General features: G+C 62.3%; 54 protein-coding genes (2 of these 54 running past the window's edge). 26 read left to right on the forward strand and 28 right to left on the reverse strand.

The window, feature by feature from the left end; genetic code table 11:
* Positions 1 to 810 carry the beginning of a TonB-dependent receptor gene (locus QPW08_RS03325; protein ID WP_284124326.1) on the reverse strand. The gene continues 1,611 nt to the left of window position 1, outside the view, so only the first 810 of its 2,421 coding nucleotides appear in the window; its start codon is at positions 808 to 810; its stop codon lies off the left edge, out of view.
* Positions 811 to 1,067: 257 nt separating this feature from the next.
* Here QPW08_RS03325 and QPW08_RS03330 point away from each other — a divergent pair, with 257 nt between their 5' ends.
* Positions 1,068 to 1,589 (forward strand): MarR family winged helix-turn-helix transcriptional regulator, encoded by a 522-nt coding sequence (locus tag QPW08_RS03330; protein WP_284124327.1) that lies wholly within the window; start codon positions 1,068 to 1,070, stop codon positions 1,587 to 1,589.
* A gap of 3 nt (positions 1,590 to 1,592) precedes the next feature.
* Here QPW08_RS03330 and QPW08_RS03335 read toward each other — a convergent pair whose 3' ends face one another.
* The gene (locus QPW08_RS03335) at positions 1,593 to 2,717 is read right to left on the reverse strand and encodes an amidohydrolase family protein (RefSeq protein ID WP_284124328.1); all 1,125 of its coding nucleotides are present in this window, start codon (positions 2,715 to 2,717) and stop codon (positions 1,593 to 1,595) included.
* Positions 2,718 to 2,730: 13 nt separating this feature from the next.
* Complete coding sequence (locus QPW08_RS03340; RefSeq protein WP_284124329.1) at positions 2,731 to 3,444, reverse strand: nuclear transport factor 2 family protein; 714 nt, start codon at positions 3,442 to 3,444, stop codon at positions 2,731 to 2,733.
* Positions 3,445 to 3,515: 71 nt separating this feature from the next.
* Here QPW08_RS03340 and QPW08_RS03345 point away from each other — a divergent pair, with 71 nt between their 5' ends.
* Positions 3,516 to 4,445, forward strand: a complete 930-nt coding sequence (locus tag QPW08_RS03345) for an SDR family oxidoreductase (RefSeq protein ID WP_284124330.1) — start codon at positions 3,516 to 3,518, stop codon at positions 4,443 to 4,445.
* Between the two features lie 12 nt (positions 4,446 to 4,457).
* Here QPW08_RS03345 and yghU read toward each other — a convergent pair whose 3' ends face one another.
* Positions 4,458 to 5,375 carry a glutathione-dependent disulfide-bond oxidoreductase gene (gene yghU / locus QPW08_RS03350; RefSeq protein WP_284124331.1) on the reverse strand — a complete coding sequence of 306 codons (918 nt, stop codon included), beginning with the start codon at positions 5,373 to 5,375 and terminating at the stop codon, positions 4,458 to 4,460.
* Between the two features lie 107 nt (positions 5,376 to 5,482).
* On the opposite strand from yghU, the gene QPW08_RS03355 reads away from it, so the two are divergent.
* Together QPW08_RS03355 and QPW08_RS03360 are read left to right on the forward strand one after the other, a co-directional pair.
* Positions 5,483 to 6,322, forward strand: coding sequence for a p-hydroxycinnamoyl CoA hydratase/lyase (locus QPW08_RS03355; protein WP_284124332.1), 840 nt, complete (start codon positions 5,483 to 5,485; stop codon positions 6,320 to 6,322).
* Positions 6,323 to 6,352: 30 nt separating this feature from the next.
* A complete protein-coding gene (locus tag QPW08_RS03360) occupies positions 6,353 to 7,855 on the forward strand; it encodes an AMP-binding protein (protein WP_284124333.1) in 1,503 nt (500 codons plus the stop codon).
* A 1-nt stretch (position 7,856) separates the two neighbouring features.
* Here QPW08_RS03360 and QPW08_RS03365 read toward each other — a convergent pair whose 3' ends face one another.
* Together QPW08_RS03365 and QPW08_RS03370 are read right to left on the reverse strand one after the other, a co-directional pair.
* Positions 7,857 to 9,200 (reverse strand): MFS transporter, encoded by a 1,344-nt coding sequence (locus tag QPW08_RS03365; protein ID WP_284124334.1) that lies wholly within the window; start codon positions 9,198 to 9,200, stop codon positions 7,857 to 7,859.
* A gap of 31 nt (positions 9,201 to 9,231) precedes the next feature.
* Positions 9,232 to 9,705 carry a MarR family winged helix-turn-helix transcriptional regulator gene (locus tag QPW08_RS03370; protein WP_284124335.1) on the reverse strand — a complete coding sequence of 158 codons (474 nt, stop codon included), beginning with the start codon at positions 9,703 to 9,705 and terminating at the stop codon, positions 9,232 to 9,234.
* Positions 9,706 to 9,766: 61 nt separating this feature from the next.
* Between QPW08_RS03370 and QPW08_RS03375 the strand changes: the two genes are divergently transcribed.
* On the forward strand, positions 9,767 to 11,236 hold the full coding sequence (locus tag QPW08_RS03375; protein WP_284124336.1) for a carotenoid oxygenase family protein: 1,470 nt from the start codon (positions 9,767 to 9,769) through the stop codon (positions 11,234 to 11,236).
* Positions 11,233 to 11,706, forward strand: a complete 474-nt coding sequence (locus QPW08_RS03380; protein ID WP_284124337.1) for a DUF3237 domain-containing protein — start codon at positions 11,233 to 11,235, stop codon at positions 11,704 to 11,706. Before QPW08_RS03375 ends, QPW08_RS03380 begins: the two co-directional genes overlap by 4 nt.
* A gap of 7 nt (positions 11,707 to 11,713) precedes the next feature.
* Here the strand turns inward: QPW08_RS03380 and mdlC are convergent, their stop codons facing one another.
* Genes mdlC through QPW08_RS03410 form a run of 6 tightly spaced genes read right to left on the reverse strand, consistent with a single transcriptional unit; the run spans position 11,714 to position 19,563 of the window.
* The gene (gene mdlC, locus QPW08_RS03385; RefSeq protein ID WP_284124338.1) at positions 11,714 to 13,261 is read right to left on the reverse strand and encodes a benzoylformate decarboxylase; all 1,548 of its coding nucleotides are present in this window, start codon (positions 13,259 to 13,261) and stop codon (positions 11,714 to 11,716) included.
* Positions 13,258 to 14,859, reverse strand: a complete 1,602-nt coding sequence (locus tag QPW08_RS03390; RefSeq protein ID WP_284124339.1) for an MFS transporter — start codon at positions 14,857 to 14,859, stop codon at positions 13,258 to 13,260. Before QPW08_RS03390 ends, mdlC begins: the two co-directional genes overlap by 4 nt.
* The gene (locus QPW08_RS03395; protein WP_284124340.1) at positions 14,856 to 15,911 is read right to left on the reverse strand and encodes an amidohydrolase family protein; all 1,056 of its coding nucleotides are present in this window, start codon (positions 15,909 to 15,911) and stop codon (positions 14,856 to 14,858) included. Before QPW08_RS03395 ends, QPW08_RS03390 begins: the two co-directional genes overlap by 4 nt.
* Positions 15,912 to 15,915: 4 nt before the next feature.
* Positions 15,916 to 17,346 (reverse strand): NAD-dependent succinate-semialdehyde dehydrogenase, encoded by a 1,431-nt coding sequence (locus QPW08_RS03400; protein WP_284124341.1) that lies wholly within the window; start codon positions 17,344 to 17,346, stop codon positions 15,916 to 15,918.
* 10 nt (positions 17,347 to 17,356) lie between these two features.
* The gene (locus tag QPW08_RS03405; RefSeq protein ID WP_284124342.1) at positions 17,357 to 18,112 is read right to left on the reverse strand and encodes a nuclear transport factor 2 family protein; all 756 of its coding nucleotides are present in this window, start codon (positions 18,110 to 18,112) and stop codon (positions 17,357 to 17,359) included.
* 29 nt (positions 18,113 to 18,141) lie between these two features.
* Positions 18,142 to 19,563 carry an MFS transporter gene (locus QPW08_RS03410; protein ID WP_284124343.1) on the reverse strand — a complete coding sequence of 474 codons (1,422 nt, stop codon included), beginning with the start codon at positions 19,561 to 19,563 and terminating at the stop codon, positions 18,142 to 18,144.
* A gap of 111 nt (positions 19,564 to 19,674) precedes the next feature.
* Here QPW08_RS03410 and QPW08_RS03415 point away from each other — a divergent pair, with 111 nt between their 5' ends.
* From QPW08_RS03415 to QPW08_RS03425, 3 genes are read left to right on the forward strand one after another with little or no spacing between them, the layout of a single operon-like run.
* Complete coding sequence (locus QPW08_RS03415; RefSeq protein ID WP_284124344.1) at positions 19,675 to 20,598, forward strand: SDR family NAD(P)-dependent oxidoreductase; 924 nt, start codon at positions 19,675 to 19,677, stop codon at positions 20,596 to 20,598.
* Positions 20,595 to 21,500, forward strand: coding sequence for an SDR family NAD(P)-dependent oxidoreductase (locus tag QPW08_RS03420; RefSeq protein WP_284124345.1), 906 nt, complete (start codon positions 20,595 to 20,597; stop codon positions 21,498 to 21,500). The genes QPW08_RS03415 and QPW08_RS03420 overlap by 4 nt, the downstream gene beginning before the upstream one ends.
* A gap of 2 nt (positions 21,501 to 21,502) precedes the next feature.
* Positions 21,503 to 21,907: a VOC family protein gene (locus tag QPW08_RS03425; protein ID WP_284124346.1), complete on the forward strand. Its 405-nt coding sequence runs from the start codon at positions 21,503 to 21,505 to the stop codon at positions 21,905 to 21,907.
* Positions 21,908 to 21,931: 24 nt separating this feature from the next.
* On the opposite strand, the gene QPW08_RS03430 is transcribed toward QPW08_RS03425, so the two are convergent.
* The 4 genes from QPW08_RS03430 to ligM all read right to left on the reverse strand — a co-directional run bounded on the left by QPW08_RS03430 (position 21,932) and on the right by ligM (position 26,312).
* Positions 21,932 to 22,672, reverse strand: coding sequence for a hypothetical protein (locus QPW08_RS03430; protein WP_284124347.1), 741 nt, complete (start codon positions 22,670 to 22,672; stop codon positions 21,932 to 21,934).
* A 162-nt stretch (positions 22,673 to 22,834) separates the two neighbouring features.
* Positions 22,835 to 23,521: an alpha/beta fold hydrolase gene (locus tag QPW08_RS03435; RefSeq protein WP_284124348.1), complete on the reverse strand. Its 687-nt coding sequence runs from the start codon at positions 23,519 to 23,521 to the stop codon at positions 22,835 to 22,837.
* An 11-nt stretch (positions 23,522 to 23,532) separates the two neighbouring features.
* Positions 23,533 to 24,864, reverse strand: a complete 1,332-nt coding sequence (locus QPW08_RS03440) for an aldehyde dehydrogenase family protein (RefSeq protein WP_284124349.1) — start codon at positions 24,862 to 24,864, stop codon at positions 23,533 to 23,535.
* A 47-nt stretch (positions 24,865 to 24,911) separates the two neighbouring features.
* Positions 24,912 to 26,312 (reverse strand): vanillate/3-O-methylgallate O-demethylase, encoded by a 1,401-nt coding sequence (gene ligM / locus QPW08_RS03445; RefSeq protein ID WP_407674563.1) that lies wholly within the window; start codon positions 26,310 to 26,312, stop codon positions 24,912 to 24,914.
* Positions 26,313 to 26,451: 139 nt separating this feature from the next.
* On the opposite strand from ligM, the gene purU reads away from it, so the two are divergent.
* Complete coding sequence (purU, locus tag QPW08_RS03450; protein WP_284124351.1) at positions 26,452 to 27,318, forward strand: formyltetrahydrofolate deformylase; 867 nt, start codon at positions 26,452 to 26,454, stop codon at positions 27,316 to 27,318.
* A gap of 24 nt (positions 27,319 to 27,342) precedes the next feature.
* Here purU and QPW08_RS03455 read toward each other — a convergent pair whose 3' ends face one another.
* From QPW08_RS03455 to QPW08_RS03505, 11 genes are all read right to left on the reverse strand, one after another.
* Entirely contained in the window at positions 27,343 to 28,245 is a 903-nt protein-coding gene (locus QPW08_RS03455; protein ID WP_284124352.1) for a methylenetetrahydrofolate reductase, read from the reverse strand.
* An 83-nt stretch (positions 28,246 to 28,328) separates the two neighbouring features.
* Positions 28,329 to 29,216, reverse strand: coding sequence for a TauD/TfdA dioxygenase family protein (locus QPW08_RS03460; RefSeq protein ID WP_284124353.1), 888 nt, complete (start codon positions 29,214 to 29,216; stop codon positions 28,329 to 28,331).
* A 26-nt stretch (positions 29,217 to 29,242) separates the two neighbouring features.
* On the reverse strand, positions 29,243 to 30,262 hold the full coding sequence (locus QPW08_RS03465) for an aldo/keto reductase (protein WP_284124354.1): 1,020 nt from the start codon (positions 30,260 to 30,262) through the stop codon (positions 29,243 to 29,245).
* 7 nt (positions 30,263 to 30,269) lie between these two features.
* Complete coding sequence (locus QPW08_RS03470; protein ID WP_284124355.1) at positions 30,270 to 30,638, reverse strand: hypothetical protein; 369 nt, start codon at positions 30,636 to 30,638, stop codon at positions 30,270 to 30,272.
* A gap of 23 nt (positions 30,639 to 30,661) precedes the next feature.
* Entirely contained in the window at positions 30,662 to 31,621 is a 960-nt protein-coding gene (locus QPW08_RS03475) for a Gfo/Idh/MocA family oxidoreductase (protein ID WP_284124356.1), read from the reverse strand.
* Between the two features lie 40 nt (positions 31,622 to 31,661).
* Positions 31,662 to 32,024: a hypothetical protein gene (locus QPW08_RS03480; RefSeq protein ID WP_284124357.1), complete on the reverse strand. Its 363-nt coding sequence runs from the start codon at positions 32,022 to 32,024 to the stop codon at positions 31,662 to 31,664.
* A gap of 34 nt (positions 32,025 to 32,058) precedes the next feature.
* On the reverse strand, positions 32,059 to 32,925 hold the full coding sequence (locus QPW08_RS03485) for a class III extradiol dioxygenase subunit beta (protein ID WP_284124358.1): 867 nt from the start codon (positions 32,923 to 32,925) through the stop codon (positions 32,059 to 32,061).
* A 1-nt stretch (position 32,926) separates the two neighbouring features.
* A complete protein-coding gene (gene ligA / locus QPW08_RS03490; protein ID WP_284124359.1) occupies positions 32,927 to 33,343 on the reverse strand; it encodes a protocatechuate 4,5-dioxygenase subunit alpha in 417 nt (138 codons plus the stop codon).
* Entirely contained in the window at positions 33,340 to 34,365 is a 1,026-nt protein-coding gene (locus QPW08_RS03495) for an amidohydrolase family protein (RefSeq protein ID WP_284124360.1), read from the reverse strand. Before QPW08_RS03495 ends, ligA begins: the two co-directional genes overlap by 4 nt.
* Entirely contained in the window at positions 34,362 to 35,177 is an 816-nt protein-coding gene (locus QPW08_RS03500) for an NAD(P)-dependent oxidoreductase (protein WP_284124361.1), read from the reverse strand. The genes QPW08_RS03495 and QPW08_RS03500 overlap by 4 nt, the downstream gene beginning before the upstream one ends.
* A 65-nt stretch (positions 35,178 to 35,242) precedes the next feature.
* Complete coding sequence (locus QPW08_RS03505; protein ID WP_284124362.1) at positions 35,243 to 36,391, reverse strand: LysR family transcriptional regulator; 1,149 nt, start codon at positions 36,389 to 36,391, stop codon at positions 35,243 to 35,245.
* 112 nt (positions 36,392 to 36,503) lie between these two features.
* Here QPW08_RS03505 and ligK point away from each other — a divergent pair, with 112 nt between their 5' ends.
* The 16 genes from ligK to QPW08_RS03585 all read left to right on the forward strand — a co-directional run bounded on the left by ligK (position 36,504) and on the right by QPW08_RS03585 (position 55,291).
* Entirely contained in the window at positions 36,504 to 37,175 is a 672-nt protein-coding gene (gene ligK, locus QPW08_RS03510) for a 4-carboxy-4-hydroxy-2-oxoadipate aldolase/oxaloacetate decarboxylase (RefSeq protein ID WP_284124363.1), read from the forward strand.
* Positions 37,175 to 38,251, forward strand: coding sequence for a 4-oxalomesaconate tautomerase (locus tag QPW08_RS03515; protein WP_284124364.1), 1,077 nt, complete (start codon positions 37,175 to 37,177; stop codon positions 38,249 to 38,251). Before ligK ends, QPW08_RS03515 begins: the two co-directional genes overlap by 1 nt.
* Positions 38,244 to 39,128 carry an amidohydrolase family protein gene (locus tag QPW08_RS03520; RefSeq protein WP_284124365.1) on the forward strand — a complete coding sequence of 295 codons (885 nt, stop codon included), beginning with the start codon at positions 38,244 to 38,246 and terminating at the stop codon, positions 39,126 to 39,128. The genes QPW08_RS03515 and QPW08_RS03520 overlap by 8 nt, the downstream gene beginning before the upstream one ends.
* A gap of 130 nt (positions 39,129 to 39,258) precedes the next feature.
* On the forward strand, positions 39,259 to 41,337 hold the full coding sequence (locus QPW08_RS03525; RefSeq protein WP_284124366.1) for a chemotaxis protein CheA: 2,079 nt from the start codon (positions 39,259 to 39,261) through the stop codon (positions 41,335 to 41,337).
* A complete protein-coding gene (locus tag QPW08_RS03530; RefSeq protein WP_284124367.1) occupies positions 41,337 to 41,780 on the forward strand; it encodes a chemotaxis protein CheW in 444 nt (147 codons plus the stop codon). Before QPW08_RS03525 ends, QPW08_RS03530 begins: the two co-directional genes overlap by 1 nt.
* Positions 41,781 to 41,834: 54 nt before the next feature.
* A complete protein-coding gene (locus QPW08_RS03535; RefSeq protein WP_284124368.1) occupies positions 41,835 to 42,200 on the forward strand; it encodes a response regulator in 366 nt (121 codons plus the stop codon).
* Between the two features lie 11 nt (positions 42,201 to 42,211).
* Complete coding sequence (cheB, locus tag QPW08_RS03540) at positions 42,212 to 43,300, forward strand: chemotaxis-specific protein-glutamate methyltransferase CheB (RefSeq protein WP_284124369.1); 1,089 nt, start codon at positions 42,212 to 42,214, stop codon at positions 43,298 to 43,300.
* Between the two features lie 80 nt (positions 43,301 to 43,380).
* Positions 43,381 to 44,145 (forward strand): CheR family methyltransferase, encoded by a 765-nt coding sequence (locus tag QPW08_RS03545; RefSeq protein WP_284124370.1) that lies wholly within the window; start codon positions 43,381 to 43,383, stop codon positions 44,143 to 44,145.
* 100 nt (positions 44,146 to 44,245) lie between these two features.
* Positions 44,246 to 45,763 (forward strand): putative bifunctional diguanylate cyclase/phosphodiesterase, encoded by a 1,518-nt coding sequence (locus QPW08_RS03550; RefSeq protein ID WP_284124371.1) that lies wholly within the window; start codon positions 44,246 to 44,248, stop codon positions 45,761 to 45,763.
* Positions 45,764 to 45,775: 12 nt separating this feature from the next.
* Positions 45,776 to 47,155 carry a methyl-accepting chemotaxis protein gene (locus QPW08_RS03555; RefSeq protein WP_284124372.1) on the forward strand — a complete coding sequence of 460 codons (1,380 nt, stop codon included), beginning with the start codon at positions 45,776 to 45,778 and terminating at the stop codon, positions 47,153 to 47,155.
* Positions 47,156 to 47,255: 100 nt separating this feature from the next.
* A complete protein-coding gene (locus QPW08_RS03560; RefSeq protein ID WP_284124373.1) occupies positions 47,256 to 47,741 on the forward strand; it encodes a (2Fe-2S)-binding protein in 486 nt (161 codons plus the stop codon).
* Entirely contained in the window at positions 47,738 to 49,990 is a 2,253-nt protein-coding gene (locus tag QPW08_RS03565) for a xanthine dehydrogenase family protein molybdopterin-binding subunit (RefSeq protein ID WP_284124374.1), read from the forward strand. The genes QPW08_RS03560 and QPW08_RS03565 overlap by 4 nt, the downstream gene beginning before the upstream one ends.
* 13 nt (positions 49,991 to 50,003) lie before the next feature.
* Positions 50,004 to 50,465, forward strand: coding sequence for a c-type cytochrome (locus tag QPW08_RS03570; RefSeq protein WP_284124375.1), 462 nt, complete (start codon positions 50,004 to 50,006; stop codon positions 50,463 to 50,465).
* Between the two features lie 23 nt (positions 50,466 to 50,488).
* Positions 50,489 to 51,412, forward strand: coding sequence for an XdhC family protein (locus QPW08_RS03575; RefSeq protein ID WP_284124376.1), 924 nt, complete (start codon positions 50,489 to 50,491; stop codon positions 51,410 to 51,412).
* Positions 51,297 to 51,980 carry a nucleotidyltransferase family protein gene (locus tag QPW08_RS03580; protein ID WP_284124377.1) on the forward strand — a complete coding sequence of 228 codons (684 nt, stop codon included), beginning with the start codon at positions 51,297 to 51,299 and terminating at the stop codon, positions 51,978 to 51,980. The genes QPW08_RS03575 and QPW08_RS03580 overlap by 116 nt, the downstream gene beginning before the upstream one ends.
* A gap of 98 nt (positions 51,981 to 52,078) precedes the next feature.
* Entirely contained in the window at positions 52,079 to 55,291 is a 3,213-nt protein-coding gene (locus QPW08_RS03585) for an amidohydrolase family protein (RefSeq protein WP_284124378.1), read from the forward strand.
* A 6-nt stretch (positions 55,292 to 55,297) separates the two neighbouring features.
* Here the strand turns inward: QPW08_RS03585 and QPW08_RS03590 are convergent, their stop codons facing one another.
* Positions 55,298 to 55,990: the 3' portion of a GGDEF domain-containing protein gene (locus QPW08_RS03590; RefSeq protein ID WP_284124379.1), read on the reverse strand. 261 nt of this gene lie beyond the right edge of the window; the window shows 693 of its 954 coding nt (coding positions 262–954); its start codon lies off the right edge, out of view; it ends in the stop codon at positions 55,298 to 55,300.

Consider the following 55,990-nt stretch of genomic DNA (forward strand, 5'->3'; position numbering starts at 1 on the left):
GTTGAGCAGGACTTCGCCAGCGATGGTGCGATCGTCCTTCACGTAGTCCGCGCTCAACGTTGCTTCGAAGCGATCGCTCGGTTCCCATCGCAGGATGCCGCGAACGGCCTGGTAGCCGGTGCCGCCCAGCTCGCTCAAGACGCAATCAGCGGCGCCGGAGTTCGTCGACGGAATGCCGCTGTTGGGGAAGGCGCAGCCATAGTCGATCCGGTCGACATAGCCGTCCTGCTCCTTGAACACGCCCGAAACGCGCATGAACAGGTTGTCGGTGAAGCCGAAGTCGGCCGCGCCGCGCAGGCCAATACGGTTGCGCGAACCATAGGTGGCCTCAAGGAAGCCGGTATTGTCGCCGGTCGGCTTGCGCGAATAGAACTTGATCGCGCCACCGGCCGAGTTGCGTCCGGTCAGTGTGCCTTGCGGGCCGCGCAGGATTTCCACTCGCTCCACATCGAGCAGGTCGAAGATCGCGCCGGTCAGCTGCGGGTAGTAGACATCGTCGATGTAGATGCCGACGCCGGGCTCGAATGCCGGGTTGAAGTCGTTCTGTCCCACACCGCGGATCGATGCCGTGACCGAAGGGCCGAAGCTCGCGCCCTGCGGGCGGATCGCCACGTTCGGGGCTGCGTCAGCAACCTGTGCAAGGTTGGTCTGGCTCTTCGCTTCGATCATGTCCGCCGTGACGGCGGTGATGGCGAGCGGCGTGTCCTGGATGTTCTGCTCGCGGAACTGGGCGGTCACAATGATGATATTGCCATCATCCTTTTGTGCCCCTTCGGTATCCTGCGCCAGGGCAGGCATGGCTGCGGTCATCGAAATTGCAGACGCGCCAAGCGCAAGCGAACGAATTGCGGTCCGCGACCGTACGAAGTTCCTCATTATCCTCTCCCTCACTGGTGACCATGCCGGCCAGTATTCCAGATTTGTAAGTAAGACACACAATTCAGGAAATCGCAAGGATGAAGCGCCCCGGTGTGCCCACTCATGCCGAATGCTGCACAGGTGGAGCCAAAAAGCAACAATTGTTAGTATTCTTGCCTTTCCGTGCTGCGTGATGGATGACGCGATTGATGACCGAATCGCGCGATCAGGGGGCTTTCAGGGACCCGGAAGCAGAGTTGCTGTCCGATGACGGCAACCTTGCGCTGCTTATCCGGCTGCTCAAACTTGGCAGCTTCATCAATACCCCGATGAAGGAAGGTGTCTGCGAACCGCACGATATCGCCCAGACCGAGTTGAAAGTGGTTATGGCGCTGGCAGGCGAAGGGGCACTGGCGGGGCATGATCTGGTCAATATCATGGGCATGGCCCCGATGAATGTCAGCCGGGCAATCGCCGGCCTGCGCGAACGCGGACTGATCGAGTCGGTCGAGGACAGGGATAACCGCCGCCGCAAGCCGGTAAGGCTGAGCGCAGCCGGGGAAGAATTCTACAAGACCTTTGGCCCGGAGCTGCAGAAATTGTCCGATGAAGTGCTTGGCACCTTGAGCGCGCGCGAACGCGCCAGCCTGACCCGAATGGTCGACAAGGTGAATGCAGCCATGGCTGGGTGGATCACCAGCCATCACCAGGATGTGAAATTGGGTCGTTAGGTCCTAGGGCAGCTTGAACAGCGCCCGGGCATTGCCTTCCATCAGCATTTGCTTGTGCACGGGGCTGAGGTCCATCGGGTCATAGGCGGCGACTTCGTCCGAGCTCTGCTGGTAGGGATAGTCCATCGCGTAGAGCACGCGGTCGGGCCCCATCACATCCATGCAGAAGCGGATCGCCGGCTCCCAGCCGACGCCGCTGGTGGTGATCCAGATATTGGTGCGGAAATAGTGGCTGACGGGATGCTTGAGCGTCACCGCCGGTTGTCCGCCCCGCAGGCCCGGCACGCCATCCGCGTTCGATTGCATCCAGTCGAAGCGATAGAGATGCAGCGGCAGGCATTCACCAAGGTGGCCGATACATAGCTTCAGATTGGGGAAGCGATCGAACGCGCCTGAGAATATCAGCCCCATGGTGTGCAGCCACACATCGTGCGGGAAGCCGCCCAGTGCTCCGGTGAACCCGCGCGCGGCATATTGCGGGGCCATGTATGGCGCGGTCGGGTGGATGTAGAGCGGGGCGTCGAGCGCTTCGAGCGCTTCGAGGATCGGGAAATATTCCTCCTCGTCGAGATAGTGCCCCTGGAAATGCGAATTGAGCACTGCGCCGTTAAGGCCGAGCGTCTGCACGGCCCGCTCAAGCTCCTTCACCGACCCTGCCACATCGCGCGGGTCGAAGGCGGCAAGCGCGGAAAAGCGGTCGGGATGGCGGGCGCAGGCATCGGCGGCGATATCGTTCGCCTGCCGGGCCAGCGGGGTGCCTTCGCCCGGGCGGACGACCTGCACGCCAGGGCTGGTCAGGAGCAGCAGCTGCCGGTCGATGCCGTATTCGTCCATGTGCGCAAGGCGCAGGTCGCCAAGGTCCTGCAGCATCTCTTGCAGCTGCGGCATGGAAGCGAACATGCCTGCCATCGCCAGCGACTTGTCATCGCTCTCGCCGCTTTCGAGGTACTCAAGCTGCGCCTTGACCAGCTCGGGGAAGGTCCAGGCCTCTTCGGTCGCGATACGCTGGTAGGGGGCATTGCGGTCGATCTCTCGGGCCGGCGGTGCCATGCCGATACGGGTGCGGATACCCCGCTCAGGCATGTAACCGCGCAGACCTTTCTCGCTGCCGTCGGGAAGCAGGGTCATGGCCGTATGCTCCCTACTGGTCCTTCATCGCTGTGAAGTGCCCGGCCTTGAAGGCCGCGCCCAGGACCGGGTGAGCAAAGCTCATTGCGACTTCCTGGCGGTGCGGCCAGGTCTGGCGCCATTCCTCTTCCGGCAGGATGATGTCCGGGCCGATCGGGTTCTCAGGATAGGTCTGTACCGCCGGTTGTAGATGCGCCTCGGTCTTGGCCCAGCCGGTCTCGTAGTCGGCCTGCCACTGCATCATGTAATTGAGCCGTTTGATCTTCCACACGCCGTCTTCACGAACGTAATCGTTTTCGTAGATCCCGGCTTCCCAGAACTGCTGCGGCACCTCGTCGGGCTTCTGGTCGAGGGCGCTGTCGTGCCAGCCCCCGGCGAGGATCCCACGGAAGCGGCCTTTGGCTGTCTGGCGATCCTCGGCCACGGTGATGACGTCCTGCAGCTGGAAATGGTCGAGCAGCAGGCCATAGACCGGGCCGCGCTTGCCGCCGGTGAACAGGTTCTGGATCCAGGTGCCATAGAGCCGCATGACCCCGGCATGGCCGCGATACTCGCCCGAGAGGAACACCACCGCCCCGTCCTCGGCGAAGAGGCCGGCGACTTCCTCTGGTCGATTGTAGTCGATGTAATAGCCATAGGCCATTTGCAGGCGACGGATCGCGGCTTCGTCTTCCATGCGGGCGACCCGGCGCTCGAGCTCGCCCAGGCGGTCTTCGACAACAGACATTCTCGACTCTCCCACTATTTTGTATGTAACACTAACGATTGTTAGCGAGTTGGCGAGAGGAATCTTCAGCAATGGGTGAGCAGGACAGGCCGTGGGAAGGACGCGTGGCATTCGTGACCGGCGCGGCGACCGGGATCGGTTTGGGGGTCGCGCAGGCTTTCGCCGACGCCGGGATGCGGCTGGCACTGAGCTATCGCAACGAGGATGACCGTTTGGCGACCACAGCGTGGTTTGCGGACAAGGGCTATGCGGCCCCGTTGTTCTGCAAACTCGACGTCACCGATCGCGCACGCTTCGACGAAGTCGCCGATGAAGTGGTGGAGCATTTCGGCGAAGTCGACGTGCTGGTGAACAATGCCGGGGTCTCGGTCTTCGGGCCGACCGACGAAGCGACCTATGACGATTTCGACTGGATCATGGGGGTCAATTTCGGCGGGGTCGTGAATGGCCTCGTCAGCTTCCTGCCCAGGATCAAGCAGGCGGCGGGTCGCCGCCATGTCGTCAATATCGCCAGCATGGCGGCCTTCCTGCCGGGCCCGCAGGCGGGGATCTACACCGCCAGCAAGTTCGCCGTTCGCGGGCTGACGGAAAGCCTGCGCTACAACCTTGCCCCACATGGGATCGGCTGTTCGCTCTGCTGCCCGGCGCTGACGAAAACCAATGCCTGGACCAGCGCACTCAAGCGGCCCGAAGGTTTCGGCGCGAGCGGTTTCGGCGCAGTCGATGCAGCCGAGTTGGAGCAGTTCGGGACCGCCTTCGACGAAGGCATGGAGCCTTACGAGGTTGGCTCGAAAATCCTCGCCGGGATGACCCGTAACGACGGGCTGATCCTAACCCATCCTGAGCACGGCCCCGATTTCGAGGAACTGCATGAACGCGTCATGGCGGCGCTTCCGCAAGAGGAAGCCCCGCCCGGACGCCTGCGGATCGAAGAGCTACGCCGCGAAGCCATGCGCGCGGCCGATGCCGGCATCAAAATGCAGATGAGCGACCTGACCTGATCGCTTACCGTCTTAGTCGTCCCAGGTGATCCGTTCGCCGCCGCGTTCCTCGATCTGGCTTTCGCGGTTGTGCTCGAAATCGCGCGCATCATGGCGCTCGCGGACCTGTCCTTCGGGCTTGCCGAAGGTCTGGTTGACCATGCGCCCGCGTTTCACCGCCGGCCGGTCGAACAACTGCGCCACATAGCGCTCCAGGTTGGTGTATTCATGCGTCGCGAGGAATTTCTGCGAGCTGTAGGCGGTGCGCATCATGCTGCCGTACCAGGGCACGATGGCCATGTCGGCGATAGTGTATTCGTCGCCGATGATGAATTCGCGATCGGCCAGGATGGTATCGAGCAAGTGCATCTGACGCTTGGTTTCCATCGCATAGCGGTCGATCGCATATTCGATCTTGAACGGGGCATAGTTGTAGAAGTGGCCAAAGCCGCCACCGACAAACGGAGCACTGCCCATCTGCCACATCAGCCAGTTCATCGTCTCGGCCCGCTTGCGCGTATCGGTCGGCAGGAAAGCGCCGAACTTTTCGGCCAGGTAGACCAGCATCGAACCGCTCTCGAACAGATGGATTGGCGGATCGAAGGAGTGGTCCGCCAGCGCCGGGATCTTGGAATTGGGATTGATGTCGACGAAGCCGCTGCCGAATTGGTCGCCAGCACCGATGTTGATCAGCCACGCGTCATATTCCGCGTCGGAGAAGCCTTTCTCCAGCAGTTCTTCGAACAGGATTGTGACCTTCACCCCATTGGGCGTACCGAGCGAATAGAGCTGGTGCGGATGCTTGCCGACCGGGAGCTCCTTCTCGAACCGGGCGCCAGACGTCGGAGCGTTGATGCTGGCGAACGTGCCACCGCTTTCCACGCCCGGGTCCCACACCTCGGGGGGCTCGTATCCAGCGGGCTGGTTCTTGCTCGGATCGCTATCGGCCATGGTGGTTCCTCTCTTTTGTATGACTGCCTTTGCCAATTCTTAACTGGTGATCAAAGAGAAAATTGTTATAGCGCCTAACAATCCGAATCGATCACGAGGAAATGCCCATGTCCGAACGCGCTGAAGAAGACACCGTCGCCTATGAGGTGAAGGACGATATCGCCTGGGTGAGGTTCAACCGCCCGGAGAAGCGAAACTGCATGAGTCCCAAGCTCAACCGGCAGATGATGCGGGTGCTTGAAGCGCTGGAATTCCGCGACGATGTGAAGGTGCTGGTGCTGACCGGCGAAGGCTCGGCCTGGACCGCGGGCATGGACCTCAAGGAATATTTCCGCGAGACCGAGGAACAGGGCCTCGCCGCGATCCGCAAGTCGCAGCGCGAAAGCTATGGCTGGTTCGAGCGGCTGCGCTGGTATGAAAAGCCGACCATCGCCATGATCAACGGCTGGTGCTTCGGCGGCGGCTATGGCCCGCTGTTCGGGTGTGACATCGCCATCGCCAGCGACGATGCCCAGTTCGGCCTTTCTGAAATCAATTGGGGCATCCTGCCGGGCGGTGGTGCTTCGAAAGTGGCGCAGGAGCTGATGCCGTTCCGCAAGGCGATGTACCACGCGATGATGGGCGAGAACCTAACCGGCAAGCAGGCCGAGGAACAGGGGCTGGTGACCGAGTCTGTCCCGGCGGACCAGCTTGAGGCGCGGGTTACCGAAATTGCCGAGGCCCTGAAGAAGAAAGACACGCATGCGCTGCGTGCAACCAAATGGGCCGTGCGGCGTATGGTCGACATGACTTATGACAACGGGCTCGATTATCAGATCCGCGCGCAGGAAGCGCTACACAGCTTCGGCGGAGCTGAGGCACGCCGCGAAGGGACGCGCCAGTTCCTCGACGAGAAGAGCTTCAAGCCGGGGCTTGGCACGTTCGACACGTCGAAGCTGAAAGACTAGGGCTTCGGCCCGGGAGAGAGACAGCAGCCGATGATACTTCTCGATTCGATCGCAACTTACGCCGAAGCCATGCCCAACAAGCGGGCGGTGGTAGATCTCGAATCCGGGCGTGAGTGGAACTATTCGGAGCTAAATGCGGTCATCGACCGGTTGGCGGCCTGGCTCCATGGCAGGTTCGGCAACAACAGCGGTACACGTATCGCGACGTTGACCAAGAACTGCGCTGAGATGCCGATCCTGCAGTTCGCCTGCGTGCGCGCCGGCTGCATCTTCATGCCGATGAACTGGCGGCTGGCGGTGGCAGAGCTGGAAGCGCTCGCCGCCGATGCCGAGCCGCATCTGCTGTTCCTGCAGGATGGCTTCACCGCACCCGGCAATGTGGCTGAAGTCCTTGACGTGACTGATATGCTGGGTCTCGGCGAAGAGGGTTCATCGGCACCAATTGAGGCCCGGCGCGACTTCGAGGACGTCTCGACCCTGCTCTATACCTCCGGCACCAGCGGCCGGCCGAAGGGCGTGATGCTGTCAGAATGCAATATCTTCTGGGGTTGTACCAACCTGATCCACGGCAATGCGGTGAATCCTTCCAGCACTTTCCTGTGCGATATGCCGCTGTTTCACACAGCCGGCCTGATGGCTGCGACCCGTACGCCGCTATTTGCAGGTGGCGCAGTGCTTATCTCGCCAGGCTTCGACCCCAAGTTGACGCTGGAGCGGATGGTGGACCCCGGGCTGGGCGTTACGCACTATTTCTCCGTCCCGCAGATGGCGACGACGCTGTGGCAGCGGCCGGAGTTCGAGGCTGCAAAGCTGCACAAGATCGTTGCCTGGGCGATCGGTGGCGCGCCGAACCCCAAGGCCCAGTCGGAACGGTTCCTTGGCGCAGGCGTCCGCATTTCCGAAGGCTTCGGCATGTCGGAAACCGGCTCCAATTTCGCGATCCCGCCGTTCGAGCTCGACCTGATGCTGTCGAAGGCCGGATCGTGCGGCCTGCCGCTGATGACCCAGCGCGCCAAGATCGTCGACGAGGATGGTAATGAAGTGCCGCCTGGCGAACAGGGCGAACTGCTCGTTTCGGGTCCGAGCATCGCGATGGGATACTGGCAACAGCCGGAACTGACAGCGAAGGCCTTTGTGGACGGTTGGTTCCACACCGGCGATGCCGCGATGATGGACGAGGACGGCTATTTCTACATCGTCGACCGCAAGAAGGACATGTACATCTCCGGCGGCGAAAACGTTTATCCGGCCGAAGTCGAAGCGGCGCTGGCCGAACTGGATACTGTGGGTCAGGTAGCTGTCATCGGCGTGCCTGATGAACGCTGGGGTGAAGTTGGCCGGGCCTATGTCATTCCTGCTACGGGCAAGAGCATCACGGCCGACGAAGTGATCGCCCATTGCGCGGCGCGCCTTGCCAAATTCAAGGTGCCCAAGTCAGCGGTCATCACCGACGAGATCCCTGCCACTGCGAGCGGCAAGGTGCAGAAGCACCTGCTCAAGGTCCGCGCGGCGGTGGAAATGGCTTCGGAATAGGCTAGCTCGCCTCCGACTCCTGCCGAACCAATTCATCGCCGTCGGTTTCCGGCAGCATCAGGAACAATATCAGCGATGCGATCGATCCCATCGCCATGATGCAGGAGACGACCAGCAACTCGTCATTGCCGAGCCAGGTGAACAGCGCACCGGCGATCAGCGGGCTGCCTGCCGCCCCGAAGCGCCCGATGCCCAGCGCGAAGCCGGTCCCCGTGGCCCGGGCATAGGCCGGGAAGCCACGCGCGAAGGCAGCGTAATACCCGCTGATCGCGGCATTGGTGAAGAAGCCGGTCAGGATGGTCGCCCATTGCCAGGCATCGATCGTGTCGCGCCCGAGCCCGAACGAAGCGACCGCGACCGAGCCGATCAGCAGCATCAATGCGGTCGGCCATTTGATCCCGAAACGCGACATGATGAAGCCGAATACGAAGCTGCCGGTGAACCCGCCGACATTGGCCCAGGTCAGCACGGTCGCTGCTTCCGACGGTTCATAGCCCGGCGGGTAGTCGGCGACGATCTGAACTGCGAACTTCAGGATGTAATAGAAGGTGATGGTGTGGAACATGTAGCCGAACGACAGCGCCAGAGTGACCGGGCGAAGTTTCGGGTTCGACAGGATGTCCATTACCGAAGGCTTGGCAGCGGTGGCTGAACGGACCGGCAAGGCGTCGATTGCAGCCTTGCCGAACGCGGCGAGGGTCTTGTTGACGCCAGCCAGCCTGTCCTTCGCTGAATTAAAGGCGACCGTTTCCGGGACCAGCAGCCAGACAACCGGGATAAGCGCCGCAGTGACGATAGCGCCGAAGTCGAAGATCGCACGCCAGCCGTAGGTCGGCAGCAGCCACTCCGACGCGGCAATCCCGCCGATGATTGCGCCAAGCGGGTAGCCGGCGACATAGGCCGCAATGGCGGTCTTGCGCGCAGTTGTGCTGGTGCTCTCGGCGGTCACGGCATTGGTCGCTGCCAGCATGCCACCGATGCCGATTCCGGTGATGAAGCGGAACGCGACCATCGGTGCCACGCCACTGGCATGGCCGGCCATCCACATTCCTGCCGCCATGAAAACCAGGCAGGCAATCATGGTCACCTTGCGTCCGTACTTGTCGGCCATGCCGCCCAACAAGACCGAGCCGAAACCCATCCCGACCAGTTCGGCAGACAGCACGATCCCCAGTTCGGCGCGCGGGATACCCCATTCCTGGGTAATGCCCGGTGCGGCGAAAGCGCTTGAAAGGACATCGAAGCCATCCAGCGCGTTGAGCAGCACCATCAGCACCACGACAATCCATTGCCGTGTGCTCATCGGCGTTTCGTCGATCAACGCACGCGGATCGGTTGCGGCCATGGTGTTCTCTCCCGAAGGTCTGGTCGTTGTTCTATTCGTGAATGCGTGCAAGCAGCTCGATCAGCTGTGCGACTTCCTGCTTGCTAAAGCGCGACTTGAGCCAGGCTTCATGCTCGAGGATCGCTCGCTTGGCGACATCGAGCATCTTGAACCCGTCCTTGGTCAGGTTGAGCGTCTGGCGGCGCTTGTCGTCCTTGGCCTGGCCGCGCACGAGGTAGCCGCGATCCTGCATCCGGTTGACAATTGCCATCGTCGTCGCACGGTCCATCCGCATCAGCTGGGCAAGGTGCGTTTGCGAAATATCGGGATGATCGGCGATCAGCCACAGTGCGCTGACCTGCTTCTGCGTCAGCTCGAGATCTTCGAATGTCTCGGTAAAGTGGCGATAGACCGCGCCATGCGCCAGGCGGATGTGAAAGCCGACGATATCGGCAATCTCGCCAATGTCGTCATCCCCTTCAACATGCGGCGTCGTCGGAACAAGCGTTTCCTTATGTCTTGTCATGTTCCTCTCCACCTGCGAATGTTAGTAAGACATACAATTTAAGTCGAGAGGCAAGTGCGAAATGGCCCATTTCCCCGACACGCCCAACTATACCGGTTTCAACACGCCGAGCAGGATCGAAGCCGATATCGCCAATCTGGCGCATGAAGGCACGATCCCTCCCGAACTGGATGGGGCCTTCTACAGGGTTCAGCCCGATCCGCAATTCCCGCCTCGGTTGGGCGACGATATCTCCTTCAACGGTGACGGCATGATCAGCCGCTTCCATTTCCACGATGGGCAATGCGATTTCCGCCAGCGCTGGGCGCAGACCGACAAGTGGAAGCTGGAAAACAAGGCTGGAAAGTCGCTGTTTGGGGCCTATCGCAACCCGCTGACCGACGATCCGGCGGTCAAGGGCGAGATCCGAGGTACCGCCAACACCAACGCCTGGATCTATGGTGGCAAGCTGTGGGCGCTGAAGGAAGATTCGCCGGCGCTGGTGATGGACCCCGCTACGTTGGAAACCGACGGCTACGAGAAGTTCGGCGGAAAGATGACTGGGGAGACCTTCACCGCGCATCCCAAGGTCGATCCCGACACCGGCAACATGGTCGCCATCGGCTACGCCGCCAGCGGGCTGCACACCGACGATGTGACCTATTACGAGGTCAATCCGGACGGCGATCTGGTCCGCGAGGAATGGTTCAAGGTCCCCTATTACTGCATGATGCACGATTTCGCGATCACGCCCGATTACCTGGTGATCCACATCGTGCCGTCTATCGGCAGCTGGGAGCAGCTGGAGCAGGGCAAGCCGGCCTTCATGTTCGACACCACCAAGCCGGTCTATCTCGGCGTGATCCCGCGCAAGGAAGGGCTGAAACAGGAAGACATTCGCTGGTTCGAGCGCGGCAATTGCTTCGCCAGCCATGTCATGAACGCCTGGCAGGAGGGAACGAAGATCCATTTCGACATCCCGGAATCGAAGAACAATTTCTTCCCCTTTTTCCCCGACATCCACGGCGCGCCGTTCCAGCCGATGGAAGCGGCGACCCGGCTGACCCGCTGGACCGTCGACCTCGCCTCCAACTCCGACGATTTCGAGAGCATCGAGCAGATCAGCCAGACCGTCGGCGAGTTTCCTCGCATCGACGACCGCTATACCGGCAGGCCCTATCGCTATGGCTGGATGCTGGAGATGGACTTCACGCGTCCGGTCGACCTGCCCGGCGGCAGCGCGGCGGGCGCGCCGATGAACTGCCTGATGCTGCGCGACCACCAGACAGGCGAAGAACAACACTGGTGGTGCGGCGCGGACAGCACGCTGCAGGAACCGTGCTTCATCCCTCGTTCGCCCGATGCGCCCGAAGGTGACGGCTGGATCGTGCAGGTCTGCAACCGCATGGCCGAACATCGCAGCGACCTGCTGTTGTTCGATGCGCTGGAGATCGAGAAAGGCCCGATCGCGACAGTCAAGGTCCCGATCCGCCTGCGCTTCGGGCTGCACGGCAATTTCGCGCCCAGTGCGGCGCTGGGGCTTGCTGCGTGAATGGCGAGCCGCTCAAGCCCGGGCTGGAGTTCGTCTACGAAGCGGGCGGCGAGCTCGAGGCTCCGCGCGAGATCGGGCCGACCTATGACGGCGCGCGGCGGATCATCCCGATCCTCGCCGGCGGCTATGTGAAGGGGCCGAAGATCAGCGGCAAGCTGATGGGCAATGCCGCCGACTGGCAGGTCACCCGGCCCGATGGCGTGACGGTCGCCGATGCCATCTATGCCATCGAGACCGATGATGGCGCGCTGATCCAGATCCGCAACACCGGCCTGCGCCATGGCCCACCAGAGGTGATGCAGCGACTGGTCGCGGGCGAGGAAGTCGATCCGAGCGAATACTACTTCCGCACCGTGCCGCAGTTCATAGCGCCCGAAGGCCCTTACGATTGGATGAACCGCTCGATCTTCATCTGCTCGGGTGCACGCTATGCCAGCAGCATCAAGCTATGGGTGTGGCGGGTGACCTGACTTCGGGTCAGGCGATCACCAGTTCGACCAGCGTCGGGCCTTTCGTGCCGAAGCTCCATTCGAGCGCCTCGTCCAGAGTCGCCACATCATCGCTGCGGCGGGCGGGGACGCCCATGCTCTCGGCCAGCGTGACGAAGTCGATGCCGGAAATGTCGGTGCCGGGGACATGGTTCATGCCGAACACTTGCCCGAAACTCTCCAGCGCGGCGTAGCGGCTGTTGTTGAGGATCACGAAGCTGATGTCGGAGCCTTGCTCGGCGGCGCTCCACAGGCCGGAGATCGAGTACATCGCCGAGCCATCGCCGATCAGCGCAATCACCTTGCGCTGCGCCGCCCCGCGCGCAAGGCCCACGGCAGCAGGCAGCGCATAGCCGATCCCGCCGCTGGCGGTAGCGAAGAAGCCTTGTTCGCAGGTGATCGGCAGATGGTCGTGCATGGCCCCGCGTGCGGTAGGGGCCTCCTCGGTCAGCATGGCATTGTCCGGGCGCAGTTCCGCGATCCGGTGCAGGGCATAGGCGGCAGTCATTGCTGCTTCCGGTGCAGTGGCTCGCGGCTGCGCTTCTCGCGCGGGTTTCTCCGTCACTGCCTTGGCCAGCGCCCTCAGGCCATCGCCTACATCGCCCAGCACCCCGATCCCGCCGGGCTGGAACGACAGGTGCTGCGGATCGTCGCTCAGCAGGCCCAGCGTTGCGCCCTCGGGCACATGCGGGCCGTGCCCCTCGGCATGGTAAGTGAAGGCCTGTGTCCCGGCGACAAGGATCGCGTCATAGGGGGCCAACAGCTTGACGATTTCCTCGCGGAAAGCAGGCAGGAATCCCGCAAAGCGCGGGTGGCTCTCCGGGAAGGTCTCGCGCGAAGCCAGCGGGGCACACCACACATCCGCCTGGGAGCGCTCGACGAGATCGATGGCCGCCTGCCAACCGCCCGAGCGGGCAACCCCCGCGCCTATTACCAGCGCCGGCTTGCTGGCGCTGTCTAGCATCGCAGCAAGGCGCGCTATCCCCTTCGCTGGCGGCTGCACGGTCAGTGCCAGCGCGGGCAAGTCGGGCATCTCGCATTCGCGGTCCCAGTCATCGACCGGGACGGATACGAAAGTCGGCCCCATCGGCGGGGTCATGGCGATGTGGAAGGCGCGCACCAGCGCCAGCGGCACGTCCTCTGCGCGCGCCGGTTCGCAGGCCCATTTGACGAAAGGGCGCGGAAATTCGGTCGGACGCTCGGCACCCAGGAACGGATCGAATGGCAGGATCGAGCGCGCCTGCTGGCCCGCCGTCACCACGATCGGGGTGTTGTTGCGATAGGCGGTGTAGAGATTGCCCAGCGCATTACCGGTTCCGGCCGAGCTGTGCAGGTTCACCAGTGAAGGTCGCCTGGTCGCCTGAGCATACCCGTCGGCCATGCCCAGCACGACCGCTTCGCTTAGCCCCAGCACATAGGGAATATCCGCCGGCATCCCGCGCAGCATCGGCAGCTCGGTCGAGCCGGGATTGCCGAACAGCGCATCGACGCCGAAGTGGCGGAAGATCGCAAAGCTGGCTTCGCGGACGGTGGTCATTCGGCGGCTCTTTCCAGCAGAGCATCCTCATCTTTGCTGGCACGTTTGGCAATGAACAGCAGCAGCAGCACGATCGGGACCGCAGCCGTGTTGACCGCCAGCATCGATGTGCGCAGGTCGCCGGTCGCATCAGACAGCATACCCACGACATAGGGCCCGATGCCGAGGCCGAGGATGGTCGAGGCCAGCAGGTAAGTGCTCGAGGTAACCGCCCGCATGCGCGGCAGGACCTGCTCGTAGAGGATAGCATAGAGCGGCGGCAGCCAGCCGGTCAGCACGAGGCTGTAGAATACGAAGCGCAGGTAGAAATCGCCCGGGGTCGGCGCGTAGTAGACCCAGAAGCTCATCAGCGGCGATACGCCCATGGCGAACATCGCCACCCATGCCCGCCCGGCTCCGGGGAAGCGGATGTTGAGCTTGTCCGACAGCGGGCCCCAGATCAGCGGGCCGATAATGCCCATCCCTGCGCTGACAAAGCCGAATTGCAGCGCCGCTTCGCTCAGAGTCAAGTCGTAGTAGGTCAGCAGGAATGACGGGTTGAAAGCCATCATCCCGTAATTGATCACCGTCTGCAGCGATCCCACCGCCATGCACATGATCAGCGTCGGTGAGCCGGTGATGACGCGGAAGGCCTGGTTGTCCGACAGGCGCATGTTCTGCAGGAAATTCACGAGGGCGAAGAGACCGAACCCGGTCACGCCCCATTGCAGCGCATGCGGATTGATCGACAGGCCGAGGAATTCGAGCGGCGGGCGCGGGGAAAGGCGGCTGGTCACCACGTAGAGCCCGATCATCGCGATCAGGATCACGGTGACCCAGATGAAGTTGTTGCGCCACGCCCGTGGCGGCGCCTTCTGCACCTTGAGGTTGACCCAGTTGGTGCCGGGCAGGATCGCCCGCATGACCTGCCAGCCGGCGCGGAACGGGTGTGGGTCGGCCGGGCTCTCGATCCCGTCCATCCCGCCGCGCTCGGGCTCGCGAAGGAAGTACATGAAGACCGCCAGCACGAAGCCGGGCAGCGAGGCGACGAGAAAGGCGAATTGCCAGCCGGCGAGGCCGAGCGGAGCTCCGCCTGCGGCATAGTTCTCGTCCCACCATTGCGATGCCACCCCGCCGAGGATCAGCGATCCGCCGAGCCCCAGCGCAATGGCCGACGCCATGACGGACATCACGAAGCCGCGCCGGTGCTTGGGCCAGTAATCGTAAACCAGGCTGGTTCCGGCGGGCGACGTTGCCGCCTCGCCGATACCGACCCCGAGCCGGGCGGTCGCCAGCATAGCAAAGCTGGTCGCCACTCCCGACAGTGCCGTTGCCGCCGACCAGAAGGTGAGGCAGAAGGCGAGAAGCTTCGTGCGGATCCAGCCATCGGCAATCCGCCCCAGCGGCAGCGAGAACAGCGCGTAAAACAGTGCGAAAACGGTGCCGTAGAGCATCCCCATTTCGGCATCGCCAATGCCGAGGTCGGCCTTGATGGCCGGCGCGAGGATGGCGAGGATCTGCCGGTCGAGCAGGCTGATCGCTTGCATCAGCGAGACAAGCGCCAGCGCGTAGCCTGCGCCCTTCAGCGGCACCGTCGGCAGGGCGCGCGGCTCACTCACAGGTTGAACCAGCGCTCGGCATTGGTCTGGAAGAACTTCTTCTTCTGCGCATCCGTGATGTCGAGATTGTCCATCATGCGGACTTCGTCTGCCACATATTCGTAAGGGTAATCCATCGCATACATCACCCGGTCTTCGCCCATCACCTCGATCATCAGCTTGATCGCGGGTTCGAACGGCAGGCCCGAACAGGTGCCGAGGAAGTTGTTGCGCATGTAGTGGAACAGGTCGTGCTGCAGCGGCTTGAGCCGTTCGTAGCGGCCCGAGCGGATGCCTGCCTTGTGCATGAAATCGGTGCGATAGAGCCAGTAGGGGAGCGCTTCGCAGCCGTGCCCGGCGATGATCTGCAAATCGGGATAGCGGTCGAAGATGCCGGTCGTGACCAGACGCAGCAGGTGGTAGCTGGTCTCAACCGCAAAGCCGAACACGGCTCCATCGAGCCCGGCATCGATCATTCCGCCCATCATGCTGTCGGGCAAGGTCGCCGGATGGATGTAGAGCGGCTGGCCGGTATCGGCGAGCGCGCGGAAGATCGGGTCGAACTGCGGCTCGTCGAGATAGTGCCCCTGCGTGTGGCTGTTAATCTGCACGCCCTTGAAGCCGAGTTCATTTGCGCCGCGGCGGATCTCGGCGGCGGACCAGTCGGGATCCTGCGGGGCGACGGCAGTCATGCCGATGAAGCGATCGGGATGGGCTTCGCAGCGTTCGGCGAGGAAGTCGTTGGCGCGGCTCGCGATGCCCTTGGCTTCTTCGACATCGAGCATGGGCTGCACGCCGGGCGAGGTCAGGGCGAGGATCGCCTTGTCGATCCCGGTCTCGTCCATGTGCCGCAGGCGCTGTTCGCCGAGGTCCACCAGCCGGTCCATGATCTGCGTCGCGCGTTCGGAGGGGCTTTGTGCGTAGAAGCCCCACAGGCTGACCATGCCCTGGTCTGCCGTGCCATCACGCACCATGCGCAGGAATACGTCGATCTGCTCGCGCGTGGCGAAGGCTTCCTCGGTCGCGATGCGCAGATAGCCGCGGTCGCCGCCGGTCTTGAGTTCGTGAGTCATTGCATCATCCCTCATGCACCGCCTTGGTCACCATGCAGGCGAGCACGCCTTCAGGTCCGTCCTCGGCCCCGTGGCCCGACCATTTGACCCCGCCGAAGGGGCTGTCGGCCCCGCCGATCATGTGGCTGTTGATCCCGACCATGCCGCTCTCGATTTCGTCGGCCAGCCGCCGCTGGCGCTGGACGTCGTCGGTCCAGGCATAGGCGGCCAAGCCATAGGGGAGGCGGTTGGTTTCGGCGATCATCTCGTCTTCGCCCTTGAACGGGTTGATCAGCGCGACGGGGCCGAACGGTTCCTCGTTCATGATCTCGGCGTCGAGCGGGATTTCGGACAGTACGCTGGGGGCGTAGAAGAAGCCCTGGTTGCCGATGCGCTCGCCGCCGGTGTGAAGCGTGGCGCCCGCATCCTTCGCTCCGCCGATCAAACGCTCCATGGCGTCGGGGCGGCGCGGGTTGGCCATCGGTCCCATCTGGGTGCCCTCGGCCAGGCCATCGCCGACCTGCACCGCCTTGGCGCGCTCGACGAAGCCGTCGCGGAATTTCTCGAACACGTTTTCCTGCACGATGAAGCGGGTCGGACTGACGCAGACCTGGCCGGCGTTGCGGAACTTGCCCGGCACGGCGGTGTCGAGCACCCGGTCGACATCGACATCGTCGAACACCAGCACCGGCCCGTGCCCACCCAGCTCCATGGTGGTGCGCAGCATGTTGTCGGCGGCGAGCTTCATCAGCTGCTTGCCGACCACGGTCGAGCCGGTGAAGCTGAGCTTGCTGACGACGGGCGAGGCGAGCAGGTGGCGGCTGACCTCGTCAGGCACTCCGAACACGGCCTGCGCGACTTGCGGCGGCAGGCCGGCATCGAGCAGGCATTGCAGCACGCCGAGCGCGCTGGCCGGGGTCTCCTCGGCGCTCTTCATGATCACCGCACAGCCCGCCGCGATCGGGGCACCGAGCTTGCGCCCGGGGTTACCGATCGGGAAATTCCACGGGCTGAAGGCCGCGACCACGCCGACCGGTTCGTGCCGGATCACCGATCGCTGCCCGGTCGGGCGGACCAGTTCACGGCCATAGAGCCGCTGCGCTTCGCCGGCGTAGAAATTGAACAGGCCGACATTCATCAGCACTTCGATCCGGCTTTCGGCGAGCGGCTTGCCTTCCTCCATGGTTGCGATGCGGGCGAGCTCTTCCTGCCGTTCCAGCATCAGCCGCGCCGCGCCCTGGAGCACTGCTGCGCGCTGCTGCGGCGTCGACTTGCGCCAGATCCGGAAACCCTCGGCCGCGACTTCGAGCGCCTTGTCGAGATCGGCCGCCTCGGCCAGCGGCAATGCGCCAATGGTCTCGCCGGTCGCGGGGTTGACGACATCGAAGGTGCGCCGGCCCCCGCCGGATACCTTCTCGCCGCCGATGATCATGTGGAGCGAAGGATAGGCAGTCACGGTCGTCTCCTCAGCCCTTGGTGGCCTTTTCCTGTTCGCGCCGGATATCGCCTTCCCAGCGCTCGGCGACCATTTCCTCGCCGGTGATCGGGTGCTTCATGTGGAACGGCAGCAGCTTGTGGGTCGGCCACAGCCAGTGCTCTTCCATTAGTTCGTCCGGGCCGATCGGGTCTTCCGGATAGGTGACCTTGGGGAAGGGCACATACTGCTCCTGCGTATAGGCCCAGCCCTTGTCGAAATCGGCGTGCCAGTGCGGGAAGTAGTTCAGCACATGAATGCGCCACTTGCCGTCGCTGCCTTTCTTGTAGGTGTTCTCGTAGAGACCGCCTTCCCACCACTGGCGCGGGTTGGCGGTCATCGGGTTCGACGGATCGCAATAGTCGACATGGCGCCCGGCCTGCATGGTCGAGCGGCCGCGCAGCTTGGCGGTCACACCATCGGGTTCGATATCGACAATGGCCTGGATCTGCGGATGGTCGAGCAGGAAGCCGTCGATCGGGCCGTTGTTGTCATGCGTGAAGCTCTTGCGGAAGCGATCGACATAGAGACGGCGCACACCGGCCTTGCCCTTGTAGACGCCGCCGAAGAAGCGGACTTCGCCATCCTCGGTGAACAGGTCGACGACCTGGTCGTACATGCATTTGTCGATCAGGTAGCCGTAGAGATATTGCAGCTTCTTCACGTCGAGCTCGTCTTCGCGGGTGGTGAGGCGCTGCTCCAGCTCCTCGACCTTGGCGGCGAGGCTTTCCAGCGTGGCATCGGACATCGGGTTCTCTCCTCTCAGAATGTGATGGGTCAGCGGCCGAGCGCTTCCAGGCGCTCGACTTCGCCGCGATAGGGTTTCATCGCGCGGAACATCAGGAAGCAGGCGGCCGGGAGGATCAGCACTGCGGTGATGACCAGCGTCTGCTGCAGCTTGGCCGGGTCGCCGACGATATATTGCGACACCAGGCCGATGACGAAGCTGCCCATGGCGCCGAAGAACGTGAACATGAAGAGGTAGAAGGCGGTCACCTGCCCGCGCATCGAATTGGGCGCGACCCGCTGGATCGCAGCGTTCTGCGGCACTGCCCCGGCCAGGCCGAACATGCCGGCGAAGCCAAAGGCGATCATGGATGTCCAACCCGTCGGTGCGAGCAGCGCAGTGAGTGTCGAGACTGTCGTTCCGCAGAAACAGATAAAGGCAGCGCGGACATTGGCGTCCTTGTGCTTCTTGGCCAGCAGCTCGACCAGTGTGCCGCCGACGACCAGCCCGGTGAGCGAACCGATCAGCACGGTTATCGCGATGGCCCCGCCGATCTCCGCCTCGTTCCAGCCGAACTCGCGGATCATGAAGGGGATGCGCCAGAAAGCGAGGCCGAAGCTTTCCGTCGCGCTGAGCGCCAGGGCCCCGAACAGCGGATAATAGACCTTGCCATTGGCGTGAATGGCCTTGGCCGCGTCGAAGCCCATGAAGGTTATGACCTTGCGACCGAAGCTGGCGTTCTCCGGCGGTTGCTCGGCATCGGCCACCGGTGCCTGGCGCTGGGGTTCCTTGATGGTCAGGAACAGCAGCGCGGCAACGAAAGCAGGCAAGGCGATCCAGATCAGGATCCACTGCCACGGCAGGATGGTGAGGCCTGCGACCGTGCTCGGTTCCCATTCGGCGGTCATGATGATGAGGTATCCGCCCACCAGCGGGCCCAGCGTCGTCCCGCCGATAAAACCGAACTGCAGCAGCGCGAAGGCACGGGTGATGATCTTGGGCGGGAAGGCGTCGGCCAGCAATGAGTAGGAGCTGGGCGCATGGGCCGAGCCACCCGCGGCGAGGAAGACCCGGCTGCCGACGAACTGGACGAAGGTCTGCGCGATGCCGCCCAGCGCGGTGACGAAGCCGACCACGGCGACGCCCCCGGCGAGCACATATTTGCGCGGCCAGATGTCGGCGAGCCGCGCCAGCGGGATGCCCACGAACAGGTAACAGATGATCGAAGCCGGCCCGGCGAGGAAGCCCAGCTCGGCATCGGTCAGCCCGAAGTCGGTCTTGATCCGCTCCGCCAGCATGCCGAACACGACCTGGTCGAAGAATGTGACGAAGGTGGCGAAGATGATGACGAACAGCGCCCAGTAGCGCGCTGGTGTCGACGGCCACTCCTTCTCAGGGGCGTCGGCCTGCTGGAGGCCCAGCTCCTTGCCAGCTTCTTCGAGCGGCGCACCTGCGCTTGGCCCAATCGCCATATTTCCCTCTCCCGACCTGCCGTGCTGGGCTGTTTGCCCTCTGGCAGAATTGTTTGTCTTGCATACAATTTCGCTCTGGTGAATAGCTATCGCACAACAAGGGAGAGAAAAATGCAGAATCTGGCCGGCAAGACCGCCTTTGTCACAGGCGGTGCCAGCGGGATTGGCTTGGGAATCGCCAAGGCAGCGCTGGCGCATGGCATGAATGTCGTGATCGCCGATATCCGTGACGACCATCTGGCCGAAGGCGAGGCGGAGCTTGGCGGCGGCGACAAGGTGCTCGCGCTCCAGCTCGATGTCACGGACCGTGCTGCCTATGCCAGGGCTGCCGATGCTGCCGAAGCCAGGTTCGGCAAGGTCCACTTGCTGGTCAACAATGCCGGTGTCGCCGTTGTCGGGCCGACCGAACTGGCGACCTTTGCCGACTGGGACTGGGTGATGGGCGTGAACCTGGGCGGCACGATCAACGGCATCGTCACCATGCTGCCGCGCATCCTCGCGCACGGCGAAGGCGGGCATATCGTCAACACGTCATCGATGTCGGGGCTGGTCCCGGTCGGCGGCACGACGATCTATTCCAGCGGCAAGGCCGCAGTGCTGAGCATGATGGAATGCATGCGGCCCGAACTGGAAGCGCGCGGTGTCATCTGCTCAGCCTTCTGCCCGGGCGCGGTACAGTCCAATATCGCCAAGGCGGGCGAGACGCGGCCCGACGACCTGGCCGAGACCGGCTATGCCGAGGCCGACAAGCGGCGGCAGTCGGGCGGCAACCATTTCGACCTGTTCCAGACCAAGGAAGAGGTCGGCGAGCGCGTGCTGCAGGGCGTGCTGAATGACGAGCTCTACATCCTCACCCACTCCGAATTCCTCGACGGCGTGCGCGAACGAGGCGAGGCAACGACGCTGGCGGTGCAGGACCACCTGCCGGAAAATCCCGAATACAAGCAGACCTTCGCCATGCTGTTCTCCAATCCCTCGATCGTCGAGGAAATCGAACGGCAGAAGCGGCTCAAGGTCGAAAGGAACGCAGCATGATCGACTTCAAGGGACGTGTCGCCTTCGTCACCGGCGGGGCCAACGGCGTCGGCATTGGGCTGGTGCGCGCGCTGGCCAATGAAGGTGCCAAGGTCGTGATCGCGGATATTCGCGAAGACCATATCGAGCGCGCCTTGGAAACGCTCGACAACCGCGAAGTCATGGGCGTCAAGGTCGATGTGTCGAGCCGCGACGCTATGGCCGAGGCGCGCGACAAGGTGGAGGCCGAATTCGGCGCGCCGGTGACGCTGCTGTTCAACAATGCCGGGGTGAACCTGTTCCAGACCATAGAGGACAGTTCCTACAGCGACTGGGATTGGCTGATGGGCGTGAACCTGCACGGTCCGATCAACGGAGTGATGACCTTCGTCCCGCGCATGATCGAGCATGGGCAGGGCGGCTATGTCGTCAACACCGCCAGCATGGCGGCGTGGCTCGCGGCAGGATCGCCGGGGATCTACAACACCACCAAGTTCGCGGTGCGCGGGATGTCGGAAAGCCTGCGCTACAGCCTCGCGCCCAAGGGCATCGGGGTCAGCTGCGTCTGCCCGGGGCTGGTGAAGAGCTATATCTACGCGTCGGACGATATCCGGCCCAGGGACCTGATGGCCGATGCCAAGCCCATCAATACCGAGAATGTCGAACGGCTGGCGGGCCTGCACGAAGTCGGCATGGAGCCGGATGTGATTGCCGAGCGGATCCTGCAGGGCATGCGCGAGAACCAGGCCTATATCTTCCCCATGCCCGACCACAAGGACGAGCTGGAGCAGTATTTCGGTGAAGTGCTGGGCGATTATCGCGACTACCCGGAGGACCCCGGCTACCACGAACGGCTCAAGATTGAGGCCATGCGCCGACAGGGCTATGAAGCGGCACGGGCTGCAGCGACGAAAGCGATCTGACCATGGGCATTGCCGTCGAAGCGCTTGACCACGTCAACATCATCACCGGCGATCTCGACGGGACGGCGGAGTTCTATGCCGATGTGTTCGGGCTCGAACGCCGCGATGCCCCGCCGCCGCTGACTCCGCAGAACGCGCAGTGGATGTACGACAAGGAAGATCGCGCGATCTTCCACATCAACAGTCTGGACTGCCCGCGCACCTACCAGCGTGAGGTCCAGCACGGGCCGACTGGGTCGATCCACCATGTCGCGCTGCGCTGCAACGGGCATGACGCCATGTTGAAGCGGCTCGAGGACAAGGGGCTGGACTGCCAGACCAACCACATCGAAGCGATTGGCCTCAGGCAGATCTTCACCATGGACCCCAACGGAGTGCTGCTGGAGCTCAACTACTTCGGAGAGTAAGGCGCGGCTACGCCCGGCGCAGGATCACTCCATGCGCTTGACGTAGCACTTCTCGATGGCCTTCTCGCGCGCCTTTTCCTTCTCGATAGTGCCGGCTTCGGCCTTGCATCGTCCGAGATCGGTCTTGGCGGCTGCCGCAGCCATGGCAGCATCGGCATCATAGGAAGCCGCCAGCTTCCCGCTCGGCGCGAAGGTTACGGGCTGGTCGAGTTGGACCATGAGTTCGCGGCCAGCGGGCAGGCGCGCGCGCTTGCCGGTTATGAAGCCCGCAAAAACACCAATCGCCAGGACGCCGACACCGGTTGCAACCGTGTTGCCTTCACCTTCCTGGCGGTATTCGCCGGTGACCGGAATCTGGCCGTCTGCCAGGTCGATGCTCTGGATGGCGAATTCCATCTTGCCCGACTTGCCGAACGCGCCCTTACCAGTGCGCCAGGTCACTTCTGCAGTCGCCGGCGTTCCGCGCGGAATGACGACGGTGTCGTCGATCTTTACATCATCAACCACGGTCAGCTTGAAGGTGTCTCCGGCTCTATGTGTGCTGCTGTTCACTTCTTGCGAAACGGCAACAGTGACCGGCGTATCTTCAGCCAGCACAAGGTCCTTTTTGACCATCGGTGCCGGGACTTTCATCACCATCGGCGCAGCTTCAGGTTCTTCAGCGGCGGCTTCTGCTTCCATTGCTTCCGGCTCGCCTGCATCTTGTGCAGCCACGGCAGTTGCTGCCAGCGAAATTGCCGACACGCATGCAAATAATCTTTTCATTCAGTCCCCCTTTGATCCCGGCGCGATCATTTTTTCGTATGCCGGAGTTTAAGCCGGGCCAGCAATGCGCATTTTTTTTCGATTTACCAGTAAATTTGTTCGGCAAAGGAAGAAGAGAGCAAGTGTTGCGCAAGCGTCACTTGAGATGGAGTTGGATACAGCTCATTTCGCCGCTGAAAGGCTTGCCAAGGTTTCGACCACTTGCTCGGGCGCTTCCCCCATTACCCAGTGGCTCGTGGGGACTTCGGCGAAACTCCAGGCGGGATCAGTCTGCACAGCCGTGGCGAAGCGGCGGAAGGGTGTGGGTTCCCACGCATTAGCGAACAGATATGCCTTGCGCGGGATCGCATCCCATTGCGGCCCGCGCGTGACCGCTTCCAGCAGTGTCAACAGCGGCTGACGGCTGACTCCGGGTTGTTCCAGCGCTTCCTCGCCGAAGATCGGTGTAACGAGGCCGGGCGTGTGCTTCTGGCTGTCGATATACCAGGCATGTTCATAGTCGCCGGTGACATCCCACAGGCTTTCACCATCGCCGGGCAGGAACGCGTCGAGATAGGCAATGCCGTCGATCCTATCGCCCAGTCGTGAGGCGACACCTGTGGCGACCATCCCGCCGAAGGAATGGCCTGCGACCACAAAGCGATTGAAACCGCTAGCGGCGATCTTGCCGCAAACGTCATCGATGAAATCCGTGAGCGTCAGCCCGGGATGCTTCTCGCTCTCGCGCGCACCCTGACCGGGCAAGTCCTCGCAAAGCACCTGATGGCCCATGGCGCGCAGCCGCGCGGGCACTTCGGCCCAGGTCTCGGCCCCGCCCCAAGCGCCGTGGATCAGGACGAAGTTCGCCATGCCGCGCGCGCCTAGGCGGCGTGCTTGTAAACGGCGCGTTCGTGGCTGAAGGCCTTGAAGCCGAAATAGCCGTGATAGCTCCCCATCCCGCTCTGGTTGACGCCGCCGAACGGCAGGTTGTTCTCAAGGTAGTGCGAAAACACGCCGTTGATGGTGACGCCTCCAGATGACGTGTGGCTCAACACGCTGTCGACCGTCGCATCGTCCTTGCTCCAGATATAGAGCGCCAGCGGCTTGTCGCGGGCGGCGATGTAGTCGGTCACTTCGCTGAGGTCGTCATAGGTCATGACCGGTAGCAGCGGCGCGAAGATTTCCTCCCGCAGGATTTCCATCTCCGGGGTGACATCGGTCAGCATGGTAGGATGGATGGTGAGGTCGCCTTCCTCGGTCATGCCGCCGACTTCGACTTTGGCTCCATGCTCGATGGCATCGTCGAGCAAGCCCTTCACGCGGGAGAAATTGCGATCGTTGACGATCTGCGCGATCGCTTCCTTGTTGATCTCGCCACCTTCATAAAGATTGGCAGCGACATGGCGTCCGAAGGCCTCGACCAGGGCATCCTTCTTGTCGGTCGGAACGAAGACATAGTCCGGGCAGATGCAGGCCTGGCCGCCGTTGAACTGCTTTGCATTGGCGAGCGCGGCCGCAACCGCTTCGATATCGGCATCCTTGCCGATCACCACCGGCGACTTGCCGCCCAATTCCAGCGTGACGCTGGCGAGGTTCTTCGCCGCGGCCGCCATCACGATCTTGCCGACGCGGGTGCTGCCGGTGAAGAAGATGTGGTGGAACGGCAGCTCGAGCAGCGCCTGCGCCACCTCGACTTCGCCTTCGAACAGCGCGACTTCGTTCTCGTCGAACACTTCGCGGATGATGACCCCGGCGATCTTCGCGGTCGCTGGGCACAGGTCGGTCAGCTTGACCATGCAGCAATTGCCCGCCGCGATCGCCGCAGCGAGCGGACCGAAGGTGAGGCCGAGCGGGAAGTTCCACGGGCCGAGGATCAGGCACACGCCGCGCGCTTCGGGCACGATCATGGCGCTGTCGGCCGGGTTCATTGAAGTCGCGACTTCGGTCGGCTTCATCCACTCTTCGACATTGTCGATATTGCGCTGGATATTGCCCATCACGCCCATCACTTCGGTGGTGTTGATCTCGCCGATGGGCTTGCGGGTGTCCTGCCGCACGGCAGCGACAATGTCGTCGGCATGGGCTTCGACCGCGTTCTTGAACTTGGTCAGCTTGGCCTTGCGCTCTTCAGCGGTGGTGGCCTTGACCTTCCATTGGTTGGCGACCTGGGCGTCAAAAATGCGCTGCATATCCGCAGGAATTGCGATGCTCATGGGTACTCTCCGGTTGGTTTGGCAGGCGCTGCTTTGGCGGTTGGGCCTTAGCGGTTGGTGCGCCAGCCTTCCTGGTAGGTTTCGCGGGCCACGCGGCTGTAAGGCACGGGGCTGACAATAGCGCGAACGGACAGCTGCTTGTGGGGTTCCACCGTTGACTTGGCCGTGCCGCCGTTTTCCTCGCCCCACAGCACGCGGACTTCAGTGCCTTCCGGAATCTCGGGATCGATGGTGGCGAGGCTCAACGCCTGCTTCTCGTTGAAGGAATAGCCCGTGAACATCGAGAAGCCGACGGTCTTGCCATCGGCATCGGTGACGGCGTCATAGTTGGACGAGGCATAGTTCGCGAGCGGCACGTCGAAGAACTTGTAGTTCTCGCCATCGGGATCGAACATGCTGGCCATGATCTTGGCCATATCTTCCGGATGCCAGGCCAGAGTGACTTTCTTGCGCTGCTCGGCGGGGTTCAGTTGCTCGAGCGCTTCGCGGCCATGGAAGTCATGGTCGAACTTGACGAAGTTGCCGTAGCCCAGTTCCCACGGGTTGAGGTAATAGTCCTCAATGCTTCCGCCGATGAAGCTGCCGCCGATCGAGCCGGTTGCTTCATAGCTGTCGGCGCCGAGCCATTCGCGGAAGCCCTTGAGCTTGTCGCCGGTATAGATCGCCGGGAGCGGGGAGGGGATCCAGCCCGATTCCAGCGTGTTCGAAGGATAGGCGCGACTGCCGCACGGAATGAGTCCGAATTCCTTGCCGGCCTCGAGGATGGCGGCGCGGATTTCTTCCTGCTCTTCATAGGGGCCCCAGATTTCCAGGCCCGGCGCGCCGGACATGCCGTGGCGCAACGTCTTCACGGGGCGACCGGCGATGTTCATCGTGCTCATGTTGAAGAACTTGAGCTGTTCGAGCGGCCCGCCGTGCAGCTTCTCGATCACGTTCCAGGCCTGCGGGCCCTGGATCTGGAAGCGCCATTCCTTGCGGCTGACGGGCTTGCCCATCGGGCGCATCGGCGAGCGATCGTCGAGCTCGATTTCGCAGTCATAACCGCCGGTTTCGCCATGGTAGCGCAGCCAGTTGGATGCAGGCGCACGGCCGACATAGGTGAAGCTTTCCTCTTCTTCCCAGAAGATGATGCCATCACCGATGACGTGGCCGTACGGGGTCGTGGGCACGTACTGCTTGGCCTTGTCGACCGCCCAGCCCTTCGAGCTGTTGATCATGGTGTCGCTGAGGAGCTTGTGCGCATCCTTCCCGCGGATGTAGAGGTTCACCATGTGGTGCGACTGGTCGAACAATACGGCGCTGTGCTGCCACGCCCATTGTTCGCTGCGCCAGTTCGAGAACTCCGGCGCGACCACCGGGTAAACATAGGCGCCGAGCTGCGAATTGCGCAGCATGCCGACGATATCTGATTCCTGTTGGAGCTTCTGCTCGAGGTTGGCAGCCATGATGCTCTCTCTCCCCTTGATGCGAATGACTCGCTGATTTTTGTATGCAACACATACAATATTCTGTTAGGGGCGCAATCGCAAAGTTCACGCATGGAGCGCGACTCCGGACTATACCGAAGCGCGACGGGGAGAGAGAAGAATGAGCAGCGAAGATCGGCCTATTCAGGTCCTGACCCTGTCCTGTGAGGACAAATCGGGTCTAACCGCTGAAGTCACTGGGTACCTGTTCGAACACGGGGCCAACATCCATGAAGCGCAGCAGTTCAATGACCAGGACCAGGGCAGCTTCTTCATGCGGGTGGAGTTCGATCCCGGTAATGCGGATCCCGCAGCCATCCGTGCAGGCTTCGCGCCGATCGCGGACAAGCACGGGATGAAGTGGCAGTTGCGCAGCAAGAACTCGCTGCGCAAGGTTGTGCTGATGGTCAGCAAGTTCGATCATTGCCTGGGCGACCTGCTCTATCGCTGCCGCATCGGGGAATTGCCGATGGACCCGGTCGCGATTGTCTCCAACCACCCGCGCGAAGCGCTGTCGATCTCGCTGATCGGCGACATTCCCTATCATCACTTCCCGATCACCAAGGACACCAAGCCGCAGCAGGAAGCGCTGGTGAAGCAGGTCATCAACGAAACCGGGGCGGAACTGGTGGTGCTGGCGCGCTACATGCAGATACTGTCAGACGACATGGCAGCTTTCCTGTCGGGCCGCTGCATCAACATCCATCACTCGTTCCTGCCCGGTTTCAAGGGTGCCAAGCCCTATCATCAGGCGCATGCGCGCGGGGTGAAGATGATCGGGGCGACGGCGCACTATGTGACTGCGGACCTCGACGAAGGTCCGATCATTCACCAGGATGTCGAAGCTGTTACCCATGCCGACCGACCTGACGAAATGGTCCGGAAAGGTCGCGATATCGAGCGCCGTGTGCTTGCCGAAGCGGTGCGCCTGCACTTGCAGGACCGGGTGCTCCTCAATGCCGACAAGACGGTGGTGTTCCGCAGCTAGGGTTGCGGTGAATTGCGCTCCCGATCAGGCGGTGGTCTCGGCCACCGGTTGCGGCGCGCCATGCTCGGCGCTGTAGGTGTTGATCCATTCCATCGTGGGTTCGAGTCCGCCGAAGGGATAGAAGTGCAGGCGAACGCGGCCATGCTCTGGCGAGAGTCCGTCGCGTAGGGCGTCGACCAGCTTGTCGGGACCGGCAGTCCCCATCAGCCTGGTCAGCGATATGCCGTATTTCTTCAGCACCGAGGCCGAAGCGCCAACGCCGCAGAACTTGGCGTAGCGCAGCAATCGCTTGATCCCGGCCGGACCGGGAATGCCGAGCCGCACCGGGGCATCGATGCCGCGCGCGCGGACTTGTGCCAGCCACTCAAGGCAGGCGTCGGGATCAAAGCTGAATTGCGTGACGATCAGCGGCATCATCCCGCGCTTGCTGATCTCCTCGACCTTGTCGTCCATGAAGCGCCACAGCGTGTCGGTATCGACCGCCGGATGGCCTTCAGGGTGCCCGCCAATGCCAACCGCAGTTATGCCATTGTCCTCGAAGATTCCTTCACGCAGCATCTGCATGGTGTCTTCATAGGGCCCTTCCGGGCTGGGCGGGTCGCCGGCGACGATAAAGGCCCGCTTGGCTCCGGCCTCTGTGGCAAGGCGGCGGATCATGGTGGCGAATTCGTCGCGACTCTGGATCCGGCGAGCGGAAAGATGCGCCATCGGCTCGAAACCCAGGTTGCGGATATCGACCGCCGCTGCGATCCGGTCATCCATCAGCTCACCGGGCAGGAACGGTACGGCAATCGGTGTTTCGGGCACCATCAGGTGCGCCGCCTCAGCCAGCTGCGGGCGTTCCTTGGCGGTCATCTCCAGCGAGTAGCCTTCGAGGATATGGGTCGCGTCGCGGTCCCAGTTGGGATGGATCTTCTCGTAGCTCATGACTCTCCCCTTCCGCTCGACCGGCGGTTTGAGTGTCCATACAATTAGTATGTGTTGCTTACAAGTTTGGAGTTTGCGATGCGCTAGGCCATGGTGGTGCGGTACATCTCGCGCCGGTAACCGTCGTAGTCGTTGGCGGCGAGATGAAGCGAACCGCGATTGTCCCACATCGCCATCATGCCCGGCTCCCACCGCAAACGGCAGGTAAAGCCGTGCTGGGTGATGTGCCGTGTCAGGAATTCGAGCAGCGGGCGGCTTTCCTCCTCGGTCATGCCATCGATCCCCACGGCATAGACTTCGTCGACATAGAGCGCTTCCTCGCCCGTTTCGGGATGCACGCGCACCAGCGGATGGGCAGTGCCTTCGAAGGCAGCGATACGGCTGTCGTCGCTGGCAAAGGCGAGCGGTTTACCGGCCACCTTCTCCTGAGTGTAGGCATTGTTACTGGCCGACATCCGCACTTTCAGAGGGCGCAGCATGTCCTGCATCGCCGGGCTCAGCATGCGGAACGCGAGCGCAGTATTGGCCCACACCGTATCGCCGCCATAGGGCGGGATTTCGACCGCGCGCAGGATGGTGATCGAAGGCGGGCTGGCGAGGAAAGGCGAATCCGTGTGCCAGCCGCTGCCGAACATCGCCTTGCTGCGGTGGTCGGCTTCCTTGATGATCGGCTGGACTTCGCGATACTCGCTGCTGACCCCTTGGGTATAGGCATCTTCGGCAAAGGGGCCGAAGCGCGCCGCGAAGGCATGGTGTTCGGCATGGCTCAGGTCCTGGCCGCGCAGGAACAGCATCTTGTGATGGCACAGCGCGGCGCGGAACTCGGCGAAGGCCTCGTCGCTGAGATCGGGCAGGCGCAGCCCGATAACCTCCGCCCCCATCGCCGACGCCAGCGGCTCGACCTTGATATGCCGGTGTTCGAGCGCGGCGTTGTCAAAGGCGCCCGAGGGGCTCAAGCGGACTTCGCGCATGCCGACTGTCTCCTCTCCGCGGGGTGCTAGGCCGGGTAGTCCTCGGTGTCGATGGTGTTGCGCATGACTTCTGGGTAGCGGTGCCCGCTGACGGTCTGCTGGTTGATCAGCCCACTCGCCTTCGCCAGCACGTCTGACGAGACTGCAACCGATCCCCCAGCGAAGTTCTCGCGCATATGCTCGATGCTGGTGGTGCCGGGTATGGCGTGGACATGCTCGCCCTGCGCCAGCACCCACGCCAGCGCCAGTTGCGCCGGCTCCAGCCCGCCTTCGGCTGCAAGCGCGTCGAATTCCTCGATCAGCGCCAGATTCTTCGGCCAGTTGTCTTCGTTGAAGCGGGGATGCGAGCGGCGAAGGTCTTTCTCGCCCAGTGCCTGCGGATCTTTCAGCTCGCCACCCAGCGCGCCACGCGCGACCGGAGAGAATGCGACCAGTGCGATGCCCAGCTCGCGCGTGGTCTCCAGCACGCCAAGCTCTACGTTGCGGGTCCACAGCGACATCTCGGTCTGCACTGCCGCCATTGGGTGTACTGCGTGCGCTTCGCGAATATGCAGTGCTGACCATTCGGAGACACCATAGGCACCGATCTTCCCCGCTTCGATCGCGCGCGCCATCGCGCCCACGCTGTCGGCAATCGGCACCTTGGGGTCGAAGCGGTGCATGTAGAACAAGTCGATATGGTCGGTCTTGAGCCGGGCGAGGCTGGCATCGAGGCTCTCGGCAATCGCTGCGGGCGAACAGTCGATACCGCGCCGAGCGCCGTCGACGATAATCCCGGTCTTGCTCGCCAGAAGGAACTCGCCCCGACGATGCATCACGGCGTCGGCCAGCAGCTCCTCGTTCTTGCCGAAGCCATAGATATTGGCGGTGTCGAGATGATCGTAGCCGAGGTCCAGTGCCTCATTGAGAAGGCGCACCTTCACCTCATGCTCAGGCGGAGTGCCATAGGCCCAGCTGAGGTTCATGCAGCCGAGGCCGATGGCTGCGACTTCGCGCCCGGCCAGCGTCCGTTCTTGAGGTTCCGAGGTGTTCGTAGCGACGGTCATGGATGCGTCAGAGATTTCGCAAGTTGGCGTTGGCCCAATTGTAGAAAGTGGTCTGTTTGGCGTTCATTTCCTTGACTGACGCCAGATAGCCGACCGGATCATTGGAAATATCGCGAGCAAGCCATTTCGACTGGTGCTGCATCAAGGCACCGCGCATGTCCGAAAAGAGTCGGTTGAACTCTGCCTTGATGGCGGGTTCACCTCCGGTCGCGAAATAGCTGTCAGCGGTGCTGAGAAGCTCTGAAATGGCCTTGCCATATCGGGCTCGCAGCCGGACGACTTCCATTTGCTTGGACTCGTCACCCGATGTGCCGAGTGCATGCATCTCGTCGTTAATGTTCTGAGCTGCCTTAACGGCATCAAATAGCTTGCCCATTGTCTACCCCTCACTCCTGCGCATCAGCTCCAACCGTCCTGTTGTTCGAGGCTGGCGGCCAATTCGCCGATAACCCTATAGCAATCCAGCACCTGTGAAACCGAGCTGTTGGGCTCGCGGCCTTCGCGGATGGCGGCGACGAATTCGCGGTCCTGCAGTTCGATACCGTTCATGCTGACATCGACCTGTGACACGTCGATGGCTTCCTCGCGCCCGGTGACGAGATCGTCATAGCGCGCGATATAGGTCGCAGTATCGCCGATGTAGCGGAAGAAGGTGCCGAGCGGCCCGTCGTTGTTGAAGCTCAGCGAGAGTGTCAGGATCTGGCCCGCCTCGGTCTTCATCTGGATCGACATGTCCATAGCGATGCCGAGGTCCGGGTGCTGTGGACCTTGTAGCGCATTGGCGGCAATCACCTTGCTGCCGGTCATGTACTGGAAGATGTCGATGGTGTGCGCCGAATGGTGCCACAGCAAATGGTCGGTCCAGCTGCGCGGCTCGCCCTTGGCGTTCATGTTCTTGCGGCGGAAGAAGTAGGTTTCGACATCCATCGCCTGGACGTTGAACTTGCCCGCTTCGATCTGCTTTTTCACATACTGGTGCGAGGGATTGAAGCGGCGGGTGTGGCCGACCATGCAGGTGAGGCTGGTTTCCCTGGCCTTGGCTTCGACGGCGAGGGCATCTTCCCAGCTGTCGGACAGCGGGATTTCCACCTGTACATGCTTGCCCGCGTCCATGCAGGCGATCGCCTGTTCAGCATGCATCTGCGTGGGGGTGCACAGGATCACGGCATCGACATCGTCTCGCACAAGCGCTTCGTCGAGCTCGGTACCGGAGTGACCGGCACCGTATTTCTTCGCAACTTCGGCGGCTTGCTCGGCGCGGCGGGAAATGATCGAAGTGATCTCGACACCGTCGATGTTCTTGAGTCCATCGAGGTGCTTTTCTCCAAATGCGCCGGCGCCGGCGAGAGCGATTCTCATTCTCTTCTCCTGGTTCTCCGGCAGCCGCGAAGACTGCCGATTAAAGGTTTTCGGTCTGCCGCATCACCTCAGTGAAGCCTGCGTCGACCGCTTTCATCGATTCCTGATAGTCCGGGCCGCGATCCTTGATGATGAGGACGGGCCAGCGGGCGTGGTGGTTTTCCAACACCTTGCGGAAGGCCACGATCGCATCATGGTAGCGGTCGATCACTGGTTCAGAGTGAAGTCGGCGCTGGCGGTCGACTGCCGTTTCCAGGGCGTCGAGCGAGTTTCGCAATTCGCCCCGTATCCGGCCATATTTGGTCTGCCAGCCTTCTTCCTGCGATTTCGATATTTCTATCAACGTGTCGCGCGCCTGTTTGTGCGCGGCGAACAACTCGCGGACCTCGTTCTTCCAGCTCATCGGACTTCTCCCAAATATCCGTTTCCACGCGGCCCTACTCTGCGGCGATGGCCTCCCTTTCCTCTTCCGGAGCGAGCACCAGATGCCCGATCGCAGTGTTGGAGCAGGGGATGTGATAGTGCCGATGCAGCCGCTTCACGCTCTTGCCGAGCGCTCCGCGCATGATCAGCCACATGACCATCTCGATGCCCTCGCTACCCGTTTCGCGTAAATATTCTATGTGCGGGATCCACCGGGCCTCGTCATTGTCGGCCTCGAGCATGTCGAGGAACTTGTTGTCCCATTCGCGGTTGAGCAGCCCGGCGCGCGGGCCTTGCAGCTGGTGGCTCATCCCGCCGGTGCCCCAGATCTGCACGTTGAGGTCTTCGGGATAGCTCTCGACCGCGCGCTTGATCGCTTCGCCCAAGGCCCAGCAGCGGTTGCCGCTCGGGACCGGGTAGGTGACGACATTGACCGCCAGCGGCACCACCTTGCACGGCCATTCCTCGGGCTGGCCGAACATCATGGAGAGCGGCACGGTCAGCCCGTGGTCAACATCCATCTCGTTGATAATGGTCATGTCGAATTCGTCGAGGATCAGGCTCTGCGCGATGTGCCAGGCCAAGTCCGGATCGCCGACCACGTCGGGCACGGGCCGCGGGCCCCAACCTTCATCGGCGCTCTTGTAACGCTCGCCGCAACCGATGGCGAAGGTCGGGACGATCTTCATGTCGAAGGCCGAGGCGTGGTCGTTATAGACCAGGATCACCACATCGGGCTTCTCGCGCTTTTCCCACTCGCGGGTCCATTCGTAGCCTTTGAAGATCGGGCCGAAATAGTCGTCGTCGCTCTTGCCCTGGTCGACAGCGACGCCGAGCAGCGGGACGTGGCTCGATGCCACACCTGCAGTAATACGGGCCATCTCAGTAGCCTCCCTTGATCGAACGGTTTCCTTCGGGGCTGCGGCCCCCTTCGAGCATCATCTGGCGGTATTCCGGCCAGGTCATGTCGGTCATGGTCGAAACGGCCTGGGCAAAGGGCAGTCCGTCGGTGCTGAACAGCTTGGAGAGGAAATAGACATTCCCGCCCATGTCGAGCAGCGCGTTGTAGTCGCGATCGAGCAGCGCCTGCTTGGCCTCTTCCGAAATCGGCCATTCGTCGAGATAGGCCCGCTCGTCAGCCTTGAACCGCTCGCGGTTTTCCGCATCCATCAGGCTCATCGCGAACTGATTGATGTGGTAACCCTTGCGCGCGCGCGCTGCGGTGTAGACGCGGGTGCCGGGAATATCCTCCAGCTCTTCGAGATATTCATGGATGTTCTGGCTCGGCTTCTTGCTCACAGCCCCTTCTCCTTCAGGATGGCGTCGAGGCGCGGGTAGACCAGCCTCGCATTGCCTTCGAAAATCGCGTGCCGCTCCTCGTCGCTGATATCGAGTGCGTCGATGTAGCGCTTGGTGTCGTCGAAATAGTGGCCGGTCTGCGGATCGATCCCGCGCACCGCACCGACCATTTCGCTGCCGAACAGGATGTTCTTGTTCTCGATCACATCGGCCAGCAGGTCGATGCCCGGCTGGTGGTAGACGCAGGTATCGAAAAACACGTTGTTCATCAGGTGCTGTTCGATGTCCGGCTGCTTGAGCATATCGGCGAGCCCGCGATAGCGGCCCCAGTGATAGGGCACCGCGCCGCCGCCATGCGGAATGATCAGCTTCAATTCGGGGAAGCGGCTGAACAGGTCGCCTTGCAGCAATTGCATGAAGGCGACCGTGTCTGCCGCGAGGTAATAGCCGCCGGTGGCGTGCATCGCCGGGTTGCAGCTGCCGGAAACGTGGATCATCGCCGGGACCTGCAGCTCGCACATCGCCTCGTAGATCGGGAACCAGTACTCGTCGGTCAGCGGTGGATGGGTGAAATGGCCGCCACCGGGATCGGGGTTGAGGTTGCAGACGACAAAGTTCAGTTCCTCGACGCAGCGGCGCAATTCCTTGACGCTCTCGCTAAGGTCAGACTTGGGGCTCTGCGGCAGCATGCAGCCACCGATGAAGGTATCGGGGAACAACTGGGTGACGCGATAGATCAGGTCGTTGCAGCGCCGCGCCCATTCGCTCGCCACGGCCTGGTCGCCGACATGCGGGGCCATGGCGCTGGCGCGGGGGCTGAAGATTGTGAAGTCCGCGCCGCGTTCCTTCACCAGCTTGAGCTGGTTGTCCTCGATCGTCTGGCAGATCTCGTCGTCGGAAATCTCGGGGTAGGGCGGGCATTCTGTCCCGTCCTTGAAGGCAGCCTTCTGCTGCTCGCGCCAGGCATCGTGCCCTTTGGGGAGCACCGTATAGTGGCCGTGACAATCGATAATCAGGCTCATGCGGCCTTGTCCTTCCTTGCACTCGCGCCGCGTTCCCCGGCGGCGCGCTGGCGTGTGATGGTGCCGGCTGTCATTGTCGGGTGAACGCCAAGGTCTGACAGTGTCTTCGCTGCCTCTTCCATCTCGGCTGCGCGCCGTCCGCCATGGGTTTCCATCCGTTCGAGATTATACCGAGCCCGCTCGGCCCAGCTGCCGTGCTTGTCGCTGGCATCAAGCGAGGCGAGCACTTCATCGGCGACGCCTGCTGCGCGCGCGGCCGCCATCATCTCGTCGGTCAGTGCCTCCAGTCCCTTGACCATCACGCTGCGAACCATCTTGATCGTGCTGGCACGACCGACTTCCGCACCGACACAACGGATGTTGGTGAAGCCCAGATCCGACAGTGCTGCAGCCGCCTGGTTCGCGTGCGGCCCCGACAACAAAAGCGTGACTGCTAGGCCGGCCGGATGAACCGGTGCCAGCACAGCCACATCGACATAAGACCCCCCGGCGGCTGCAATTTCCTTTGCAGCTGCACGTTTGGTCTCCGGCGCGACAGAATTCATGTCGCACCAGAGAGCCCCGGCTTTCAAGAAGGGAGCATAGTCCCGAGCTGCGGCCAGGGCCTGATCGGCAGTCACCAGTGAAAGAGCGATAGATGCCTGCGCCAACGCTTCGCCGGCGCTCGCTGCTGCGCTGATGTCCTCATCCAGCATTGCAGAGCGACGGGCAGGTGCAATATCCCAGCCAACCGCTTGGCTCGCCCATTGGCTGGCGCGGGCAAAGGTCGATGCGGCTTCGCCGAAACCAATCAGGGCTAGGGACTTCTCCATAGCACAGGCTTTGCAGCAAACCGTATCGCTGCCGCCAATGAATTGACCGTGCCCGGTATTAATTTTTACGAATTGATCTCGCGTCCGACGGATTCCAGAATGGCGAAGAGATCTGCTTGCGGTCTTGTCGGCCGCCAGTTCTCGCGGATCGTGATACCTATCGTGCGGCATACAGGTGTCGGCGGTGCTACCGCTGTGAATAGCCCGGCCTCGAGCTCGACCCGTAATTGCGCTGGCGAGAGCAGGGTAAGTGCATCCGAGCCCAACATCAGTTCGCGAATGGTCAGGACCGATCCGCATTCGATCGCCACATGCGGTGGTTCCGCACCTGACGCTAGCAGCATTTCTTCCCAATACAGCCGCAGCGGAGTGTCCGCGCCAGGCATGATCCATGATTGCTCGGCCAGCATTGCGCCGGTGACTTCACTCCGGGCGACCGGGTGATCGGGTCGCGCAATGATCATGGGCCGATCAGTGAAGGAGGGATGTTGCACCAGTTCTTCGGGGCAGTCATCACGCAGGGCACCCAGAATCAGGTCGATCTCCCCGTCGCGCAGTGGACCAACCAGTTCGGCATGACTGCCTTCGACTACGGCGACATCGACCCCGGCGTGCACGTGGCCGAAACGCTTGAGCGCCGTCGGAAGCCAGTGTGCCCTGCTGAGTGGCATGGCGCCGATCGTTACTTTGCCGGCCCGCTTGCCTTGCCAGGCGGCCACTTCATCAAGCCCGGCCCGCAATTCTGCGAAAGCGAGGCTGAATGCCCGGGCTCGTCTTAGCCCTGCCGATGTCAGCACGACGTGGCGCCCACGTTTGTCGGCCAATCGTTGCCCCAGCGCCAGCGACAGGTCTGCAACAGAGCGGTGGAGCGAAGCGGGGGAGAGGCCGGTCGCTTCTGCCGCAGCCGCGTAGCTGCCGCCCCTGGCGAGCGCGATGAAGGCACGCATTTGCGTGGCTGTGACGCGCGGGCTGCCGATCAATGAAACTGCATGGTCGGCGCGTGGAGCAAGCAGCAAGGCGGGTTCGGTCGGGGTCATCCCTGCCGAACCGCGTTCGAACAGCTGGCAGTCAAGGTCACGCTCAAGCCGCGCGATGGCCTGGGTCAACGCAGGCTGGGTCAGGTTCACTGCCTGCGCTGCGTGGGTGACGGTTCCGTGGCGGACTGTTGCCGCCAGTGCGGCCAGGTGACGGATATTCGGAGGACGTTTGGCCATCACAAGAGGATTAGCAATAATTTATGGCAAGGCACAACTTCGGATTGGATGCTTCGACCTGTGCGGCACATGTGCTCGGAATCTAGAATTCACCCGCAGGCAGGAGCTTCAGATGGCGGTTGTCGTCCAGAATATCGAACGTGCGGAACCGGCAGTGGTCGATGGCCTCGCCGCCTGCGGTGTCGCCACCGTGCACGAGGCGCAAGGCCGCAAGGGCCTGCTCGCCAGCTACATGCGACCGATTTATGCGGGCGCGCGCATTGCTGGTAGCGCAGTGACGATCAGCGCGGCCCCCGGCGATAATTGGATGGTCCATGTCGCGATCGAACAGCTCAAGGAAGGCGACGTGCTTCTGTTGGCACCCACCTCTCCTTGCGAAGACGGCTATTTCGGCGACCTGCTGGCTACCAGCGCCATTGCGCGTGGCTGCCGCGGGCTGATCATCGATGCCGGTGTGCGCGACGTGCGCGATCTTACCGAAATGCAGTTCCCGGTCTGGTCGAAGGCGATCTTTGCCCAAGGTACGGTCAAGAACACGCTGGGCAGCGTCAACGTGCCGGTGGTTTGCGCCGGAGCGCATATCGAACCGGGCGATGTTATCGTTGCCGATGACGACGGCGTTTGCGTGGTCAAGCGCGAAGAAGCTGCCGAAGTACTCGAAAAGGCTCGGGCTCGCGAAGCCAACGAGGAAGACAAGCGGCAGCGCCTTGCGGCAGGTGAACTCGGCCTCGACATGTACAAGATGCGCGAGCGGCTTGAGGCAGAAGGCCTCAAGTACATCTGATGATCAACTTTGCGCCTGTCATCTGGATGCGAGGGGGTACGTCGAAGGGCGGGTATTTCCTCGCCGATGACCTTCCGTCCGACCCTAAGCTGCGCGACGCTTTCCTGTTGAGGATCATGGGCAGTCCCGATCCGCGCCAGATCGACGGCATGGGAGGAGCCGACCCGTTGACCAGCAAAGTTGCTGTCATCCGCAAGAGCAAGCGTGCCGGGATCGACGTCGACTACCTGTTCCTGCAGGTTTTCGTAGATCAGGCACTGGTTTCCGATGCTCAGAATTGCGGCAATATCCTTGCCGGGGTCGGCCCGTTCGCGATCGAGCAACATCTGGTCGATCCGACAGAGGACGAGACCAAAGTAGCGATCTACATGGAGAACACGGGACAGGTCGCCATTGCCACGGTCCAGACCCCTGAGGACGAAATCGGCAAGCGCGCGGTGAATTACTCGGGCGAAGCGAGTATCGACGGGGTTCCGGGTACACACGCGCCCATCCCGATCGAGTTTCGCGATACCGCCGGTTCCAGCTGCGGTTCCCTGCTGCCGACAGGCAATGCGGTCGACATGATAGAGGGCGTCGCCTGCACATTGATCGATAACGGCATGCCGTGTGTCGTGTTCAAGGCTGAAGACGTTGGCGCGACTGGATATGAGAGCCGCGAGGAACTGGAGAGCGAAGGCTTCGCGCCGATCCGGGCGAAGATTGAAGCGATCCGGCTGGCGGCAGGCCCGCTGATGAACCTCGGCGATGTTGCGGAAAAGACCGTTCCCAAGATGACGCTTGTTGCTCCGCCGCGAGACGGAGGGGCGATCACGACCCGTGTCTTCATCCCGCATCGCGCGCACGCCAGCATAGGTGTGCTCGGTGCAGTCACGGCGGCCACGGCTTGCCTGGTCGAAGGCTCGCCCGCAGCCGAGGTTGCATCTGTGCCGGATGGTGCGCGCAAGCTGCTGAGCATCGAACATCCCTCAGGTGAAATGAGCTGCGTGCTCGAAGTTGATGGTGAAGGCAGTGTGTCGTCGGCGGCTTTGCTGCGAACTGCGCGCAAACTGATGGAAGGGGTCGTCTTTGCCTGACCGTATCACTAGCTGGCACCCCAGCCCGTCAAAGCCGAAATTCGTCCCGCCGCCCGGGGCCGTTGATGCCCATTGCCATGTCTTCGGCCCGATGGCGCAATTTCCATTCAGCGCCAAGGCCAAGTACCTGCCGGAAGACGCGGGAGCCGACAAGCTGTTCGCGCTGCGCGACCATCTCGGATTCAGCCGCAATGTGATCGTGCAGGCGAGTTGCCACGGGACGGACAATTCAGCCACTCTCGATGCCATCGCCAGGAGCAATGGCAGGGCTCGCGGAGTGGCGGTAGTTGACCCCGTGATCACTGGTGATGAACTTGCCCGGTTGCATGGCGGTGGCATACGCGGCGTACGCTTCAACTTCCTCAAGCGGCTGGTGGACAGCGCGCCAAAGGACGCTTTCCTGGACGTCGCCGGCCGTTTGCCGGTGGGCTGGCACGTCGTGATCTATTTCGAAGCGGATATTCTCGAGGAGATGCGGCCATTCATCGATGCCATCCCGGTCCCTGTGGTGATCGACCACATGGGCCGACCCGATGTCACCCAGGGTCCGGTCGGGCCTGACATGCGGGCCTTCCGCAGCCTGCTCGATAGCCGCGAGGACATCTGGTTCAAGCCTACCTGCCCTGACCGGCTGGACGCGATCAAGGAAGGTGGCAAAGGCGATCCGTGGGATGACTTCGCTGCAGCAGTCGCGCCGTTGGTGGCCGAATACCCGGATCGATGCATCTGGGGCACCGATTGGCCGCACCCCAACATGGAAGACGAGATCCCCGATGATGGGCACATCGTCGACATGATCCCCCGGATCGCTCCGACCCCGGAGCTTCAGCAGGCGTTGCTGGTCGACAATCCGATGCGGCTCTATTGGTCCGACTAGCCCGCTGTGGCAACTGCACCGCTCCGATGCTGCGTGCAGCAAGAACTCAGATTTCTGTCCCGAACCTTACGCTCCGTTAACCATCGGTGGGCATAAGATTTGTCCAAGTCGCCAAAAACCGGGGTGTTCGATGGACGATCTGCTGGCCGAATTCATTGCTGAAACGCGCGAAATGCTGGAGGCGCTGGGGGGCGAACTCGTGGCGTGGGAAGCTGCGCCTGACGATCGCGAACGGCTCGATGCGATCTTCCGTTTCGTCCACACTGTGAAGGGAAATTGCGGCTTCTTCGATTTTCCGCGCCTTGAGGCGTTGAGCCATGCGGCCGAAGATGCGCTGGGCGAAGTCCGCGCCGGCCGCCGGCTGCCGGACGAAGCGCTGGTATCGGCTGTGCTCGCGATCATCGATCGTATCGGTGCGCTAACCGACGCTGTCGAAGCCGGCGAAGAAATTTCGCAGGAAGGCGATGGCGCTCTTATTGCGGCGCTTGCCCACGATCCCGACAAGGCCGAGGCGGCCTCGCTGGCCAAACCGGTAAGCGAAACCGACGGCAAGGCACGTAACATTGCGACTCAACGTTCGATCCGCCTGCCGGTCGAATTACTGGACCGGATGATGAGCGGCGTGTCGGACCTGGTGCTGGCCCGGAACGATCTATCACGCGTGCTCCGCGAAGTCGGCAACGATCCGCGCATGGATGGCCCGTTCGAACGCATGACGGCTATCCTCGACGATGTCCGCGATGCTGCCACCCGCATGCGTATGCAGCGCATCGAGTTCCTGTTCTCTGCCCTTCCGCGACTGGTTCGCGACCTCGGCCAGGAGCTTGGCAAGCAAGTGATGGTCGATCTTGAAGGGCAGGACGTCGAGCTCGATCGCGAGATGATCGAATCGATCCGCGACCCGCTCACGCATATTCTTCGCAACGCCATCGATCACGGTCTCGAGACCCCTGCCGAGCGGCTGGAGGCAGGAAAGCGTGAGATCGGCGTGGTCTCGATTTCCGCCCGCCAGGCGGGGAACCAGATCTATCTCGTCATCAGCGACGACGGTCGCGGCATAAATGCTGACCGGCTCGTGAAGAAAGCGCTCGAGTCCGGCATTGTCGAGGATGATGACGTTGCCGGCTTGAGCCTGGACGACAAGTACAATCTCATTTTCGCGCCCGGCCTGTCGACGGCCAAGGAAGTGACCTCCATCTCGGGACGCGGCGTCGGCATGGATGTCGTGCGCGCCAACATCGAAAAAATCGGCGGCACCATCGGCGTCAGCAGCACTCCGGGCGAAGGGGCGACGATCTTCATTCGCTTGCCGCTCACGCTCAGCATTATCGCCACGCTGACCGTGACTATTGCAGGGCAGCGTTTTGCGCTTCCACGCTCGGGGGTTGAGGAGGTCATCCATGGGGCCGACCCAGGGCTCGGTTATACCGAGCTCGGCGACGGCCGCTTCATCGAATTCCGCGGTAACCGCATCCCCTGCATCGATCTCGCAGAAGTACTCGGGCAGGAATCCTGCCTGCCGATGGAAGAGCGCACCTTTATCGTTGTGCGCTATTCCCCGACCGAGCTGAGTGCGGTCGTGGTAGACAAGGTCCTCGATCACGAGGAGGCTGTCATCAAGCCCGTGGCACCCGCGATTACAGCGACCCGCCTCTACACCGGGGCCACGCTGCTTTCCGATGGCACACCGGTGCTCGCAATCGATCTCACCAGCATCGCCATCGACCACGAAGTCGTGACCGACGGCCGATCGCGTGCGGTTTCGATCAATGTCGACGCCGATGAGGAATCCGGCGAAGAAGACGCACTGAAAGTTATGCTGTTCATCGATTACGACGGACAGCAACGCGCCGCCGACATGACGTGTGTCGAGCGTATCGAAACCATCGATTGCGCCATCATCGAACGCCATGCCGGAGCCAGCCGGGCAGTGATCGATGACCGCTTGCGGACTCTTGGCGGTCTCGATGAGCGCGAAATCGAAACCGACAAGGTACGATTGCTCCGCCTTAGGGACGGCGAGAGGGAGGCCTTCTTCGCAGTTCGCGCCATCATCGACGTCGCGCCGGTCGAAGATGACATCAAGGAAGGTGCCGATGAGCCGATGACGGTGGGATATGTCGTCGTGGGTGGCCGCGCAACGCCGCTGCTCGATGTGCCCGGTGCCGTTTCCCGCTGGGGCGATCCCATCAAACAGGAGGCCCGCTGATGAAGGGGGAATTGCTGCTCGTTGCCAAGGTTGCCGGTCGCAATATCGCATTGCCGGCGGCAGATGTCGCTTCCGTTAGCGAGCTTGAAAAGTTCACTGTCGTGCCACGTGCGCCGCATTGGATCGAAGGTGTCGGGGCGCAGCGTTCGCGCGCACTCACTGTCGTCAATTGTCGCCGTGCCATCGGCCTTGGTGATGAAGCATCGGATGACGCGGCGGAGATTCGTTTCATCGTCGTGAAGCAGGATGAGCATCTCTATGCGCTGCGGACTGATGCCATCCTCGACGTCACCATCGCGCTGAGCGACCAAGGCCCTGTTCCCAAAGGATTGGGACCCGAATGGAGCCGCGTCGCACTGGGTGCTGTCGAAACGGCATTCGGGCCAGCCATCATGCTGGATCTTTTGACGTTGCTCGCGGGGCCGCAGGCAAAAGCGGCTTAATCGAATGGTTACCATGTCGCGCTAGGACGGGTGCGACCAAGAAGGGGTGCTGTAATGAAGTCGTGTCTGATCGTCGATGATTCCCGGGTGATCCGGAAGGTATCGCGCCATATCCTCGAGACCCTCGGTTTCGCGGTGGAAGAGGCCGAACATGGCCAGGAGGCGTTGAACAAGTGCGACGAGGCAATGCCCGACGTGATCCTGCTCGACTGGAACATGCCGGTCATGAGCGGCATCGAATTCATCAACCAGCTGCGTTCGCGCCCCAATGGCGGCGAGCCCAAGGTCGTGTTCTGCACCACTGAGAACGATGTCGCGCACATTCGCGAGGCGATCGATGCCGGTGCCGACGAATATGTGATGAAGCCGTTCGATCATGAAACGCTGCAAATCAAACTCCAGCTGGTAGGCTGCGCTTAAGGGAGCCCGCCATGGGCTCTGCCCTCGCAAAGGATAAGCGCGCGAGCGACCGGGTGGCTCGAAGCCCCGGTGCAATACGCGTGATGGTGGTCGACGATTCGATCACTGCCCGCTCCGCCATCGTCCGGACGATCGACAGCCGCCGCGACATGCAGGTTGTGGCAACCGCCGGCAGTGCCGAAGTCGCGCTGGAACTGCTCGACGATCGGCGCGTGGACGTCATCCTGCTTGACCTGGAAATGCCAGGGATGGGTGGGCTGAAGGCACTGCCCGACATCCTGCGCAAGGCCAATGGGGCCAAGGTCCTGGTGGTCTCCACTCTGACCACTGCCGGGGCTGAGCCTACGCTCGCTGCGCTGGCAATGGGCGCTGCCGATACGCTGGCCAAGCCGCGCACCGGCACTTTCGGCGAAGCCTACCGGGCAGATCTGCTGGAGAAGGTAGCGGGCCTTGCACAGGTCGAACAATCTCCCCTTCCGCGCAGAGTCGCCCCGCCCCCTGCTGCCAGACGTGGAATTGCCCGCAAGCCCGGTGTGATCGCGATCGGTGCTTCGACTGGCGGGATCCACGCACTCGGCCGCTTCTTCGGCGCGCTGTCGCCACAGATCCGAGCTCCCATTCTCATCACTCAGCATCTGCCCCACGCATTCATGCCAGTTTTTGCGCGCCAGATATCCACCATGTCCGGCCGATCTGCACATGTTGCTGAAGAAGGCATGGTGCTGAAAGAAAACGAGATATTTATCGCTCCCGGGGATGGTCACCTGATGCTGCGCGAGTGCGAAGCAGGCGTGGCGATCACCATTGCCAAACTGGATGTGGCGAGCGGGTGCTGCCCCTCGGTCGACCCGATGTTCGAAGCGGTCGCTAACTTCTTTGGCACCAAGGGGATGGGCGTGGTCCTTTCCGGCATGGGGCGTGATGGCTCTGTCGGTGGCCGGTTGCTCAATGAAGTAGGCGGAACCTTGCTCGCGCAGAATGAGGAAAGCTGTGCAGTATTCGGCATGCCGCGCGGGATCGTGGAGGCCGGAATTGCCGCGTCTATCGATACGCCTGAAGCATTGGCCGACTTGATCGGAATTCAAGCGGGGGTGTCGTGATGGATGTAACGTCCGCCTCGCTCCAGATTGTTGCCGATTTGCTTCGGGCACGTACCGGTCAACATTTGGGCCCAGGCCGCATGTGGCGCATTTCCGGAGCCCTTTCGGGTATTTTCCGCCAGTACGACATCTCAAATGTCGACCAGCTGGTTTGCTTGCTTGCAGAGCCGAGGGCGGAGGAGCTCGCTCGCAATGTGGTCGAAGCGTTGCTCAATAACGAGACCTATTTCTTCCGTGACAAGTTGATGTTCGACCAGCTCGCGGAATCGATCCTGCCGCAACTGTGGGAGCAACGGCAGGCCCAACGCACCTTGCGGATCTGGTCGGCCGGCTGCTCGAGCGGGCAGGAACTCTATTCGGTTGCGATGCTGCTTCTGGCTCAACGGGAACGCTGGAGTGGATGGCACATCGACCTGCTGGGCACAGATGTCTCGACGCGGATCATCGCTGCGGCACGCAAGGGGTGCTTCTCGCAGTTTGAAGTCCAGCGCGGGCTAACTGTGTCGCAGATGCTCGGGTATTTCGACCAGCGCGACGATGGCTGGTGTCCGCAGCAGGAACTGCGGAAAATGGTGACATTTCGCGAGCACAACCTGCTCGAACGCGCGCCGGTGGAAGCCCCGTTCGACCTGGTGCTGTGCCGCAACGTGCTGCTGTATTTCGATCCAGCTACGCGCAGCCGGGTATTCGATCGCCTGCATGAAGCCATCCATCCCGACGGGCGCCTGATGCTCGGGGCCGGTGAAACCGTGATTGGCCAGACCGAGCGCTTCGTGCCGGCTGGCGATGGGTCGGGGCTTTACGCGCCCATCACGGTTTCTGGCGGCCTGAGGCTGAGGGCGTGACTCACACAAACAAGGTAAACGGAGTTTTACCGTTGGTTAGCCTTTTCCGGTTACTCCCGCAGAGAAACTTGGATCGCGCATGAGTCAGGATAGGTTCGCTATGTTTGAGGGGATTCATCCCGAAAACTGGTCGACGAAGCAGCTGGTCTTCGTCCCTATCGTCGTACTCTCGCTCATTTTCGCCCTGACCGTCGGCGCCATGGTGGTGTTCGATGGCCTGGATTTCCTTCCCTGGCAGCTCCTCGCCGGTATCGGACTGGTGGCGTATGCCTGTGTCATCTGGGGGCTTGTCCGGTTTGGTATTGCAGGCGTGGACAAGATTGAAGTTCTAGCCAAGGTGGACACGCTGACCGGCATGCCCAATCGGCGCGCCTTGCATGCCGATATTGCTCGCGAAGCGCGCGACAACGAGGATGTGGCTGTCGCGCTGGTCGACCTTGATGGCTTCAAGCAGGTCAACGATCACTATGGTCATGCGATCGGCGACATGCTGATCAAGCAAGCCGGCGCTATGATTGCTCAAACCTGCGGCAAGGATGCGCGCGCCTACCGTTTGGGAGGCGATGAGTTCGCGATCGTGGTGATCGGGACCATCGCCGGCAATGTGCTGGAAGGGCTCAGCCGGACGCTGGTGGAGCAGTTTCGTTCACCGATGGCCATTGACGATCGCCGTATCGCCATCGGTGCAAGCGTCGGCCTCGCGCGCAGCAATGGTCGTGACGGCATTTCCAGTTCCGAACTGCTGCGCCGCGCCGATGTTGCCATGTTTGCATCCAAGCGCGGCGGCAAGATGCGCTGTACCTGGTATTCGGAGGAATTCGACCGCAACCGTGAAGCACGCCGCGATCTCGACAACGAGCTTCGGGCGGCGCTGGCGAATGAGGAATTCCGGCTCAACTACCAGCCGCTGGTCGATGCCAATTCCGGCCAGATCGTTGCTGTCGAATCGTTGATCCGCTGGGATCGGCCCGATGGCAAACCGATCGGGCCCAACATCTTTATCCCGGTGGCTGAAGAATCAGGCCTGATCAATGCAATCGGCCTGTGGGTGCTGCGCCGCGCCTGCACGGATGCGCGCGGATGGGACGATCTCAAGCTGTCGGTCAACATCTCTGCCGCCCAGCTGCGCAATCCGGAATTCCCGATCCATGTCGGCCAGGTGCTGGAGGAAACCGGTTTCCCGGCCGAGCGACTGGAACTCGAAGTGACAGAGACCTGTCTCGTGCTCGATCCGGTGGTTGTCGGTCGCAGTCTCGACCTGATCCGCCAGTTTGGTGTCAGCATTTCGCTGGACGATTTCGGCACCGGCTATGCTTCGATCGGTTTCCTGCGCCAGTTCCGCTTCGAAAAGCTCAAGCTCGACCGCTCGCTGGTGGTCGATGCACAGGGTGACGACAACAGCCGGGCGATGATGATTTCCAGCATTTCGCTGGCCCGCGCGATGGCGATGGGCGTGACGGCGGAAGGGGTCGAAACCGAGGCTCAGGCCGACCTGGTTCGCGCTGCCGGTGCCGACCAGATCCAGGGCTGGCTGTATTACCGGGCGATGCCGCCCGAGCAGATCGATCGTCTGCGTCACGAATTTGGGGATCAAAAGCGCGCCGTTACCGGTGCATAGGGAGTGTAGGACATGTCTGCCGTTGAAGACCTGACGAGGGATTGGAGCCAAGAAAGCGGCTATCGCGAATCCGATTTTGCGGGCGCGAGTAGCGAGTTCGAGCGCAAGCGGACGCTGCTTGAGCGAGCCTATGGTTCTCTTTCGAGCGACCAGAAAATGGGCCTGACTTTCGTGCTGCCCATCGCGCTCATTAGCGCCCCGGCTGTAGTCGCCATTCTCGGTATGGGTGAAGGAGCAGCCGGACTGTCGTGGTCGATTGGCGCGACTGCGCTCGTGTCGATTGCAGTTATGGTGGTCTTCGGATGGGTCATTTCACGCGAAATTCTCGGTGTGACCATCGGCCTGGCGGAATCGCTTCGGCGCGTGTCCGCTGGTGAAACCGGATTCGTTGTTCCATTCCGCAATCGGACTGATGTGTACGGAGAGATGGCCAACGCTATCGAAGTCCTGCGAGACAAAGCGCACAGCCTGGACGTGGTAACTGAAGAACAGCAGTCGATGAAGGCCGAAACCGGCAAGATTCGCGAGAACCAGATCAAGCAATTGCTGGAGCTTGCCGACCACTTCGACCGCAATGTGGCGGACGTAGTCAGCGGGGTTGCTGCTGCGGCATCGCAGCTGCATTCGACCGCTTCGGACATGTCGCGCGCTGCAGAGCAGTCGACTACGCGCTCGGAAGAAGTTGGCAAGTCGATGGAAGAAGCTGCTGCCGGTGCTTCGGCCGCCGCCGCTGCTAGTGACGAATTCGCCATGTCGATTGGCGAAATCAGCCGCCAGGCTGCGGATTCTGCGGAGATGGCGCGCAAGGCCCGTGGCACTGCCGGTGAAGCCGACGAGACGATCTCCGCGCTTGACCAGGCTGCCAGCCAGATCGGGCAGGTCGTCGAACTGATTTCGACCATTGCCAGCCGTACCAACTTGCTGGCGCTCAATGCTTCGATCGAAGCCGCCCGTGGCGGCGAAGCTGGTCGTGGCTTTGCCGTGGTCGCCTCCGAAGTGAAGGAACTGGCAAGCCAGACGACCCGCGCAACCGAAGATGTCGCGGCCCAGATCCAGGCGATCCAGGAATCGACCGGGGCCAGCGTCAAGGCACTGCGCACGGTAAGCACGGAGATCCAGCAGATCGAGTCGACCGCCATCGCCATCGCTTCTGCGGTCGACCAGCAGTCGGTCGCCGGGCAGGACCTCGCTCGCAGCATCGATCGCGCCGCTCGCAACAGTGAAAGTGTAGGTGAGCATGTCCGCGAAGTGCGCGAGAATTCGCTGCTTACCGGTTCTGCGGCCTCGCAGGTCCTCAATTCTGCGGGCGAACTTGAACAGCAGGCTTCGACCCTGCGTTCACAGGTCGATGACTTCATGAAGAAGATTCGCGAAAGCGCGAAGGCAGGCTGACCGGGCGCTACGGCCCCTCGGCTACGTTGCGCAAGACAGGCTTTCCGGGCATAGTGCGTTGCATTGAGCAACGGTTATGCTTCCGGGGAGTCTGAGCGCGATGGTCGAATTCACTGTTAACGGAAAACCGGTTTCGGTCGAGGCCGATCCGGCGATGCCGATCCTGTGGGTCGTCCGCGAAAAACTCGGTATGACCGGGACAAAGTTCGGCTGCGGCATCGCCCAGTGCGGGGCGTGCACCGTGCATCTCGACGGCAAGCCGATCCGCAGTTGCTCGACCCCCGTCTCCGAGGCTGCGGGCAAGGCGCTCACAACTATCGAGGGCGTTGCCGGCCCTGAAGGTGAGTTGAGCAAGATCCAGCAAGCCTGGATCAGCGAGCAGGTTCCCCAGTGCGGGTACTGCCAATCAGGTCAGATCATGGCCGCAACCGCGTTGCTGCGAGACAATCCCAATCCGACGGACGCTGATATCGATGCAGCCATGAGCGGCAATATTTGCCGGTGCGGGACATACACCCGTATCCGCCGGGCGATCAAAGTCGCCGCCGGCCAACTCGAGCCTCGCAACGAGGAGGCTGAAGCATGACCGACCAGACCGACATCAAGCAAGAGCGCAGCTCGCTCGCCAAGTGGTCGCGCCGGGGTTTCATCGGCGCGGGCGTGCTCGCGGGCGGCGGGCTGCTGATTGGTATTGCCGTGCGTCCTGGCAATCCGGTCGGCAAGCTCGGCCCCATCGTGGCGGGCGGCGAAGGCGAGCAGCTGGTCAACAGTTGGGTCAAGATCGACGCCAACAACATGGTCACGGCGATCGTGCCGCATTGCGAGATGGGCCAGGGTGCGCATTCCGTACTCGGGCAGATGCTGGCCGACGAGCTCGATGCCGACTGGTCGAAAGTCAGCGTCATGCAGGCGCCAGCGGACGGCAACTATGTCGTAACGGACACAGCGCGGATGTTCGTCGCACCTTTCACCATGAACGCCGCAGACTGGATCGAGCCGACATGGAACGGCATGTTCACTCAGATTGCCCGTTTGGCGGACGCGATGATCACCGGTGGCAGTTCCTCGATCCGCACCACGGGGCAGCACCAGATGCGGATTGCCGGGGCAGCTGCGCGCCAGATGCTGGTCGGTGCAGCAGCGCATGCATGGGGCGTTGCTCCGGGCGAGATTACCACCCGGGACAGCATGCTGTTCCATGAAGCCTCAGGCAAGTCCGCGCTCTATGCTGAATTCGCTTCGGCAGCGGCGGACCAGCCGATGCCACAGACGCCTAGGCTGAAAGACATCGGTGAATACCGCCTGATGGGCAAGAGCAAGGCCCGTACCGATATTCCGTCCAAGGTTGATGGCACGGCAAAATTCGGGATCGATGCGGAGGGGCCGACCGACACGCTGGCTTATGCTGCCGTGGTACGTCCGCCAATACCGGGTCAGACCGTCGCATCGATGAACGCCGAGCAGGCCAAGGCGATGCCGGGCGTGCTGCAGATCCTCAACATGGGCGACCACGTGGCTGTCGTCGCCGACAGCTATTGGCAGGCGCAGCAGGCGGTGGGCACAGTCCAGCTCGAATGGAACGCACCGGATAGCGCCATAAAGACCATGGACGACCAGTACGCAGCCTTTGCGGCAGCGATCGACGAAGCCGGCGAAAGCGGTGGCGAGGAAGCGGCGGGGAAAGGCGATGCGGCCGGAGCGCTTGCAAGCGCTGCAAAGAGAGTCGAGGCGGAGTACAAGGTCCCCTTCCTTGCCCATGCTCCGATGGAGCCGATCAACTGCACAGCGTGGGTCCATGACGGCAAATGCGAGATATGGACCAGCACGCAGGTGCCGCTGATGGCGCGCAGCGAAGCGGCAGCCGCCATCGGCATGGATGCTGGTGACATTACCATCCATCACCCCATGCTGGGCGGGGCCTTCGGGCGGCGGCTTGTCAGCGAATATGTCGCCATGTCGGCGCGCGTGGCCAAGGCTGCCGGCTATCCGGTCAAGATGATCTGGAGCCGCGAGGAAGACACGCAAAAATCGATGTATCGTCCTGCGGACATGATCCGCATCAAAGGCGGGCTTGACGACAGCGGCAGGCTGGTGAGCTATGACAGTGTCTTCACCCAGCGTAACGATCCGGCGGAAGCCAGCGTGCCGGCAGGATACTCCATCCCCAACCTAAAGGTCCGGGTAGCCGAAGCGCCGCTGCATTTGCCGTTCCAGGCCTGGCGCTCGGTGGACCATTCGCAGCATGGCTTCTTTACCGAAAGTTTCATCGATGAAGCGGCATACGCAGCCGGGGCCGACCCGCTGGATTACCGTCTCACCATGCTAAGCGACGCACCGCGCCACAAAGCGGTGCTTGAGAAGCTGCGAGAAGTCAGCGGCTGGGATACACCTGCGGGCGAAGGCAAGGGCCGGGGTGTAGCCATGGTCGAAAGCTTTGGCACCATCGTCGCTGAAGCTATCGAAGTCGATATGTCGGACGGGAAGCCGCGTGCGACCAAGGTGTGGGCAGTGGCCGATCCCGGCTACACCATGAACCCGGACGGTTTCCGTAACCAGATCGAAGGGGGTATTGTTTTTGCCCTGACCGCTGCGCTCTACGGCGAGCTCGAGCTGGAAGACGGGAAAGTCAGGCAAAGCAACTTCCATGACTACAAAATGCTGCGCATGAACGAATGCCCGGATATCGAAGTGACGCTGATCAACAGCGGTCCGGTCCCCGTTGGCGGCGCCGGCGAGCCGGGTGTCCCACCTGCGGCACCGGCTTTCACCAACGCCATCTTTGCGGCCACTGGCAAGCGCATCCGCGACTTGCCCGTTGCCAAGCAGTTTGCCTGACGGAGTAAGCGATATGACCTTGCGTTTTGCCGGCCCGCTGGCAGCGGCCCTGTCTCTTGCGGCCTGTGGTTCGAGCGAGCAGCCGCCGATCGAGCAGATAGTCGTACGCGAACCGGGCGAGGCTGTTCCAGCATCCGGTGCGGTGGACGAGGCAAGCGGTGCAGTTGATCTCGTTGCAGCGGGCAAGGCCGCCTACGCTGCCTGCGCCAGCTGCCATACGGTCGAAGCAGGCGCCGCTTCGGGCATCGGCCCCAACCTTCATGGCCTGGTCGGTCGCCCGGCAGGTGCACTTGAAGGCTTCGCCTATTCCGCGGCGATGAAGAGCGCCGGGATCACCTGGACCAGCGAAGAGCTTGACAGTTTTCTGGCCGACCCCGCAGCCAGGGTCCCGGGCACGACGATGATGGCCGGTGGCGTAAGTGATGCAGAACGCCGCGCCGCGATCGTGGCGTACCTCGCCAGCCTGTCGCAATAGGGCGAGGGCGGCACTGCCGGACCGTGGACGAGGCCCGCGTCTTTGCATTCCTCGCTGACAAGCAGGCACAGGGACATGCCTGCGCACTGGTGACCGTGTTGTCGGTTGAAGGGTCTTCGATGCGCAATCCCGGGACGCACATGGGCGTGTGTGAAGATGGTAGCTTCAGCGGGTCACTGTCGGGCGGATGTATCGAGAATGCCGTAGTGGGCGAGGCGCTGGCGGCGCTGGGTGAGGGAGCGCCACGTGAAGTGCGGTTCGGTGCAGGATCGCCGTATCTCGATATCAAGCTGCCCTGTGGCGGCGCGCTCGACATCCATTGCCAGCCCTTGGCCGGCACCGCCGTCGTCAATTCGGTTCTCGCCGCAATCGAAAGGCGCAAGCCCTATACCATTGCTGTCGAAGTGGATGGCATCCGAGTGATCGATGGCTGGCAACCGAGCGACCGTCAGTTCGGCCATTGGCCGCAGCTGAGGCTGGAGATTGTCGGTCACGGCGCGGGCGTCGAGGCTGTGGCAAGGCTGGCGCGGGCGATGCAAGTGGAAAGTCATGTGCTGACGCCTGACGTGCGCATGCTCGAGTCGCTTCGGGAGCAAGCGATCCGCGCCACGCGGATTGATCGCACCAGCGACACGCATTTGCTCGTCGGTGATCCTTGGACTGCCTTTGTCTTTCTCTTTCATGACCATGACTGGGAAGTGCAGCTTATGGCACGGGCGCTGGACTTGCCGCATTTCTACCTTGGGGCCATGGGCAGCCGGAAAGCCCACGCGACGCGCTGCTCGGCGTTGGAAGCGGCCGGAGTGCGGCCTGAGGCAATCGCCTCCATCAATGCCCCAATTGGCCTGTTTCACTCGTCGCGCGATCCGGAAACGCTGGCTTTATCAGCGCTTGGTGAAATCGTCAGAGCCTACCAGCAGGCTGATTCCGAGGTGGTGCTTGGCTAGCGCGGTCCAACTGGGTGTGGCGGTACTCGCTGCAGGCCAATCGCGCCGCTTTGGCCAAACGGACAAGCTGGCGGCGTCGTTCCGCGGCAGGCCCCTTGGGTTGCACGTTACCGATACGCTATCGACGCTTCCTGGCGCACATCGCTGGGTCATTGTTGCGAATCTCGAACACGCCTGCTCTTCCGGATGGCAGGAGGCAGGGTTCACGCCCGTCCTCAACCCCTCATCGGAGCGCGGGATGGGAAGCTCACTCGCCTGCGCCGCCCAAATGGCCATGCAGGCAGGGGTGGACGCGCTGCTGGTAGCCTTGGCCGACATGCCCTTGGTGCCGTTATGCCACTTCGAGAACCTGCGGGAACGGGCAGACAGTTACAGCCTGCGCGCATCGCACAACGGGATTTCGCCGACCCCACCCGCGCTGTTCGGTAAGGACCATTTCGACCGCTTGGCCTCGGCAGACGGTGACGAAGGCGCACGCAAGCTGATCCGGCGGGCTGATTTCATCGACTGCCCGGCCCGCTTGCTGGTCGATATCGACGATCCTGAGACACTCGCCAGCCTCTCCTGACGGCAAGCACCTGTCGTTCGTCGAACGCGGCATTGGCTTTTCGCTGTGGCGGTGCCTAGAACCGGTGCCAACACCAGATGCAATTGGGGGATTGTCCGATGAAAACTCTTCACGCCCTGCTCGCGACCAGCGCGCTCATCCTGATGCCGGTCGCGGCCCAGGCCCAGGATACGGAGGCCCCTGCCGAGGAGGCCAAGAAAGACGAGAAATGGGATGTCAATGCGCCCAAGGGCGCGACCATCACGCAGGTCCCGATCAAGACCGACGAAGGTACCTGGATGGACGTGGACGTCTCGCCTGACGGGCAGACGATCGCGTTTTCGCTGCTGGGCGACATCTACACCATGCCGATCGCTGGGGGTGTGCCGACGCGGATCGCCGAAGGACTGGCGTGGGAGGTGCATCCGCGCTTTTCTCCCGATGGCCGCCGCATAGCGTTCACCTCGGATCGGGCAGGCGGTGACAACATCTGGATCATGAACGCCGATGGCTCGGACATGAAGCAGCTGACCAAGGAAGACTTCAGGCTGCTCAACCAGCCGACCTGGTCGCCCGACGGCGAATATATCGCTGCCAAGAAGCATTTCACTACCGGGAGGTCGCTCGGGACCGGCGAGATCTGGCTTTACCATGTGACCGGCGGCGGCGGGGTCAAGCTGGTCGAACGGCCGAACGAGACGCACCAGAAGGAGCTGGGCGAGCCGATCTATTCGCCCGCTGGCGACGCTATCTATTTCACACGCAACGACACCGGCGGCCCGATCTTCCAATATGCGCAGGATTCCAACGCCGGGATCTTCGTGATCGAGAAATACGACCTGGACAGCGGCGAGCGCTCGACGGTGGTCGATGGCTATGGCGGGGCAGTCCGCCCGACGCCTTCGCCCGATGGCAGCGCCATTGCTTTCGTCCGTCGCGACAAGGACGATTCGCAGCTGTGGGTGAAGCACTTCGCCAGCGGCAAGGAAACCTTGGTCTACGGCGATCTCGATCGCGATGTACAGGAAACCTGGGCGGTTACCGGGGTCTATCCCAACATGGACTGGACACCGGACAGCCGCAGCATCGTGTTCTGGGCCGGCGGCAAGCTCAATCGCGTCAATCGCGACGGGTCGGGCGCGGCGGTGATCCCCTTCGCCATCGACGATACCCGCGGAGTGGCGGATGCACCGCATCCGGTGATCGATGTCGCGCCTGACAACTTCACCACTAGCATTCCCAAATATGCAACGGTTTCGCCGAATGGCCGCACCGTGGTCTACGAGACGTTGGGCAAGCTCTACGTCAAGAATGCCAACGGCGGTTCGCCACGTCGCCTGACTTCCGGAAGTGGTGTCGAAGCGTGGCCGGCCTTCAGCCGCGATGGCAATTCGATCGCGTTCGTGCGTTGGACCGATGACGGGCTGGGCAAGATCATTGTCAGCAATGCCAGCGGCGGCGGCGAGCGGGTCGTGACGAACCAGCCGGGCCACTACGCCAGTCCGCGCTTCTCGCCCGATGGCCGCACGATCGCATTTGAGAAACGCGGCGGTGGTTACCTGACTTCGCCGGAATATTCCGAAGCGCAGGGGATCTATCGGGTTTCTGCTAACGGCGGCACGCCGGAGCTCATTTCCAAAAGTGGCAGTGCGCCGCAATTCGGCGCTGACAGCGACCGCGTGTTCATGGTCGAAGGGGGTGGTGGCGGGCTGTCGCTGGTATCGACAGACCTCAATGGAGAAGCCAAGCGGACCCATGCCAAGGGTGAACTCGCCAACGAATTCCATGTCTCGCCCGACGGCAAGCTGATCGCCTTCCGCCAGAACTACGAAGTCTTCGCAGTACCGATGATGCCGGGTGGCTCGACCATCAATGTCGGCGAGAAGGGCAGCGCACTGCCGATCACCAAGGTCAGCTCCGAAGGAGCGGACTACATTGGCTGGGCAGGCGATACGCTGACCTGGACTATGGGGCCGACGCTCTATCGGACTTCCACCGGCAGCTTCTTCGGAAGCGCTCCGGGTGACAAGGGCACCTATGAAGCGCCGAGCAGCGGCGTCTCGTTGGCGATGACCCAGCGGGTCGCCAAGCCGAGTGGCACCGTCGCGCTCACCGGGGCCAAGATCCTGACCATGGCCGGCGATGGCGCAGGTGCAATCGACAATGGCGTGATCGTGATCGAAGGCGATCGGATTGTCGCGGTCGGAACAGCAGGCGATGTCGCGGTGCCCTCGGGCGCAATGGTGATCGATGCCAGCGGCAAGACCATCATGCCCGGCCTGGTCGATGCTCACGCACATGGACCCTATGGCACCGGAGACCTGGTACCGGAGCAGAGCTGGTCGCTGATCCAGCAACTCGCCATGGGCACCACCACGATGCATGACCCTTCGTCGCAGGCGAGCCAGGTCTTCGCTGCCTCCGAGCGCCAGCGGGCCGGCATGCTGCTGGCGCCTCGCCTGTTCTCAACTGGCGAGATCATCTACGGTGCCAAGGCCGCCGGGGTTTACGCCCGCATCGACAGCTATGAAGATGCGCTGGCGCATGTGCGCCGGATCAAGGTGCAGGGCGGTATTTCGGTCAAGAACTACAACCAGCCGCGCCGCGAACAGCGGCAGATGGTCGTCAGGGCCGCAGCCGAGGAAGGCATGCTGGTGGTTGCCGAAGGCGGTTCTCTGTTCGGGATGGACATGAACCTGGTCGCCGATGGCAACTCGACGGTCGAGCACAATGTCCCGGGCGAATTCTTTTACGAAGACGTGCTGCAGTTCTTCGGCCAGAGCCAGAGCAATTATACGCCGACCCTGGTGGTGACCTACGGCGGTTTGGCTGGCGATCCCTATTGGCGGCAGGCGACCGACGTGTTCGACAACCCGCTGCTGGTGCACACCCCGCCCAAGATGCTGCTGGCAGACACCGCCCGGCGGACCAAGGCGCCCGAATGGGCCTTTGTCGATGATGATGCCGCACGGGAGGCCAAAAAGCTCGCCGATCGTGGAGTCAAAGTCAGCATCGGTGCGCATGGCCAGCAAGCCGGTATCGCGGCGCATTGGGAACTCTGGAGCTTTGTGCGTGGCGGGATGAGCCCGGTCGAAGCACTGCGAGCAGGTACCATCGTCCCGGCGCAGTCGCTTGGCATGGACAAGGATATCGGCAGCATCGAAGTTGGCAAACTCGCGGACTTGATTGTGCTCGATGCCGACCCCAGTGCCGATATCCGCAATTCCGACAAGATCGACCGAGTCATGCTCGGTGGGCGACTCTATGACGCCAAGACCATGGATGAGGTCGAAACGGGTACCGCCAAGCGTCAGCCATACTGGTGGGAATGATCTGCCTTAGCCCGCGCGCTTGAGTCTCGACTCGGCCGCGCGGGTTGGCAACGCGGGTTGGTAGGCACCACGGCGCCTTTCGCCCTTGACCGCACCGCTGCCCGTAGCTTTTCCCAGCACCATCGCCATTTCTGCTCGATGGAGCGTGTCGTTCGGGCAACGTCCGATTTCGGCGATGCCTGCGGTTGCAGACAGTGGCAGAGTGACCTTTCCTGCGGGCAAATCCCCCGCGAACACCTCCTGCACCTGCCGGGCGAGTTCATCTGCGTGGTGCGTCTCCGTCTCCAGGAACAGCACGGCGAACTGCGCGTCACCAATTCGGGACAGCGTATCACCGGTGCGCATGACCACACGCAGGACTTGTGAGAAGCCGACCAGCACCTCATCGCCGAAGTCATAACCAAGCCGATGGTTGATCGCCCGGAAGTGGTCGATTTCGAACAGCCCGAGACAGCCCTCCTGGCCGGAAGTGGTAACGTGCTCCAGCATCGCATCGAAGGCCGGTCGGTTGGTCAGAGCCGTCAGCGGGTCGGTCATCCTGGCCATAAAGAGCTTGTCTTCCAGCATTCTCCGCTCATGCACATCGCGCAGTATGCCGAGAACATGGTCGCTGCCATGGCGGTCGTTCGCGGGGGTCAGGCGCAAGGCATACCACCGGCCCGACTCGGTTCCGCTGTCGATGCGGATTTCGATCCAGCC

This window comes from Parerythrobacter aestuarii (assembly GCF_030140925.1).
GTDB lineage: Bacteria > Pseudomonadota > Alphaproteobacteria > Sphingomonadales > Sphingomonadaceae > Parerythrobacter > Parerythrobacter aestuarii.

What these genes read in the sequence shown, in the direction of transcription:
- QPW08_RS03425 (WP_284124346.1), top strand. Translation starts at nt 21,503, where the DNA reads ATGGGCATTGCCGTCGAAGCGCTTGACCACGTCAACATCATCACCGGC.
- QPW08_RS03585 (WP_284124378.1), top strand. Translation starts at nt 52,079, where the DNA reads ATGAAAACTCTTCACGCCCTGCTCGCGACCAGCGCGCTCATCCTGATG.
- QPW08_RS03515 (WP_284124364.1), top strand. Translation starts at nt 37,175, where the DNA reads ATGATCAACTTTGCGCCTGTCATCTGGATGCGAGGGGGTACGTCGAAG.
- QPW08_RS03485 (WP_284124358.1), bottom strand. Translation starts at nt 32,925, where the DNA reads ATGGCCCGTATTACTGCAGGTGTGGCATCGAGCCACGTCCCGCTGCTC.
- QPW08_RS03405 (WP_284124342.1), bottom strand. Translation starts at nt 18,112, where the DNA reads ATGTCCGATGCCACGCTGGAAAGCCTCGCCGCCAAGGTCGAGGAGCTG.
- QPW08_RS03330 (WP_284124327.1), top strand. Translation starts at nt 1,068, where the DNA reads ATGACCGAATCGCGCGATCAGGGGGCTTTCAGGGACCCGGAAGCAGAG.
- QPW08_RS03460 (WP_284124353.1), bottom strand. Translation starts at nt 29,216, where the DNA reads ATGCGCGAAGTCCGCTTGAGCCCCTCGGGCGCCTTTGACAACGCCGCG.
- QPW08_RS03535 (WP_284124368.1), top strand. Translation starts at nt 41,835, where the DNA reads ATGAAGTCGTGTCTGATCGTCGATGATTCCCGGGTGATCCGGAAGGTA.
- QPW08_RS03435 (WP_284124348.1), bottom strand. Translation starts at nt 23,521, where the DNA reads ATGGCGAACTTCGTCCTGATCCACGGCGCTTGGGGCGGGGCCGAGACC.
- QPW08_RS03570 (WP_284124375.1), top strand. Translation starts at nt 50,004, where the DNA reads ATGACCTTGCGTTTTGCCGGCCCGCTGGCAGCGGCCCTGTCTCTTGCG.
- QPW08_RS03395 (WP_284124340.1), bottom strand. Translation starts at nt 15,911, where the DNA reads ATGACTCACGAACTCAAGACCGGCGGCGACCGCGGCTATCTGCGCATC.
- mdlC (WP_284124338.1), bottom strand. Translation starts at nt 13,261, where the DNA reads ATGACCACCGTCCGCGAAGCCAGCTTTGCGATCTTCCGCCACTTCGGC.
- yghU (WP_284124331.1), bottom strand. Translation starts at nt 5,375, where the DNA reads ATGGCCGATAGCGATCCGAGCAAGAACCAGCCCGCTGGATACGAGCCC.
- QPW08_RS03565 (WP_284124374.1), top strand. Translation starts at nt 47,738, where the DNA reads ATGACCGACCAGACCGACATCAAGCAAGAGCGCAGCTCGCTCGCCAAG.
- ligK (WP_284124363.1), top strand. Translation starts at nt 36,504, where the DNA reads ATGGCGGTTGTCGTCCAGAATATCGAACGTGCGGAACCGGCAGTGGTC.
- QPW08_RS03545 (WP_284124370.1), top strand. Translation starts at nt 43,381, where the DNA reads ATGTGGCGCATTTCCGGAGCCCTTTCGGGTATTTTCCGCCAGTACGAC.
- QPW08_RS03475 (WP_284124356.1), bottom strand. Translation starts at nt 31,621, where the DNA reads ATGAGAATCGCTCTCGCCGGCGCCGGCGCATTTGGAGAAAAGCACCTC.
- QPW08_RS03335 (WP_284124328.1), bottom strand. Translation starts at nt 2,717, where the DNA reads ATGACCCTGCTTCCCGACGGCAGCGAGAAAGGTCTGCGCGGTTACATG.
- cheB (WP_284124369.1), top strand. Translation starts at nt 42,212, where the DNA reads ATGGGCTCTGCCCTCGCAAAGGATAAGCGCGCGAGCGACCGGGTGGCT.
- QPW08_RS03560 (WP_284124373.1), top strand. Translation starts at nt 47,256, where the DNA reads ATGGTCGAATTCACTGTTAACGGAAAACCGGTTTCGGTCGAGGCCGAT.
- QPW08_RS03355 (WP_284124332.1), top strand. Translation starts at nt 5,483, where the DNA reads ATGTCCGAACGCGCTGAAGAAGACACCGTCGCCTATGAGGTGAAGGAC.
- QPW08_RS03370 (WP_284124335.1), bottom strand. Translation starts at nt 9,705, where the DNA reads ATGACAAGACATAAGGAAACGCTTGTTCCGACGACGCCGCATGTTGAA.
- QPW08_RS03550 (WP_284124371.1), top strand. Translation starts at nt 44,246, where the DNA reads ATGTTTGAGGGGATTCATCCCGAAAACTGGTCGACGAAGCAGCTGGTC.
- QPW08_RS03365 (WP_284124334.1), bottom strand. Translation starts at nt 9,200, where the DNA reads ATGGCCGCAACCGATCCGCGTGCGTTGATCGACGAAACGCCGATGAGC.
- QPW08_RS03525 (WP_284124366.1), top strand. Translation starts at nt 39,259, where the DNA reads ATGGACGATCTGCTGGCCGAATTCATTGCTGAAACGCGCGAAATGCTG.
- QPW08_RS03505 (WP_284124362.1), bottom strand. Translation starts at nt 36,391, where the DNA reads ATGGCCAAACGTCCTCCGAATATCCGTCACCTGGCCGCACTGGCGGCA.
- QPW08_RS03530 (WP_284124367.1), top strand. Translation starts at nt 41,337, where the DNA reads ATGAAGGGGGAATTGCTGCTCGTTGCCAAGGTTGCCGGTCGCAATATC.
- QPW08_RS03415 (WP_284124344.1), top strand. Translation starts at nt 19,675, where the DNA reads ATGCAGAATCTGGCCGGCAAGACCGCCTTTGTCACAGGCGGTGCCAGC.
- QPW08_RS03340 (WP_284124329.1), bottom strand. Translation starts at nt 3,444, where the DNA reads ATGTCTGTTGTCGAAGACCGCCTGGGCGAGCTCGAGCGCCGGGTCGCC.
- QPW08_RS03465 (WP_284124354.1), bottom strand. Translation starts at nt 30,262, where the DNA reads ATGACCGTCGCTACGAACACCTCGGAACCTCAAGAACGGACGCTGGCC.
- QPW08_RS03555 (WP_284124372.1), top strand. Translation starts at nt 45,776, where the DNA reads ATGTCTGCCGTTGAAGACCTGACGAGGGATTGGAGCCAAGAAAGCGGC.
- QPW08_RS03495 (WP_284124360.1), bottom strand. Translation starts at nt 34,365, where the DNA reads ATGAGCCTGATTATCGATTGTCACGGCCACTATACGGTGCTCCCCAAA.
- QPW08_RS03410 (WP_284124343.1), bottom strand. Translation starts at nt 19,563, where the DNA reads ATGGCGATTGGGCCAAGCGCAGGTGCGCCGCTCGAAGAAGCTGGCAAG.
- QPW08_RS03440 (WP_284124349.1), bottom strand. Translation starts at nt 24,864, where the DNA reads ATGAGCATCGCAATTCCTGCGGATATGCAGCGCATTTTTGACGCCCAG.
- QPW08_RS03470 (WP_284124355.1), bottom strand. Translation starts at nt 30,638, where the DNA reads ATGGGCAAGCTATTTGATGCCGTTAAGGCAGCTCAGAACATTAACGAC.
- QPW08_RS03375 (WP_284124336.1), top strand. Translation starts at nt 9,767, where the DNA reads ATGGCCCATTTCCCCGACACGCCCAACTATACCGGTTTCAACACGCCG.
- QPW08_RS03580 (WP_284124377.1), top strand. Translation starts at nt 51,297, where the DNA reads ATGCCCCAATTGGCCTGTTTCACTCGTCGCGCGATCCGGAAACGCTGG.
- QPW08_RS03345 (WP_284124330.1), top strand. Translation starts at nt 3,516, where the DNA reads ATGGGTGAGCAGGACAGGCCGTGGGAAGGACGCGTGGCATTCGTGACC.
- purU (WP_284124351.1), top strand. Translation starts at nt 26,452, where the DNA reads ATGAGCAGCGAAGATCGGCCTATTCAGGTCCTGACCCTGTCCTGTGAG.
- QPW08_RS03455 (WP_284124352.1), bottom strand. Translation starts at nt 28,245, where the DNA reads ATGAGCTACGAGAAGATCCATCCCAACTGGGACCGCGACGCGACCCAT.
- QPW08_RS03420 (WP_284124345.1), top strand. Translation starts at nt 20,595, where the DNA reads ATGATCGACTTCAAGGGACGTGTCGCCTTCGTCACCGGCGGGGCCAAC.
- QPW08_RS03360 (WP_284124333.1), top strand. Translation starts at nt 6,353, where the DNA reads ATGATACTTCTCGATTCGATCGCAACTTACGCCGAAGCCATGCCCAAC.
- QPW08_RS03500 (WP_284124361.1), bottom strand. Translation starts at nt 35,177, where the DNA reads ATGGAGAAGTCCCTAGCCCTGATTGGTTTCGGCGAAGCCGCATCGACC.
- QPW08_RS03480 (WP_284124357.1), bottom strand. Translation starts at nt 32,024, where the DNA reads ATGAGCTGGAAGAACGAGGTCCGCGAGTTGTTCGCCGCGCACAAACAG.
- QPW08_RS03430 (WP_284124347.1), bottom strand. Translation starts at nt 22,672, where the DNA reads ATGAAAAGATTATTTGCATGCGTGTCGGCAATTTCGCTGGCAGCAACT.